Source organism: Mesorhizobium sp. M7A.F.Ca.US.011.01.1.1 (assembly GCF_003998295.1).
GTDB lineage: Bacteria > Pseudomonadota > Alphaproteobacteria > Rhizobiales > Rhizobiaceae > Mesorhizobium.
The window spans coordinates 1-40,660 of the sequence record NZ_RZRT01000049.1 but is presented as its reverse complement, the minus strand read 5'-3'; the positions used below and the strand labels follow the sequence as shown (position 1 = coordinate 40,660).

Annotated in this window: 31 protein-coding genes and 1 pseudogene; 16 read left to right on the top strand and 16 right to left on the bottom strand. The window is 64.8% G+C overall.

The window, feature by feature from the left end; translation table 11 throughout:
• Window positions 1-18: 18 nt before the first annotated feature.
• From EOA13_RS29295 to EOA13_RS29265, 7 genes are all read right to left on the bottom strand, one after another.
• A complete protein-coding gene (locus EOA13_RS29295; RefSeq protein ID WP_127296972.1) occupies window positions 19-900 on the bottom strand; it encodes a DMT family transporter in 882 nt (293 codons plus the stop codon).
• 214 nt (window positions 901-1,114) lie between these two features.
• A complete protein-coding gene (locus EOA13_RS29290; RefSeq protein ID WP_127296971.1) occupies window positions 1,115-2,197 on the bottom strand; it encodes a histidine kinase dimerization/phosphoacceptor domain -containing protein in 1,083 nt (360 codons plus the stop codon).
• A gap of 166 nt (window positions 2,198-2,363) precedes the next feature.
• Window positions 2,364-3,851 (bottom strand): efflux transporter outer membrane subunit, encoded by a 1,488-nt coding sequence (locus EOA13_RS29285; protein ID WP_127296970.1) that lies wholly within the window; start codon window positions 3,849-3,851, stop codon window positions 2,364-2,366.
• Window positions 3,852-3,863: 12 nt separating this feature from the next.
• Window positions 3,864-7,007, bottom strand: coding sequence for an efflux RND transporter permease subunit (locus tag EOA13_RS29280; protein WP_127296969.1), 3,144 nt, complete (start codon window positions 7,005-7,007; stop codon window positions 3,864-3,866).
• 3 nt (window positions 7,008-7,010) lie between these two features.
• A complete protein-coding gene (locus tag EOA13_RS29275) occupies window positions 7,011-8,222 on the bottom strand; it encodes an efflux RND transporter periplasmic adaptor subunit (protein ID WP_164780404.1) in 1,212 nt (403 codons plus the stop codon).
• Window positions 8,223-8,524: 302 nt separating this feature from the next.
• A complete protein-coding gene (locus EOA13_RS29270) occupies window positions 8,525-8,773 on the bottom strand; it encodes a hypothetical protein (RefSeq protein ID WP_127296967.1) in 249 nt (82 codons plus the stop codon).
• A 140-nt stretch (window positions 8,774-8,913) separates the two neighbouring features.
• Window positions 8,914-9,633: a hypothetical protein gene (locus tag EOA13_RS29265; protein WP_127296966.1), complete on the bottom strand. Its 720-nt coding sequence runs from the start codon at window positions 9,631-9,633 to the stop codon at window positions 8,914-8,916.
• 209 nt (window positions 9,634-9,842) lie between these two features.
• Between EOA13_RS29265 and EOA13_RS29260 the strand changes: the two genes are divergently transcribed.
• The 6 genes from EOA13_RS29260 (at window position 9,843) to EOA13_RS29235 (ending at window position 17,503) form a co-directional block, all read left to right on the top strand.
• Window positions 9,843-10,571 (top strand): response regulator, encoded by a 729-nt coding sequence (locus tag EOA13_RS29260; protein WP_127296965.1) that lies wholly within the window; start codon window positions 9,843-9,845, stop codon window positions 10,569-10,571.
• A complete protein-coding gene (locus EOA13_RS29255; protein WP_127296964.1) occupies window positions 10,568-11,809 on the top strand; it encodes an ATP-binding protein in 1,242 nt (413 codons plus the stop codon). Before EOA13_RS29260 ends, EOA13_RS29255 begins: the two co-directional genes overlap by 4 nt.
• A gap of 589 nt (window positions 11,810-12,398) precedes the next feature.
• Window positions 12,399-13,568, top strand: coding sequence for an acyltransferase (locus tag EOA13_RS29250; protein WP_127296963.1), 1,170 nt, complete (start codon window positions 12,399-12,401; stop codon window positions 13,566-13,568).
• Window positions 13,565-14,671 (top strand): glycosyltransferase, encoded by a 1,107-nt coding sequence (locus EOA13_RS29245; protein ID WP_127296962.1) that lies wholly within the window; start codon window positions 13,565-13,567, stop codon window positions 14,669-14,671. Before EOA13_RS29250 ends, EOA13_RS29245 begins: the two co-directional genes overlap by 4 nt.
• 3 nt (window positions 14,672-14,674) lie before the next feature.
• The gene (locus EOA13_RS29240) at window positions 14,675-15,709 is read left to right on the top strand and encodes a glycosyltransferase (RefSeq protein WP_127296961.1); all 1,035 of its coding nucleotides are present in this window, start codon (window positions 14,675-14,677) and stop codon (window positions 15,707-15,709) included.
• 9 nt (window positions 15,710-15,718) lie between these two features.
• On the top strand, window positions 15,719-17,503 hold the full coding sequence (locus tag EOA13_RS29235) for an ABC transporter ATP-binding protein (RefSeq protein ID WP_127296960.1): 1,785 nt from the start codon (window positions 15,719-15,721) through the stop codon (window positions 17,501-17,503).
• A gap of 280 nt (window positions 17,504-17,783) precedes the next feature.
• Here EOA13_RS29235 and EOA13_RS29230 read toward each other — a convergent pair whose 3' ends face one another.
• From EOA13_RS29230 to EOA13_RS29205, 6 genes are all read right to left on the bottom strand, one after another.
• Window positions 17,784-19,250, bottom strand: coding sequence for a hypothetical protein (locus EOA13_RS29230; RefSeq protein WP_127296959.1), 1,467 nt, complete (start codon window positions 19,248-19,250; stop codon window positions 17,784-17,786).
• 326 nt (window positions 19,251-19,576) lie between these two features.
• Window positions 19,577-21,676 carry a diguanylate cyclase gene (locus tag EOA13_RS29225; protein ID WP_127296958.1) on the bottom strand — a complete coding sequence of 700 codons (2,100 nt, stop codon included), beginning with the start codon at window positions 21,674-21,676 and terminating at the stop codon, window positions 19,577-19,579.
• A gap of 400 nt (window positions 21,677-22,076) precedes the next feature.
• Window positions 22,077-22,349, bottom strand: coding sequence for a cell division topological specificity factor MinE (minE, locus tag EOA13_RS29220; RefSeq protein WP_023813379.1), 273 nt, complete (start codon window positions 22,347-22,349; stop codon window positions 22,077-22,079).
• A complete protein-coding gene (gene minD, locus EOA13_RS29215) occupies window positions 22,346-23,161 on the bottom strand; it encodes a septum site-determining protein MinD (RefSeq protein WP_127296957.1) in 816 nt (271 codons plus the stop codon). Before minD ends, minE begins: the two co-directional genes overlap by 4 nt.
• Window positions 23,162-23,223: 62 nt before the next feature.
• Window positions 23,224-24,033: a septum site-determining protein MinC gene (minC, locus tag EOA13_RS29210; RefSeq protein ID WP_127296956.1), complete on the bottom strand. Its 810-nt coding sequence runs from the start codon at window positions 24,031-24,033 to the stop codon at window positions 23,224-23,226.
• Window positions 24,034-24,263: 230 nt separating this feature from the next.
• Window positions 24,264-25,157 carry a LysR family transcriptional regulator gene (locus EOA13_RS29205; protein WP_127296955.1) on the bottom strand — a complete coding sequence of 298 codons (894 nt, stop codon included), beginning with the start codon at window positions 25,155-25,157 and terminating at the stop codon, window positions 24,264-24,266.
• A 151-nt stretch (window positions 25,158-25,308) separates the two neighbouring features.
• Between EOA13_RS29205 and EOA13_RS29200 the strand changes: the two genes are divergently transcribed.
• Genes EOA13_RS29200 through EOA13_RS29175 form a run of 6 tightly spaced genes read left to right on the top strand, consistent with a single transcriptional unit; the run spans window position 25,309 to window position 30,138 of the window.
• Window positions 25,309-26,499: an MFS transporter gene (locus EOA13_RS29200; RefSeq protein ID WP_164780400.1), complete on the top strand. Its 1,191-nt coding sequence runs from the start codon at window positions 25,309-25,311 to the stop codon at window positions 26,497-26,499.
• The gene (locus EOA13_RS29195) at window positions 26,496-26,966 is read left to right on the top strand and encodes a cyclophilin-like fold protein (protein WP_127296954.1); all 471 of its coding nucleotides are present in this window, start codon (window positions 26,496-26,498) and stop codon (window positions 26,964-26,966) included. Before EOA13_RS29200 ends, EOA13_RS29195 begins: the two co-directional genes overlap by 4 nt.
• 19 nt (window positions 26,967-26,985) lie before the next feature.
• Window positions 26,986-27,381 carry a cupin domain-containing protein gene (locus tag EOA13_RS29190; protein WP_127296953.1) on the top strand — a complete coding sequence of 132 codons (396 nt, stop codon included), beginning with the start codon at window positions 26,986-26,988 and terminating at the stop codon, window positions 27,379-27,381.
• Window positions 27,382-27,406: 25 nt separating this feature from the next.
• Window positions 27,407-28,423 (top strand): zinc-dependent alcohol dehydrogenase family protein, encoded by a 1,017-nt coding sequence (locus EOA13_RS29185; RefSeq protein WP_127296952.1) that lies wholly within the window; start codon window positions 27,407-27,409, stop codon window positions 28,421-28,423.
• Window positions 28,424-28,483: 60 nt separating this feature from the next.
• Window positions 28,484-28,918, top strand: a complete 435-nt coding sequence (locus tag EOA13_RS29180) for a lipocalin-like domain-containing protein (RefSeq protein WP_206535327.1) — start codon at window positions 28,484-28,486, stop codon at window positions 28,916-28,918.
• Between the two features lie 29 nt (window positions 28,919-28,947).
• The gene (locus EOA13_RS29175; RefSeq protein ID WP_127296951.1) at window positions 28,948-30,138 is read left to right on the top strand and encodes an arabinose transporter; all 1,191 of its coding nucleotides are present in this window, start codon (window positions 28,948-28,950) and stop codon (window positions 30,136-30,138) included.
• 603 nt (window positions 30,139-30,741) lie between these two features.
• Here EOA13_RS29175 and EOA13_RS29170 read toward each other — a convergent pair.
• Window positions 30,742-31,089, bottom strand: a complete 348-nt coding sequence (locus tag EOA13_RS29170) for a DUF2934 domain-containing protein (RefSeq protein ID WP_127296950.1) — start codon at window positions 31,087-31,089, stop codon at window positions 30,742-30,744.
• Window positions 31,090-31,184: 95 nt separating this feature from the next.
• Window positions 31,185-31,793 (bottom strand): BA14K family protein, encoded by a 609-nt coding sequence (locus EOA13_RS29165; RefSeq protein WP_127296949.1) that lies wholly within the window; start codon window positions 31,791-31,793, stop codon window positions 31,185-31,187.
• A 376-nt stretch (window positions 31,794-32,169) separates the two neighbouring features.
• Between EOA13_RS29165 and EOA13_RS29160 the strand changes: the two genes are divergently transcribed.
• The 3 genes and pseudogenes from EOA13_RS29160 to EOA13_RS39015 form a co-directional block, all read left to right on the top strand.
• Complete coding sequence (locus tag EOA13_RS29160) at window positions 32,170-36,294, top strand: Pls/PosA family non-ribosomal peptide synthetase (protein ID WP_127296948.1); 4,125 nt, start codon at window positions 32,170-32,172, stop codon at window positions 36,292-36,294.
• A 14-nt stretch (window positions 36,295-36,308) separates the two neighbouring features.
• Complete coding sequence (locus EOA13_RS29155) at window positions 36,309-36,794, top strand: GNAT family N-acetyltransferase (RefSeq protein WP_127296974.1); 486 nt, start codon at window positions 36,309-36,311, stop codon at window positions 36,792-36,794.
• Window positions 36,794-37,357, top strand: a pseudogene (locus EOA13_RS39015) (4'-phosphopantetheinyl transferase superfamily protein); the annotation flags it as partial. The gene EOA13_RS29155 and the pseudogene EOA13_RS39015, both read left to right, overlap by 1 nt.
• Window positions 37,358-37,443: 86 nt before the next feature.
• On the opposite strand, the gene EOA13_RS29145 reads toward EOA13_RS39015, so the two are convergent.
• Window positions 37,444-38,556, bottom strand: a complete 1,113-nt coding sequence (locus EOA13_RS29145) for a KamA family radical SAM protein (RefSeq protein WP_127296973.1) — start codon at window positions 38,554-38,556, stop codon at window positions 37,444-37,446.
• 375 nt (window positions 38,557-38,931) lie between these two features.
• Here EOA13_RS29145 and EOA13_RS29135 point away from each other — a divergent pair, with 375 nt between their 5' ends.
• Window positions 38,932-40,587 carry an acyl-CoA synthetase gene (locus EOA13_RS29135; protein WP_127296947.1) on the top strand — a complete coding sequence of 552 codons (1,656 nt, stop codon included), beginning with the start codon at window positions 38,932-38,934 and terminating at the stop codon, window positions 40,585-40,587.
• Window positions 40,588-40,660: the final 73 nt, after the last annotated feature.

The following is a 40,660-nucleotide window of genomic DNA, read 5'->3' as shown; positions in this document are numbered from 1 at the left end:
ACCCTACTCCGCCCCACCCTACTCCGGCGATGGCACCGGCGGCCGTGATGTCAGCGCCGTGCCGAAGGCGGCGACAACGACGGCTGCGATCCCGGCCAGTTGCGTTGCGGTCAGGCTTTCATGCAGGAACAGGAAGCCGGCCAGTGCGCCCAGCCCCGGCTCCAGGCAGGTCAGCGTGCCGTAGATGCGCGCCGGCATGCGGGTCAGCGCCACCATCTCCAGGAAGAATGGCAACGCGCTGGAAAACAGGCCGACGAGCAGCGCGCTGACCAGGATCGACGGCGCCAGCAGCGCGGTTCCCGCCTGCGCGACGCCGAAGGGCAGCACCAGCACAGCGGCGATGGCCATGCCGTAGGCGGTGGTGCGGGTGCCAAGCTCCGCGCCGGCCTTCTGGGCCAGCACGATGTAGAGCGCCCAAAACCCGCCGGCCGCCAGCGCCAGCATCACCCCGATCGGGTCAAGCGGCGCGACAGAATGGACGAAAGGCGACAACAGCAGGATGCCAGCCACCGCCAGCGCGATCCAGGCAAAGTCGCTGGCGTGCCGCGAGCTCAAGGTCGCCACCAGAAGCGGGCCGGTAAACTCCAGCGCCACCGCGATGCCGAGCGGAATCCTGGCCAGCGCTGCGTAGAACAGGAGATTGAGCGCGGCCAGCGTCACCCCATAGGCGACCAGCCACGGCATGGTGGCACGCGAGGGCCGCATCTGCCAGGGCCGCAGCACCGCGATCAGCATCAGCGCACCGATGACCAGCCTAAGCGTCGTCGTGCCTTGCGCGCCGATCTGCGGGAACAGGCCCTTGGCGAAGGTGGCGCCGATCTGGATCGACACCATGGCGCCCATCAGTGCCGCGACCGGCAAGGGCGCTGCTTCGCGACTGGCAATCGGCGTCGATGTCACGTGATCCCATCCTCCATACCGCCGGGTCCAAACCCGACCGGCGCATGGAGATAGGGCGAACCGGCCGGCCTGTCGTGAGGCAGCGGCAACTGGCTGCTAGGGCAAGGACTGCAGGCACGCTATGAGCCTCCCGGGCCGCGAAGCGTTCATTGCCGCGGCGGACAAGGAGTAGCTGGAGATGATCCTGTAGGTGTGAGAGCGCAACGACAACGCTTTAGGCGGTGGCGGCCGAGCGCTTGAAGACGATGGTGACCCGCGTACCCTCGCCAGCGCTCGACTTCACATCGAACTCCGCCTTGGCATTCTCGGTTAGCGAGCGGGCAATCAGCGCGCCGAGCTTGCCGCTCTTGGGCCAGCTCTCGCCGTCCGGCAGGCCGATGCCGTCATCGGCGATCACGATGCGGCAGCCATCACCGTCAACGATGCTGTGCAGCGTGATCGTGCCGCCGTCGCGTCCCTGGAAGGCATGTTTGAGCGCATTGGTCATAAGCTCGTTCACCACCAGCCCGGTCGGCATGGCGACATTGATCGACACCGGATAGGTATCGACCTTCATGTCGAGGCGGATGCCCTCGACCGCATGCGAGTTCATCACCGCCGACGCGATCTGGCTGAGATAGATACCGAGATCGACCTCATCCTTGCCATCGTCCCCCGACAGCGTCTGGTAGAGGATCGCCAGCGCATCGACGCGACCTGCCAGCCTCTCGAAACGCTTCTGATCCGGTTCGGCCGCGTTTCGCGTCTCCATCCGGATCAGCGCGGTGATCATTTGCAGATTGTTCTTCACCCGGTGCTGCAGTTCGCGCAGCAGCGTGTCCTTCTCGCGGATGCGCTCATCAATCGATCGCGCATCTTCGGTTTCGCCATGGGCAGAGACGTCGACCAGCGCCACCAGCCGGAAGCAGGCCTTGCCATTGTCGTCCTCGATGACGTTGGAATAGACGTCGACGATCGCCGGTTGGTCTTCTGTCCGTTCCAGCCGGAACGTGCCGATGAAATCGGTGTCCTCGACCACGGCCTCGAACAGCGGCCGGTCCTTCTGCTTGTGCAGGCCGGTGCCGGAAAGCGCCGCCCAGTGTTGCCGAGCTAGCGTCGCCGCCTTGAGGCCGGACAGTTTCTCGAATTCCGGATTGGCATAGACGACACGCTCCTTCGCACCGAGGTCGGAGACGGCAATGGCGATCGGCACCTGGTCGAGGAACTTCTTGAACTGTTCGCTTTCCAGCGCGCTGGCAAGGTCCGGCGTTTCGAGCAGCTGCCCGACCGCTTCGGCCTTCTGTGTATCGGATGTCATCTGCGGCGCCTGTGCTGTGTAATCACCATCAATAACAGCGATACGATCACGCCGCCATCGCCAAAGCACGAGGCGGCATTTCGCGCGCCGCCACGAGCGGTGTGTCGCACAATCTCGAAATCTGCGTAGCCGCCTCGAAATACTTGACCGAAGCCTTGGAAACCGCTCAGGCCGCCGGCTTCGACGCCAGCCGTGGACCGGTCTTGAGGTCGACGATCTCTGGCTTGGCACTGTCCACCGCGCCGTCCCAACCGCCGCCGAGCGCCTTGTTGAGGGCGATGTAGTTGGTCGCCAGCAGGACGCGGCTTTGCAGCAGCGAGTCCTCGGCCGAGTAGAGAGAGCGCTGGGCGTCGAGCACATCGAGAAGGCTGGTCTCGCCGGCCTTGTAGAGCGTGCCTTCGAGACTTGCCGCCTCGCCATAGGACTTCGCCGACGAGGCGAGCTTGCCGATCCGGATGCGCTCCTGCGACAACAGCACCAGCGCGTTCTCGACATCCTCGAGCGCCGTCAGCACCGAAGACCGGTATGCGATGAAATATTGATCGCGCTGCGCCTTGGCGACCTCGACGGCGGCCTGCAATTGGCCGGCATTGAACAACGGCACGCTGAGCGTCGGCCCGAACGACCAGCCAATCGACGAATTCTTGCCGAGATCGCCGAGCTTCAGCGCCGCCGTGCTGATGTCTCCCGTCAGGCTGACGGAGGGATAGCGGGCGGCTTCGGCCTGGCCGACTTTGGCGGTGTATTGCGCATATTGGCGCTCCGCCATGCGCAAATCGGGCCGCGACAGCAGGAGGTCGGCGGGAATTCCGGTGGGCATCGGCAGGCGTGGTGCAGGGATTGGCGCGACCCGCTTCAGCCGCTCGTTGAGCGAGGCAGGCGGCCGGCCGGCCAGCACCGCGAGACGATGCACGGCCTGGGCATAGCTTGCCTCCAGTGTCGGCACCGCGGCTTCGGTGCTCGCTGCCTGCCCCATCGCCTTGGCGACATCGGCGGCGGTCGCCGTGCCCGCCTGCGCCATGGTGCGGGTAAGTTCGGCGGTCTGCCTTTGCGACGCGGCCGAACGGCGGGCGAGCGCGATGCGGGCCTGGTAGCCGCGCGCCTGGGCATAATAGGAAGCGACATCGCCGACCAGGGTGAGAAGCGTCGAGCGCAGTTCCTCCTGCGAGGCGTCCAGCCCATAGCGGGCAGCCTCGACGCCCCTGCGGTTGGCGCCGAACAGGTCGAGTTCCCAGCTGGCGTCAAAGCCGGCCTGATACTCGCTGTAGGTGGCATCAGAGCCAGACGTGGCTTCTGACGACTTGTTGCGGGAGACCGAGCCGGAGCCCTCGGCCGACGGCAGCAACGTGCCTGCACTCTGGCGATAGCTGGCGCGCGCCTCGCGGATTTTTGCCTTGGCGGTGGCGACATCGAGATTGCCGGCAACCGCTTCCTCGACAAGCGTGTTCAACTCGGGATCGCGCAGCCGCTGCCACCATTTCGACAGTTGCGCCGGCTGGGCAGGCTTTGGCTTCTGGCCGCTCCAGCTTGCAGGCATCGCCAATATCGGCGTCTGATAATCCGGGCCGACGACGCATCCCGCGAGCAGGACAGCGGTAAGCATAGGCGCAAGGAGCCGCCTCGCGGCCACCGAGCCACGTTCCAAGCCTGTCATGTGAAGTTTTCCTTATTGCTGGTTGACCGTCACCGGCGTCTCGCCCGTATCTGGTTTGGCCGCCCTGCCCTTGAAGATGCGTCGCACCGTGACGAACAATAGCGGTACCAGGAACACGCCGATGACCGTCGCCGCGATCATGCCGCCCATCACGCCGATGCCGACGGAGTTCTGCGCGCCCGAGCCCGCGCCGCTGGCAATCGCCAGCGGCAGCACGCCGAGGATGAAGGCCAGAGACGTCATCAGGATCGGCCGCAGCCGCTGTCGTGCTGCCTCAAGTGTCGCCTCGACCAGCCCCATCCCGGCGGTCTGCCGCTCGATGGCGAACTCGACGATCAGGATGGCGTTCTTGGCGGCGAGACCGATCGTGGTCAGCAGGCCGACCTTGAAATAGACGTCGTTGGACTGGCCGAACAGGCTTGCCGCCAGCAGCGCGCCGAAGATGCCGATCGGCACCGACAGCATGACCGCGAACGGGATCGACCAGCTCTCATAAAGTGCTGCCAGGCAAAGGAACACCACAAGGGCCGAGATCGCATAGAGCGACAGTGCTTGGTTGCCGGAAAGCTTCTCCTGGTGCGACAGCCCTGTCCATTCGTGGGAATAGCCGGCAGGCAGTTGCGCGACAAGCTTGTCGATCTCGTCCATGGCGGCACCCGAGCTGACGCCCGTGGCCGCCGCTCCCTGGATCTCGACCGCCGCCGAACCATTGTAGCGCTCCAGCCTGGGCGAACCGAATGTCCAATGGCTGGAGGCAAAGGCCGAGAACGGCACCATCGCGCCGCTGGCATTGCGGACCTGCCATTTGTCCAAATCTTCCGGCTGCATGCGGAAGTTCGGGTCCGACTGCAGATAGACCGGTTTCACCCGCCCGCGATCGATGAAGTCGTTGACGTAGTCGCTGCCCCAGGCGGTCGAAAGCGTGTTGTTGATGTCGGCCAGGCTGACGCCCAACGCGCTGGCTTTTTCCTGGTCGATGTCGACCGAGAATTGCGGCTGGTCTTCCTGCCCGTTGGGCCTTGTGTTGGCGAGCACCTTGCTCTGCCCGGCCAGGGCCAGAAGCTGGTTGCGCGTCTGGATCAGCGCGTCATGGCCCGCGCCGTTGACGTCCTGCAGGTAGAAGTCGAAGCCGTTGGTGTTGCCGAAGCCCTGGATGGCTGGAGGCGCAAGCGCAAAGACCTGAGCATCCCTGATCTTCGAAAACGCGCCCATTGCCCGGCCGGCGATTGCCTGTGCGGCCGAAGCCGGCGATTTGCGCAGGTCGAAATCCTTCAGCCGCACGAAAGCGATGCCGACATTCTGCCCTGCGCCGCCGAAGCCGAAGCCGGAGGCGGTGAACACCCCGTCGACGACGTCCTTCTCCTGGTTGAGATAATGGTTGGTCACCTCTGCCAGCACGCGCTCCGTGCGATCCTGCGTCGCGCCGACCGGCAGCTGCACGCTGGTGATCAGGATGCCCTGGTCCTCTTCCGGCAGGAACGAACTCGGCAGCCGGGCAAACATCCAGCCCACGGCAACGACGATGGCCAGGAACACGACGAGGAAGCGCCAGGACCGGTTGATGATGCCATGCGAGCCGTCACGATAGGCAAGCGTGCCGCGATCGAAGACCCGGTTGAACCAGCCGAACGGACCGGTCTGCGTCGCATGGTCCTTGGGCGGCCGCAGGATCGTGGCGCAAAGTGCGGGCGTCAGCACAAGGGCGACCAACACGGACAGCACCATCGCCGAGACGATGGTCACCGAGAATTGCCGGTAGATAATGCCGGTCGAACCGCCGAAGAAAGCCATCGGCACGAACACGGCCGAAAGCACGGTGGCGATGCCGATCAGCGCGCCGGTGATTTCGTGCATCGACTTGCGCGTCGCCTCTTTCGGCGGCAGGCCCTCTTCCTGCATCACGCGTTCGACATTCTCGACCACGACGATGGCGTCGTCGACCAGCAAGCCGATCGCCAGCACCATTGCGAACATGGTCAGCGTGTTGACGGAATAGCCGAACAGCGACAGCACGCCGAACGTGCCGAGCAGCACCACCGGCACGGCAATCGTCGGGATGATCGTGGCGCGCAAATTCTGCAGGAAGATGAACATCACCAGGAACACCAGCACGATCGCTTCGGCCAGCGTCTTGACCACCTCCTCGATCGACAGCCGAACGAAAGGCGAAGTGTCGTAGGGATAGACGACCTCGACGCCTTGCGGGAAGGTCGAGCTCAGCCGGGCGATCGTCGAACGCACCGCCTCGGCGGTGTTGATGGCGTTGGCGCCGGTCGCCAAATTGACGGCGACGCCAGCCGCCGGCTTGCCGTTGTAATTGGCCTGTGTCGTATAGCTTTCGGCGCCGAGTTCGACGGTGGCGACGTCGTTGAGGCGTACCAGCGAGCCGTCCGTCTGGCTCTTCAGGATGATGTTGCGGAACTGTTCGGCGGTCTGCAGCCGGCTCTTGGCCGTCACCGTGGCATTGAGCTGCTGGCCCTTGCGCGCCGGCAGGCCGCCGAGCTGGCCGGCCGAAACCTGCGTGTTCTGCGCCTCGATCGCCGAGGCCACGTCGCTCGGCATCAAGGCGTATTTGGCGAGCTTGTCGGGGTCGAGCCAGATGCGCATGGCATAGCCGGAGCCGAACAGCTGCGTCGAGCCGACACCCTCGACGCGCTTCAGCGTGTCGTTGACGGTGGCATCGACATAGTCGGCGAGATCGGTCGAGTTCATCTTGCCGTCGGTCGACACGAAGCCGATGACCATCAGGAAGCCGGTCGAGGATTTGGAGACGGTGATGCCGTTGCTCTGCACCACCTGCGGCAGCTGCGACTGCACCAGCTGCAGCTTGTTCTGCGTCTGCACCTGGGCGGTATCGGGATCGGCTGATGTGGTGAAGGTCAGCGTGATCGAGGCCGAACCGGTCGAGGTCGAGGTCGCCGTCATGTAGTCGAGATTGTCGATGCCGGTCATGCCCTGCTCGATGACCTTGGTCACCGAGTTCTCGACGGTCTGCGCGTCGGCGCCCGGATAGGTGGCGCTGATATTGACCGTGGTCGGCGCGATCTGCGGATATTGCGAGATCGGCAGCGAGGTGAGCGCCAGAAGCCCGCCCAGCATGATCACGATGGCGATCACCCAGGCGAAGATCGGCCGGTTGATGAAGAATACGGACATCGCTCAGTTCCCGGTCGCGGCGGCAGGCGCCGGTTTCGCCGCATTGGACGCGGCCGGCGCGGCGGACGTGCCCTGCCCGCGATCCTTGACCTCGCCTGTCGTCTCGTCGATCGTCACTTCGACGCCCGTTGCATCGCCGCCGGGGCGCACCAGCTGCATGCCCTCGACGATGACACGGTCGCCGTCGCCGACACCCGAATCCACCAGCCAGTTGTTGCCGACGCTGTTGCGCACCGCGAGCACGCGCGTCTCGACCTTGCCCTGCGCATTGATGACCATGGCGGTGGCCTCGCCCTTGGTGTTGCGGCTGACGGCGCGCTGCGGCACCAGGAAACTGTTCTGCGCGACGCCCTCCTCGACCAGCGCCCGCACATACATGCCGGGCAAAAGCAGGCGGTCGGGATTGGGGAATTCGGCCCTGAGCGCGAAGGTGCCGGTGGTCTGGTCGACATTGGCGCCGGCGAATTCCAGCTTGCCGGTCTGTGTGTAGATGGTGCCGTTCTCGAGCTTCAGCTTGACGCTGACATTGGGGCCGCTGAACTTCAGCCGCCCTTCCGAGATCGCCTGGCGCAGGTTGAGCAGGTTGGTGCTCGACTGTGTGACGTCGACATTGATGGGATCGAGGGCACGGATGGTCGTCAGCACAGTGTCCTGGTTGGCGGTCACCAGCGCACCCGGCGTCAGCGTGGACTTGTCGATGCGCCCGGCGATCGGCGCGGTGATCGAGGTCCGGTCGAGGCTGATGCGCGCGGTCTCGGCACTGGCCTTGGCCGAGGCGACATCGGCTTGCGCCTGTGCCAGCGTGGCGGCGGCATCGTCATAATCCTGTTTGGAAACAACGTTCTGCTTCAACAGACCGGCATAACGGTCGAACTTGGCCTGTGCGGTGGGCATCGCCGCTTGCGCCTTCTGCTGTGCGGCGACCGCGCTGTCATACGACGCCTTGTAGCTCGCCGGATCGATGAGGTAGAGCGGTTGTCCAGCCGCCACCTCGCTGCCCTCCTTGAACAGGCGCTGCTGGATGATGCCGTTCACTTGCGGGCGCACCTCGGCAACCAGCGAGGCCGCCGTGCGTCCCGACAGCTCGGCGGTGATCGCCACCGATTGCGGATGCAAGGTGACGACACCGACTTCCGGTTTGCCGGGCGCGCCCATGCCGGCGGGGGCGCTGCCCTCCTGCGAGCAGGACGCCAGCAGAAGAGTGGCGGCGAACATCGCGACCCAGGGCGCCAGACGGCGTGCCGAAAAACGAGGCTGGCTAGACTTGGAAATCATGGCCTGGATCTTTCCCTGGAGTTGCGTACGCGCTGGCAATGGACCGCTTGGTCGAGGGCATGCCGATCCATATGATGATAGGCCGCACCCGTCGGCGGGCGGCGACGAGCAATGCTTCGAAGCGGCTCATGTCGCGCTCCTTCTCGTCGGCCGGAGCTGCTCGAAGGTCGAGTAGCTGGCCGCGATGCCCACCAACATCATTATGCCGATCAGCGAGGACATGCCAAGCGCCTTGCCGGAGTTCACGCGATCTTGCGGTCATGATGTCCATGGCTGTCGAGCGGCTGCGAGAGCGGAAGCGACAGCCGCCAGGCGGCGAAGCGCAGGCGGATCGCGCCCTTCAGCGTGTCGGCCGGCAGAGCCAGTGGCAGGCCGCGTCCGGACAGCGGAAGACCCCGTCCGGACAGCGGAAGACCGCGTCCGGCATGGTCGAGTGACAATCTCGGGCTGGCGGACGCGAGCAGCCGCAGCAGTATCATGGCTTCCCACATTGTCGTGCTTCCGTTTGATTTGAACTGGGCATGATTTGAAAAACAGGGATGGCGAGGATACGCCCGCCATCCCTGAAAGAGACCGGCCGGCCCGAGAACGGGTTGGGTACCGGGCCGGCCGGCGCAGCCGGTCAGAGTTCTCAGCCGTTCCCGGGCTGGGGCGGCGGACTGCCATCGTTGGGCAGACCTCGGGGGCCGGCTGCATCATCCGGCGGACCACCCCAGGGACCGGGGGTTGGTCCGTGGGGACGTTCCGCCGAAGCGAGGATTTCGAGCTGTTCGGGCGTCAGCTTGGCGCGCAGTGCCGCGATCGCGTCTTTCAGCTTGCCGGCCGAAACCGCGCGGGCCGTGACGTCGTCGGCCAGTTTTTCCTGGAAGGCGAAGGGATCGCGCTTGCCGTCAGGGCCGGCTGAGTCGGAGCCCTTCGCTTCAGGACCGCCGGAGCCATCAGGACCACCGGGCCGCCCATGATCGGGCCGTGGCGGCGCCAGCACGGCCTGCAGCGCGCTGGTGTAGTCGCGCCAGGCGTCGAGCTGTTCGGAGCGGATGCCGACGCGGGTCTCGAGCGCGGCCAGCCGGGCGGCCAGCATGAATTCCGGCGGCGGACCCATGCGGCGGGGGCCAAAGCCTTCCGGTCCAAAACCTCGCGGGCCAAAACCCTGCGGACCATGCCGCATCGGCCCGTGCGGGCCGGGTCCGGCCATCGGGCCATGGTCGGGTCTATCCTGCATTGCCCCACTCTGCTGGGCCATGACCGGTGGCGGCTCGCCGGGGGCGGCACCCGGATCGCGCTGTGCCGCCAGCACGGGGTGAATTGCGGCGACGGAAAACAGGCCGAGCGCAAGAAGTCTGCTTCGCATGACGGTGTTCCTTTCTCTCATGCTTCGGACAAATGAGAGGATAGGAAGCGTGTTTGTCCGCTTCGCGTCGGCGTATTGCCGAAGGTTTCCGCAAGAGGGCAATTTGTAACTGAATGTTTCCCACGGCCTGCCGGAAACATTCAGTTGCAATTTTCCGTGCCGCTTGGACGCGGCTCTCCCTATAATCGCGGCCAAGGCAAGGCACGGTCATGCAGTCACAACCCCATATCCTCGTCGTCGACGACGACCGCGAGATCAGGACGCTTCTCCAGCGCTATCTCGACAGCCAGGGCTTTCGTGTCACAGCTGCGGCGGACCGGCGCGAATGCGAACAGAGGCTGGGCGCGGGCCAGTTCGACCTGATCGTGCTCGACGTCATGCTGCCGGACGGCTCGGGGCTCGATATCTGCCGGGCCTTGCGTGACCGCAAGCCGCATATCCCGGTCATCCTGCTGACGGCGCTGAAAGAAGATGTCGACCGCATCATCGGCCTGGAACTCGGCGCCGACGACTATCTCGGCAAGCCGTTCAACCCGCGTGAGCTCATTGCCCGCATCCGTGCCGTGCTCAGGCGCTCGGCGCCCGAGGAGGCGCCAGCCTCCCCGCGCGCGCGTACCTACCGCTTCGCCGGCTACAGGCTGGAGCCGGACACCCGCAAGGTGACGGATGCACAAGGCGTGGCCGTCGACCTTACGGGCGCCGAGTTCGACCTCTTGCAGGTGTTTCTGGACCGCCCCGGCCGGCTTTTATCGCGCGACCAGCTTCTCGACCTGACGCAAGGCCGCGAGCGCGACCCGCTCGAGCGTTCGGTCGATGTGCTGGTGAGCCGGCTGCGCCGGAAATTTTCCGACACCGGCGACGGGCCGCTGTTCAAGACCGTGCGCAATGGCGGCTACCAACTCACCGCGCGCGTCGAGACCGTGGAGAGCCACGCGTGAATTCGCTGCGCCGCCGTCTCATCCTGCTGCTGGTCGCCTCGATCGTCGGCGTTGTCGGCCTGGCGACGGCCGCCGTCATCAGCGTGCGCGGCGGCGGACCGCCGCCGGAACTGACCGTGCCCTGGATTGCCCAACAGATGGAACTGGTGGTGCGGCTTTTGCCGGGGCCGATCCCCGACGTCCTGCGGGTGCAATTCGCCGACCATCCGGCGGGCGGCAAGGTGGCTCGTGCGGAAACGGCGATGCTCAATGACATCCTGCACCGCCGTGGCCTCGACTTTCCGGCGGTCGTCAACGAGAAGACGGACGAACCCGGCCAGATCGCATCGATGCACCTGCCTGACCGCCGCTGGGCGATCATGGAGGTGCCGCATCTCAAGCCGCCAAGGCGCGAATGGCTGGTCTTGGCCGGCTGGATCTCGCTGATCGTCGCCGGCGCCACGGCGGTGTCGGTCTATTTCACCTCGGTGCTGATCCGCCCGCTCGAGATGCTGGAGGCCGCCGTCTCCAAGATCGGATCGGACGGCGTGCTGGCGGCGGTGCCGGAAGTGGGCTCGGCCGAGGTCAAGGCCACCGCGCATGCGCTGAACCAGCTCTCGTCGCGGCTGCGGACCGCCATGGAAAGCCGGATGCGGCTGGTCGCCGCCGCCGGCCATGATCTGCGCACGCCGATGACGCGCATGCGGCTACGCGCCGAATTCCTCGACGACGAACGCGACAAATGGCTTCACGACCTCGACGAACTCGACCGCATCGCCGATAGCGCCATCCGCCTGGTGCGCGAAGAAGTGAACCAGGACGCCGTCGAACCGGTCGACCTGGCAAAGACGGTGCGCGATATCGAAGCCGAGATGGTATCGCTCGGCCATGCCGTCTCGATCGGGCACCTGGACAAGGTTTGCGTGCGGGCCGGCGCGCTTGGCCTGCGCCGCGCCTTGCGCAACCTGATCGTCAACGCCGCCACCCATGGCAAGGCGTGCCGCATCGACCTGGCCGCAGCCGACAATCGCGCCGTGCTGACCATATCTGACCATGGCCCGGGCATACCCACGGAACTCCTGAACAAGGCGTTCGAGCCCTTCTTCCGCGTCGACCCCGGCCGCCTGCAATCCATCCCCGGAGCCGGTCTTGGCCTCGCCATCGCCAAGGAAATCATCGAGCGCTACGGGGGCACCGTGACGCTGGAAAACCGCCGGGGCGGCGGGCTGGAGCAGACGGTGGTGTTCGAGGCCGTGTGACGGTCGGCGGTCAGCCGAGTAACCGGCGTTGCGCGCGGCACCGACGAACAAACAGAGACGATGCTGCACCGCGCAAAGCCAATGGTTCCAAATCATTTCTCCACGGAGCCAGGACCGAACCCATATAGCCAAAATATAGATTACAAAATTTCTTGTGATCTAACAAAGAGCTAGGCTCTAAAGCCAAGAGCTCTCCAATCAACCGAGGCGGGAGAATCGGCACAACTTAAACCACAACGTTTAAGTTCTGAGAAAAATTGCCGAAATTGGCGATAACCGCCCGGTTTTGTCATTTTTTAGCGCTTGCTCACATAAGTATTTCAGCTGGGTAGATTTTTTGTGTTGCGCCGCACAATGCCGTAGCCGAACGATCTCCTGGGGGACTCGTTTGCGACTGGACATATGCCGTGGAGGATCCCGTCAGGTTGACTAGCTTGAGCTGTCCGTCCGTCGATTTCGGGCTCGGCCCGATCGGACTCGCCCCAATCGGACTCGCAAAGCGCGCGTTTGCCGGCGCCATGGCGGATCTCGTCCGCCTTGGCCTGCCGCTCGAAACGGCGGGCTGGCGTAACGCCGGCGGAAGCCGCTGATGGGAAGCACCCGTGACATCCAACTTGATGCGTCGAGAGCCATCGCCGTGACGATGGTGTTGTATTCCCATTTCTTCGCCGCTGGAGGATCTTCATTCTGGGGCCATATCGGCGTGCGGCTGTTCTTCGTGCTGAGCGGCTTCCTCATCACGCGCCTGCTCCTGGACGCGCGTTCGGCCGCCGAATTCGAGACCGGCCCCGCGCTGCGATCCTTCTATATCAGGCGAGGCTTGCGGATATTTCCGCCCTATTTTGCCGTCCTGGGTTTCGTCTGGCTGGTCGACCTGGACCAATCCAGGGGATCGCTGGTCTGGCATGCGCTTTACCTGTCGAATTTCTGGTATGCGCTGCGCAATGACTGGAACCCTTGGGTGCTGTGCCATTTCTGGAGCCTGAGCATCGAGGAGCAGTTCTATCTTGCCTGGCCGCTGGTCGTCCTTTTGGCCCCGCGCCGCCGCTTCGAACAGATCTGCATCGGCATCATCGCGCTGTCGTTGGCCTATCGCTTCTATTGGCCGATCACCGCCACGCCGGCGCTGGCGCGCGACCTGCTGCCGCCGGCGTCCATGGATGCGCTGGCGACGGGCGCGCTGCTTGCCTGCTGGCGGTCCAGGGGGGCGGCCCTGCCGCACTGGATGCGACTGGGCTGGCCTGCCTTCGCGGCCGCATTCCTTGTCATCGAGTGGTTTGTGCCAGCGCCTGCCGATCCGATGCTGGAATGGACCCACTGGCTCGTGCGGCAAGTCCTGCCCCTGGTACCGCTGATGGCTATCGTCGCGGCCTGTTCGCGCGGCCTTGGCGGCCCCCTTGGCAAGCTTGCCGAACTGCCGCCGCTGCTTGGCCTCGGCCGCATCAGCTACGGTGTCTATCTCTACCATCCGATATTGCTGTCGCTCGCCGTCAAGGCGCAGCCCTGGATTCCGCTCAACGTCTCGGAGCAAGGGCCAGGGCGATTCCTGGTTGCGAGCGCCGCCACGATTGTCGCGGCCTGGATTTCCTGGGTGGTTTTCGAGAGGCCGCTCAACAGCCTCAAGCGCCACTTCCCCTATGTCGCGCGCACCCGCCCCGCACAGGGCAGCCATGACGGCTGGCTCGCAACGGCAGCCGTCGGACCGCCCGATGGCCGCACACCGGCGCTCGAATTCCAGCGCACGGATACAAGACGATGACCGCCGCGCCACTCGTCTCCGTCCTGTTGCCGGTCTACAATGCCGGTCCCTATCTCGCCGCCGCGCTGGGAAGCATCCTGCGGCAGGATTACGGCCGCCTGGAGATCATCGCGATCGATGACGGCTCGACCGACAATTCGCTCGAGATACTCGAGCGATGCCAAAAGGCCGACAGCCGCATTTCGATCGTCTCGCGCGAAAACCGCGGCCTTGTCGCGACGCTCAACGAAGGGCTGGCGCTCGCCCGGGGCGAACTGGTCGCGCGGATGGACGCCGACGACGTCGCCTATCCCTGGCGTTTGTCGCGCCAGGTGGCGCTGTTCGAGCGGCGGCCCGAACTGGGCTTCTGCGGCGCCGGCGTCGACATGTTGATCCGCGGCCGCATCGCCAGGGGCAAGCCCGATCCGGTGTTCCAGTTCGGCTGCATCCCGATATTGGCGATGTTCTTCACGATCTTCATGCACCCGACAGTCGTCTACAACAGGAAGGTCGTTGACGACAGCGTTCTCCACTACGACCAGGCCTACAGGCACGCCGAGGATTTCGATCTTTTCAGGCGGCTGGCCAGCCGTTACCCGGCAGCCATGATGCCCGAAAACCTGGTGGTCTACCGCGTCCATCAGGCAAGCGTGACCAGCCGGCACGTCACGGAGATGCGCAGGACGCATTTGCGGATAGTGGCCGAGAACCTTGAGCGCGAGGGCCTGGCGCAGGCCACGCGGGACCTGCGCGACATCGGCGATGCGGTCAGGCACGACACGGTCGCCCGTGCGGCCAGCTTCATCGTCGCGCTGGAGGAGGAAATCCGCTCGCTGCCGGCGGCGACGCGGCCGAGCTTCGAGGCCGGCGCGCTGAACCTGTTCTATTTCCTCTACCAGCTCGTCGTCGACGAAAAGCAGCCCGCGCTGACGCATGAATTGCTGACGCGGACCGCGAAATGGAACGTCATCCGGCGCCGCGAACAATATGCGCTGCGGCCCGGCGCCTGGGCGCCCTGGCTCAGCCTCGCCTCGCTGTCGGCCGCCAGGCAAGCCGATGCCATGGCATACTTCTTCAAATCCGCGCCTGCCGCGGCGGTGCTGGCACCTTATCAGGCGGGCTGAGGGATGATCGTCAAAGCCAACCAACCTCTGCAGCGCGATCGTTCGACGGCGCTTGGCCCTGCCCCGGCCGGTCCACGCCCGGAACGATCGGCGCCGGAAGTCAGCTTCATCATCTGCACGCGCAACCGCGTCGCGGTGCTCGACGCCTGCATCAAGTCGGTGCAAGCCGCCTGCCGCGCACATGCCGGCTTCGCCGCCGAACTCGTGGTCGTCGACAACGGTTCGAGCGACCGCACGGCCGAACGCCTGGCCAGCATCGCCGCTGCGTCGGACATTCCGTTCACGCCGATCTGCGAGCCGCGCCCCGGACTGGCGGCCGCGCGCAACGCCGGGCTGCGGCGCGCGCGCGGCCATGTGCTGGTCTTCGTCGACGATGACTGCGCGGTCCATCGCGACTATTTGCGCGATCTGGAGCGACACTATGCGTCCGGGGAACAATGGCTCATCCGGGGCGGACGTGTCGAGCTTGGCGATGCCAGGGATTTGCCGTTCACCATCAAGCGGTCGTGGGCGCGCGAGCGGCTGACGCCAGATGTTCATCCCGGCGGTTTCGTGCTGGGCTGCAACATGACGATGCACCGCGACGTCGCGGCCCGCATCGGCTATTTCGACGAACGCTTCGGCGCCGGCGGACCATTGCGGTCGGCCGAGGATACCGATTATCTCGTGCGCGCGATGCTGCTCGGCATCGCAGTCGAGTATGTGCCTGATATGACGATATTCCATCATCATGGCCGGCGGGATCGCAAAGCCATCGAAAAGCTGCACCGCGACTACAGCCTGGGCAATGGCGGGCTCTGCCTGAAGCATGTTCGCCACGCGCCCTGGCTGCTTCGCCATTTCTACTGGGCCGCAAGAGGGGCTATCCGGGAATTGGCAGGAGGCCCCGCCTTCGATCGTGAACTCAACCTGCCGCACTGGCCGATCGTCGCCATGAATTTGCTCGGCGCGGCCAGGTTCGCGGTTCTCCTGCTGGCCAGACGGCCGCGGGCCGAGCCGGCGCGGCAAGATCAACAAGCCAATGCCCAGGCGAGGTGAAACGCAATAATGCCAATGCTGCCGCCAAACCTGCCCATGCTGTTCCGGGCGTTCGGAAAGCGGCAACTGCGCCTGCTTCCGGCGGTGGTGGTACTCGGCCTGCTCAGCGCCGTCCTCGAGGGGTTCGGCATCGGCCTGATCATCCCGTTGCTGGGCATCATCATGGGACACGGGGATGCGGCAGGAATGGGCGGCTTCTCCGCTGTCCTCCAGCATGTCGGATCGGGCTTGAGCGAGCGCGACCGGCTGATCGTCATTTCGGTCGCCATCCTCGGCTCGATCATCCTGAAGAACGTCTTCGCCTTCGCCAACACGCTGCTGACGACCTTCATCTCCGGCAAGGCAAGCCATTCCATCCGCAGCGCCCTGTCGGAGCAGCTGTTGCGGGTCGGCTACCCATTCTTCCTGCGGCAAAGCCCCGGACGCCTGCTCAACATCATCTCCAACGAATCCTGGCGGGCCTCCGATGCGATCCAGATCATGCTGTCGGCCATCGTCAGCGCGTCGGCCGCCATCATCCTCTTGGCTTTCCTGTTGCTGCTTTCGTGGCGCATGACGCTTTTGGTCACGCTCGGACTGGCGCTCGTCCAGATCGCGCACGCCATCCTCTCTGCCAATCTGAAGGAGCCCAGCCGCAGCGTCGCTTCGCGCAACGGCCACCTCGCCTCGCAGATGCTTCACCTTGTGCATGCCGGACGGCTGATCCGCATCTTCGGACAGGAGAACCGGGAGAAGGCGATATTCGACACGGCGTCGGATGCGGTTCGCCGCGCCTCCTTCGCGCTGCTCGTGCGCCAGGGAGCGCTGCCGCCGCTGACGGAGGTTCTCCACGCCATGCTGTTCCTGGCGGTGGTGATCGGCGCCTGGCTGGCGCAGGTGAGTTTCCCGCTGATCATCGCCTTCGTCATCTTGCTCTACAGGCTGCAGCCGCATATGCGGGCCCTGCAGGGGTCGTGGAGCCAGCTGCAGGGCCTGAGCGGATCGCTCGAAGAGGTGACATGGCTGCTGGATCCCGCCGGCAAGCCGCAACCGCCGCAAGGCGACGAGCCGTTCCACGGCCTGCGCCAGGGCATCAAGTTCGACGATGTGACATTCACCTATTCCGGTACGGACCGGCGCGAGGTCGTGCTGCATGCGGCGACATTCGAGATCCGCGGCGGCCGCTCCACGGCGCTGATCGGCCGCTCGGGCGCCGGCAAGACGACGATCGTCAATCTCCTGTGCCGCTTCGTCGAACCGGACACCGGCAGCATCCTCGTCGATGGATCGCCGCTCGACGGGATCGACGCCAGCCAGTGGCGACGGCACATCGCCCTCGCCAGTCAGGAACTGGAACTGGTCGATGGCAGCATTTTTGAAAACATAATCTACGGGCAGGATGCGGCGACAGCCGGCGATGCCGAGGCCGCCGCAAGACTGGCCGAAGCGCACGAGTTCATCGAAAGGCTGCCTCAGGGCTACGAGACGCTGGTCGGCTACAGGGGCGTCAATCTGTCGGCGGGACAGAGGCAGCGGATCGCCTTGGCGAGAGCCCTGGTCCGCGATCCCGATCTCCTCATCCTGGACGAAGCCACCAATGCGGTGGACGGGCTGTCGGAAGCGGCCATCGTCGAGACCCTGAAGTCGAGAGCCGGCCGCCGCACCACCATCGTCATCAGCCACCACCACAGCACCATCTCGTTCTGCGACGACGTGGTCATCCTGAGCGGCGGCCGCGTGAAAAAGCAGGCCCCTTTCGGCGCCCTGGCCTCGCTCAGCATGGACGAGCTTTATCAGCACGAGCCGCTCGACTGAGGAGGCACCGGGCCGGCCGCGACCGTTTCCCGGTGTGTTTGCAGCCTCCGGCCGGCGGGTCGTCGCAAAGGTTCGAATCAGAAGCCTGGGGAAGCGCCGCTGGCACCTTCCGTGATCGCACCAATGCCGTGCGGAATCGAGGCGCGCTACCTTGTCTGTGCGGCGGACCTGTCGATCCGCCTGGCCGGTGCCCCATTGGGCTTACTCTCCGGGTGAGGTGCCGGCCTCCCATGCACAAAAGACCTGAAGCGGGTCGCCTGAAGCCCTTCAGCGCCGCACTTCAGCCAGCGGCGCCGACATTCCTGCGCATGCGCCGCCTGCCCGTCGTCCGTGCTTTCTTCGCCATCGCCCCGGTTATCTCGACCACGCCGTCCTCGCGCGGCCTGCCATTGGTGGCCTTGTGGAGCCGCTCGTAGGGCAGCAGTTCCTTGATGCGGGCATTGAGCGATGCGATTTCAGCTTTGAGGTCCTCGCATTCCTGACTCTGCACGTCGAACTGTATCTGTTCGGACGCCTGTTGCAGCGTCAGCTGAGAAAGGTTGGCGTTCACCTTGGAAAGACTCATCTTGTCGCTTTCGCTCTCCTGGGTCAGCGCGGACAATCTTTCATCGGCGATCTTCTTTTCGGCCAAGGCATCGTTCAGTTCGCTCTTGAGCCTGGCGATCTCGCCTGCGGCTTCGCTGTTTTCGGTCGAGGTTTGCTCCAGCCGCGATTGCAGGTTCTGGATCTCCGAGCTCAACCCGCGCATTTCCGCCTGGCTGCGAGCCAGCTCGGCTTCCTTGTCGCCTTCCATCATGCGTGCTGCTTCGTTCGTTTCCGACAGCTTCGCCTGTGCGGCCTCGAGCGACTTCTGGAGCCGCATCTCCTCTTTCTCGCTCTTGCCGAGCGCGGCCAGCAGCTCCGCCAGCCGCGCTGCTTCGCTGGCATGGATCGTCGAGAGCTCGTCGAGCCTGTGGCGCGCCTGCGATTCCCGCTTCAGCGCCTTGTCGAGTTCGAGCGACAGGTTGACGTGCTTTTCGCGCAGCATCTTGCTTTCGCGCAAGCGCCTGTTGGCCTCGACCGTCCTGGCAGTCAGCCGCTTGGCGATGTCGCCGAACTCCGCTTCGCGTTTGGCGCTCGCATTGGCTGTCTCCACCAGTTCCAGCCTTACCGCGGCAAGTGCCGCACGAAGCGTCTCCCGGTCCTGAACCAGACTTGTCTCGCGCTGCTGCAGCGCTTCGAAAGCGCCGTCACGCTCGCGCAGTTTTTTCACCGCGTCGTGCAGCTTTTCCGACAGCGCCCTCTGTTCGGCGGCCAGGGCGGCATTGGCAACCTCCAGCTCGTTGGCGCGCAGGATGTCGCTGTGCAGGATGTTGAGGAATTCACGCGTCAGATGGTGTGAGGTGCCGATCTCCGACAGCTTGTCGTTGATCTCCTCCAGATAGTCCCTGGCGTCATGGAAGAGACCCTCGAAGGCGCTCAATGCAGCCAGCCGGGTCTGTGTATGGGCCGTCAGCCGTGGCGCGGTTTCGGAACTGTCCGCATCGCCCGCGGCGTCGGCCTTGCTGGCGTTGTCGTCATTTGCCGCGTCGGCCTGGGGTGGCCCGTCATCGGGTGCCGCCTGGGCATCCGGCACATCGTCGCTCTCCGACGGCACCAGGTCGTCGGCATCGAGACTTGCATCCAGCGCGTCCGCCAAATCGATCTGCAGGTCCTGGATCGCTTTATCCACGTCTTCAGCACGCTTGATCAGGCCTCTGAAGTTCATCACCAAACTCCCCTTACGCATACCTCGCTTCGAACTTAACAAATTGCTAATGTATCCTTACATCCGCTACTTGCGCAGGGGAAGCCCCGTCGGCACAAAGGTAAATTTGGGACATTGAGGGTTGAAATAGCCCGAACAACCAATGCCGCAGCCGGGAAGAGCCGGATTCCTCTGACAGTGTGGAGGTCTGAAGACGGCAAGACCGCGGCCGCTCAGGAAGAGCCCGCGCGCGAGACCTCGAGGGCAGCGGAAAACTTGCCTGATCCCTCTTGGCAGGCGCAGGATGACTATCGCGGGCCGGGCCGAGTGCTCTACCCCAAACGGTCTCAGCTGCTTTTCGGCGCTGGTACCAACTGGATCGGAGGTCGCTCGCCGGACGCGTTGCCCAGCGCGATAGCGACGCGGTCGCGTCCACTACCCTTGGCTTCGTAGAGCGCGTGATCCGCGGCATTGGTCAATTCGGCCCAGCCCACGCCATGCTCGGGGTAGGCGGCGACACCGAACGAGGCTGTGACGGTGCCCAGCGTTCGGCCGCGATGCGTCAAATGAAGCTTCCTGATTGCCTGGCGCAGCGCTTCCGCCCGCTCGGCACCTTCCTGGACCGAGCTTCCCGGCATGACCAGGGCAAACTCCTCGCCGCCGTAGCGCGACACGACATCGCTATCCCTGGCGTGCTCGATCAAGGTGGCGGCGACCTGCTTCAGGACGAGATCGCCGGCTTCGTGGCCGAACGTATCGTTGAACTGCTTGAAATGGTCGACATCAAGCATGATGATCACCAGCGGCTGGCCCGAGCGCTCCATCCGGCGCAGTTCGCGGCTGCTCGTCTCCTCGAGATATCGCCGGTTGAACAGACTGGTGTTCGGATCGCGGATCGACTGCTGCCGCAGCGTCTCGCGCAGGCGCAGATTGGCCAGGGCGAGCGCCAGCGTGTCGACGACACCGCGCAGAATCTGCTGTCTTTCAGTCAGCCATTGTGGCCTCTCGGCCGCATTCGGCTCGCACAGATGAAGGATGCCCAGCGTCTCGCCTTGGGCCGCCAGAGGCATGCAGACATAGCCCTTCTTGCCGTTCTCGGTGATATGCGCGCAGCGGGGCGTGAGCATGCCGGGGCCAGCGACATGTTCCTGGCCGCGCCTGAGCGCCCAGCAGTCTTCCGGCGCGAATTGCGTGGCGCTCGAGCGGACGTCGCCCCAATGCGCCATCTCTTCCACCAGGTTGCGCGACGCGCTGGTCAAGTGGACGGTTCCGCTCAAGCCACCGAGGAACTCGGCCATGGCCGTGCCGACCACCGAGAACGCTTCCGGGAAGGTGACGCAGGCCTGCAGCAGTTCGCCAAGCTTCACCAGACGAGTCGTGGTTTCGGACTTGTCGTGCAGTTCGCGGTTGAGGAGCGCCAGCTGATCGGCACGCTCGTTGACCACTCCTTCCGCGCGGCGCAGCTCGCTGATGTCGTTGAGCGTGAGGACCAGGCCGCCTTCGGATCTGCTGAGCGGACTGCAACTGGCGATGACCGGCAGATGCGAGCCGTCGGATCTGGTCAGGCGCACTTCGCCCTGGTGTTGCCGGCCCGTGGCTAACGCCATTTCGATGGGAGAAGCGCCAGCGGCGAACGCACCGCCTCTGGGGTCGCGAACCGTCAGCACCGAATCCCATTGCTGCCCGACGATCTTGTCGGCGCGCCGCCCGATCATCGTTGCCGCCGCTGGATTGGCGCTGGCGACGCGGCCGTCGCCGTTCAGAACCGCGATGCCTTCGGCAGCCGTTTCGACGATGTCCTCGACATGCGCACGCGCCGATGCAAGCTGGTCCGCCATCGTGTTGAAACCATCGGCCAGCTGCCCGAATTCATCGTTGCGGGCGTGGCTGATGCGCGTCATGGCGTTGCCTTTCGCCAGCGCTTCCATGCCGCGCATCATGTCCCCGAGGCCAGAGCTGAAACGACGGAGCAGCAGCCATGCGAAGCCGACCGCGACCAGCACGGCGGCCGTCGCGCTGAGGCCAACCAGCCAGAGCAGGCTGTTGGTGCTTTGTTCGGCGGCCTGCAGAACGGGGTCATATTCCAGCAGCACGGCGCCGATGATCGTATCCTCGGGATTTTCGATCGGAACGGCCAGTATGGCGTTCACTTCCTCCGGGTCGACAAATCTGCGCGGAATGCCGTCCGCCAAGGTCTGGCCTATTTCGTTGCCGGGGTCGTGACCGAATTTGTCGCCGACCTGGTGCTCTTCGTCGGCGGCATGGGCAAGGATGGTCTTGTTGTTGTCGAGGACCAGGAAATCCCGGTGCAGGCGGCGGTGCTGGTGCTCCATGAATTGCTTGAGCGCCTCGGGCCGCTCGAGCAGCGAAGGCGTCCCATCGGATGATTTGAAAACGATGGTGTCGGCCAATTCCCGCGCGACGTTGGTCGCTTCGGTCAACCCCAACGATTTGGTCGCCGCTATCTGCGTAAAGATCGCAACGCCGCCACCAGCCCGATCAGGGCCGCGGCGGCCACCATGGAGAGAATGATCTGGCTCTTGATACGCATGTCATGGCTCCGCCGAGAACGACAGCATTGCGCATGTCAAATCGAGCCAGCATCTCATTTCCGGCTTTTTATTACCAAATGCTTATCAACGTCCTAACGATGGCAGGCGAAGCCGCTCCACACGCGGAGGGAGCGGACTGGGCTCCCCACCTCCCCCTTGTGGGGAGGTCGGACCGCAGGTCCGGGTGGGGGTGCTGGCGCCGACCCCCCACCCCGATCCGCTTTGCGGATCGACTTGCCGGGGCGAGCCACCGGTCTCGCCCGTCCTTCGGACCCCCACAAGGGGGAGGGTAAAGTCACCCCGCCATGGCCATCGGCACGGCGCTCTTGTTGGGGATCTGGATGTCGATTTCCAGCGTCGACATGGTCTCGCCGCGGTCCATCGAGACTTGCAGATAATCCTGGTCGATCTGCACATGCTTGGCGATGACGGCCATGATCTCCTCGCGCAGGATGGAGACGAGGTCTGGCTGGCTGCGGTTGCGGCGCTCGTAGGCGAGCAGCACTTGCAGCCGCTCGCGCGCCACCGGGGCGCTGGAGCGCCGCTTGAAGATGTCGAGCAGGTTCATGCCGCCCTCCTTCCCAAAAGACGATCGAGGAAGCCCTTGCGCTCGAAGGGCACGATGACGGGCAATTCCTCGCCCTCCAGCCGCCTGGCGGCGTCGATATAGGCCTTGGCGGCCGCATTGAGCGGCTCTGACAGTGTCACCGGCGAACCGAGGTTGGAGGCGCGCAGCACGTCCTGGCTTTCCGGAATGATGCCGAGCAGCGGCACCGACAGGATTTCCAGCACGTCATCGATGGACAGCATTTCGCCACGCGAGGCGCGTGCCGCGTCGTAGCGCGTGACCAGCACATGCTTGGCGATCTGCTCGCCCTGCTCGGCCCGCAAGGTGCGGGCATCGAGCAGGCCGATGATGCGGTCGGAATCGCGCACCGACGACACTTCCGGATTGGTGACGATGACCGCCTCGTCGGCAAAGCGCATGGCGAGCTGCGCGCCGCGTTCGATGCCGGCCGGGCTGTCGCAGAACACGTAGTCGAACACCGAGCGCAGCTTGTCGATGACTTCGCCGACGCCTTCTTCGGTCAGCGCATCCTTGTCGCGCGTCTGCGAAGCCGGCAGCAGGAACAGCGTCTCGACCCGCTTGTCGCGGATCAGCGCCTGCGAAAGTTTGGCCTGGCCCTGGATGACGTTGACGAGGTCGAACACCACGCGCCGCTCGGCGCCCATGATCAGGTCGAGGTTGCGCAGGCCGACGTCAAAGTCGACCAAGGCCACCTTCTTGCCGGTCTTGGCCACGGCCGCCCCGAGGGCCGCCGTCGAGGTCGTCTTGCCGACGCCCCCCTTGCCCGAGGTGACCACCACTACCTTGCCCATTGAAAAGCCTCCGTTGTTGTTCATTTGTTTTTGGTCGAGCGGCCCTCGCCGCCCGGTCGAAGTCAGCTCAGCGTCGAAACCCGCAGCGCGTCCCCGTCGAGAAACGCCTGCACCGGCTTGCCGCGCGAAACACCTTCCATCTCCTCGGCGGTGGCGTACCAGCCGTCGACCGCCAGCAGTTCCGCCTCGTTCTTGCGGCAGAAGATGCGCGCGCTTTTGTCGCCCAGCGCACCCGCCGAAGCGCGCCCGCGCAGCGTGCCGTAGACATGGATCGAACCCGCCGCGATGATCTCCGACCCGGAAGCGACCGAACCCAGCACGATGACATCGCCATGCGGATGCACGATCGTCTGGCCGGAGCGGATCGGCGACTTGACCATCAGCGTGCCCGAAGCTTCAACCTGCGGCTCGCCATCGCCCGCCTTGCTTGCGTCAGCCTTGCCGTCGCCGACCTTGGCCGAGCTACCCGCGTCCGCGAGTTGTTTAGGCGCGCTGCCCTCGGCCTTGTCGAAACTCTCCGCCCGCGCCTCGCGGGGCAGCAATCCATCCGTCGTCGCCTCCTTGGCACCGACCAAAACCGGCGGCAGGTTGGGCGCGAGTGCGGCGTGGCCGTCGAGCTCGATGGCATAGACACGAATGCCGCGATGGCCAAGCACGTCGACCAACGATTCGATCGCGGCGACATCGGGCTTCAAGGTGTTGAGATCAAGCACCACCGGCCGCCCGGCAAAATAGCCGGGCGAGTTGCCGATCCAGTGATCCAGCCCCTCGAGCCACACGTCCAAAGGCGCCTCCGGAGTCAACGTGAAAGCGACGAAAGAGCGGGCACGAAAACGAATGGATTTGGCCTCGAGGGGGGCGGCAAAGGTCACGGCTGGCGAATCCTTACTGAGAGGTAAACGCTAGCGGGAGGATGGTTAATGAAAGGTTAATGGGAGGGGGATGAGGGCCAATTTGCGAGAAATTGGAAGGTCAGCCAACGCCAAGGCAGTGACAGTCGATCCGTTTCCTTTCACTCAACGCGCTGCGGGTTTTTGAGGCAGCAGCGCGCCACGAAAGCTTTGCGCGCGGGACCCCATTTGCCAATGCACAGTCTTGGGGGTCAGATGCGATGACGAAGCGCTTCGACGATCATCGCCATCGCAGGCGAGAGCTGTCGCCTGCTCGGGTAATAGAGGTGATAGCCCGCAAATGGCGGACTCCAATCGTCAAGCACGAGCCTAAGGCATCCCATGGCGATATGGTGGCTGACGAGGTTTTCCGGGACGTAGGCGATCCCGAAACCGCTTATCGCAGCCTCGATCATGGGAATGGACGAATTGAAGGTGAGCTGGCCTTCCACCCGCACACGAAGGTCGCGGCCTTGCTTGGCGAATTCCCAGGCATATAATCCGCCGAACGTCGCCTGCCGCATATTGATGCAGTCATGATCGACCAGATCCTGGGGCGCGATCGGAACCGGATGGCGGGAAAAGTACTCCGGCGAAGCCACGGCCACGAGCCTCCAATCCGGCCCGATCCTAACTGCGATCATATCCCTGTCGATGCTCTCACCTAGCCGCACGCCCGCGTCGAAGCGTTCCTCCACAATGTTCTTCATGCCGTTGTCGCTGTAGAGTTCGACGCACACGTCAGGATAGTCGCTGAGCAAGGGCTGCAGCTTCGGCCAGACGGTCGTCTGGAGCGCATGGTCGGACAGCGTGATACGGACCGTTCCGGAGGGCTTGTCGCGAAAGGCCACCAGGCTTGCAAGGTCGGCTTCGATTTCCTCGAAGCGGGGAACAAGAGACTGGAAAAGTCGCTCGCCGGCCTCGGTCGGTGCGACGCTCCGCGTCGTACGTGTCAGCAGACGGACGCCAAGACGAGCTTCAAGCTCCTTGATTGTCGAACTCAGGGTCGACTGCGAGGTTCCGAGCTTGGCCGCCGCCTTGGTGAAGCTGCGCTCCCGCGCGACCGCCACGAACCATAGCAGATCCTTCATGCCATCGCGCTGCATAGGGCACCTCCCGTCGGGCATTTATATCACGAGCAGATAAGTCCATGCGGATTACTTAGCCTAATAAAATGGGTTCCTCTGCAATATCTTCTTGGCATCGCGACAGGGATTGGCGGCTGATCCGCCCGGTCGCCTTGCAAGGATGCCAATTGTGGAAACGACGTACGACACAAGGCTTGTCGAAGACCGCGCCGCATGGGGCGCGGTGTTGTCGATGGCGCTGTGTGTTTTCGTGCTCATCGCGTCTGAATTCATGCCGGTCAGCCTGCTGTCGCCGCTAGCGTCCGATCTCGGCATCACCGAGGGCCACGCAGGACAGGCGATCTCGATTTCGGGCGTTTTCGCTGTCGTGACCAGCCTGCTGGTCGCCGGCCTCACGCGCCGCATCGACCGCCGACTGGTCGTGACTGGCTTCACCCTCCTCCTCATCGTGTCCGGTTTGGCTGTGACCTTCGCGCCGAACTACGCGTTCCTCATGGTCGGCCGGGCACTGCTCGGCATCGCGATCGGCGGGTTCTGGTCGATGTCGACCGCGATCGTCATGCGCCTCGTGCCGCAAGACATGGTTCCGAAGGGTCTCGCCATGCTAAACGCGGGCAATGCCATTGCGGCCACCATCGCGGCGCCGCTGGGCAGCTTTCTTGGCGCCTATGTCGGCTGGCGCGGCGCTTTCTTCCTCGTCGTGCCGTTTGGTCTCCTGGCGCTGGCCTGGCAGTGGACCAGCCTGCCGGCGCTGCCCCCGCGCCGGAGGAAGCGTCCTGGCAATCCGCTGGCGCTGCTCGGTCGTCTTCCAGTCGCCATCGGCATGGCGTCGATCATGATGCTGTTCATGGGTCAGTTCGCGCTCTTCACCTATCTTCGGCCCTTCCTCGAGAGCGCCACCCGGCTCGACATCGCTGCCCTCTCGGCGGTCCTGCTGGCGATGGGGCTGGCGGGGGTGCTCGGCACATGGTGCGTCGGCCGGCTTTTGCGCACGCGCCTGTTCAGCATCCTCATTGTTATCCCGCTGGTCATGGCCGCGCTGGCCGCTGCACTCATCGCTTTCGGTGCACTCCCGGGTCCCACAACACTGCTGCTGGTTGCCTGGGGCTTCTTCGGCACGGCCGCGCCCGTTGGCTGGGGCACGTGGCTCAGCCGAACGCTGCCGGACGACGCAGAGGCCGGCGGCGGTTTGCAGGTAGCCGTCATCCAGCTCGCCATCACCGGCGGCGCCGCAATCGGCGGCACGCTCTTCGATACGGTCGGCTGGTGGGGAGCGTTCACTCTAGGCGCAGTGCTGCTCTGCGGATCGGCGCTCGCCGCCCTTGCCGCATCGCATATGACCCGGAAGTCTTTGCCATGACCATCGAGCGTGCGCCGCTCAGCCGCCGGACATTGCTCGGCGCCGCGCTCGCGGTCGCGGCCCTGCCTCGCGCAGCCGCCAGCCAAGAAGGCAAAGCCTCGATCAGCCAGGAGCCAACCGACATGAAGATCAGGATGGCCTTCAACGGCCGCATCATGACCGCCACGCTCTACGACAATCCCTCAGCGCGCGACTTCTTCTCCATGCTGCCGCTCGACATCAAGATCGAGGACTACGCGCATAACGAGAAGATCGCCTATCTGCCGCGCAAGCTGACTGAGGAGGGAAGTGGCCCGTTCGCCAACGAGCAGCCCTACGACCTGTGCTATTTCATGCCCTGGGGCAATCTGGCCATGTTCCACGCCGACTATCGCCATCCCGGGCTGATCAGGCTCGGCCGCTTCGATGAGGGCGAGCAGGCCCTGCACATTCGCGGCGAGTTCCCGCTTCGCATCGAACGCATTTGAGGACGCAAAGGAGATCACCATGGACATTCTTCGCGCTGGCACGAGGCCTTCCGGCAAGGGACCACCTGACTGGTTCACCGGAACGGTGCGGATCGATCCACTCTTCAATCCCTTCGATGCCGGGCGAGTCCAAGGCGCACAGGTGACCTTCGAGCCCGGCGCCCGCACCGCCTGGCACACGCATCCGCTCGGCCAGACGCTGATCGTCGTCTCCGGCCTTGGCCGCGTGCAGCGCGAGGGCGGTCCGGTCGAGGAAATCCGTGCCGGCGACGTCGTCTGGTTCGCGCCCGGCGAGAAGCACTGGCACGGCGCGTCGCCTCTGACCGCCATGACCCACATTGCTCTCCAGGAGGTCAAGGACGGCAAGGTCGTGGACTGGCTGGAACATGTCAGCGACGCCGACTACGGCGCCTGATCTTCTCCACTCGAAAGGAACCAAAATGATCGCAACCATTCTTCACAAACCGGGCGACATCCGCTGCGAGGAAATCGCCGATCCGAAAATCATGCGGCCGACGGACGCAATCATCAAGCTCTCGGCAAGCTGCATCTGCGGTTCGGACCTGTGGCCCTATCGCGGGCTGCAGCCGGTCGACGGGCCGATGCATATGGGCCACGAATATTGTGGTATCGTCGTGGAGGTCGGCGCGGAGGTGCGCACGGTCCGTCCCGGCCAGTTCGTCGTCGGGTCGTTCTGCCTCTCCGACAATACCTGCCCGCATTGCCGCTTCGGCTTTCAGTCGTCCTGTGTGCAGCGCGAGTTCATGTCGGGCGCGCAGGCGCCTTACGCCCGCGTGCCGTTGGCCGATGGCACACTGGTCGCCACCGCCGAGGTGCCGCCGGCCGAACTCATCCCTGACTTGCTGGCTGTGTCCGATGTGCTCGGCACCGGCTGGTATGCGGCCGACGCGGCCGAGGTCCGAGAAGGATCGACGGTGGTGGTGGTCGGCGACGGTGCGGTCGGCCTGATGGGCGTGCTTGCGGCCAAGGAGATGGGCGCCGAGCGCATCATCGCCATGAGCCGGCACGCCAGCCGCCAAAAGCTCGCCCGCGAGTTTGGCGCCACCGACATAGTGGCCGAGCGTGGCGAGGAAGGCGTCACGCGCATCAAGGAACTCACCAAGGGCGTCGGCGCGGACTCCGTGCTGGAATGCGTCGGTACGGGAGAATCCTTCGACCAGGCGCTGGCCTGCTCTCGCCCCGGCGGCACCATCGGCTATGTCGGCGTGCCGCATGGCGTGAGCTTCGACGGCCAAAAACTATTCTTCGGCCAAAAGCGAATGATGGGCGGCCCAGCGCCAGTGCGCCGCTTCCTGCCCGACCTGATGGACCGTGTACTGCGAGGCAGGATCAAGCCCGGCAAGGTCTTCGACCTCAAGCTGCCGTTGGCAGAGGTCGCTGAAGGCTACCGCGCCATGGACGAGCGGCGTGCCATCAAGGTCATGCTTTCCGTGTGAGCGAAGATTGGGCGGACGGCCTGTCCGCCCCCCGCCAAATCAGAAAAGGAACAACGACACATGACTATGAGATCGAAGATCGCCGCCCTTGCGCTTGCGCTTTCCGTCGCCACGCCGGCGTTCTCGCAAGAGTCCCCGATCATTGGCGCATGGCGCATGAGGTCGCTCGAGGCCGGTGCCGAGGGAAACCTCAAGCCAGTGCCGTATTCCGGCCAGGTCATCTTCACCGAGGCCGGCTCCCTCTCGGTGCAGGCCCAGAACCCCGACGCCAAGGCGCCGGACACGCCTTACACAGCGAATGGCTACGAAGCCTATTACGGGCCCGTCGCCATCAACGACCAGGACAAGACCTTCGTCATCACGATCGAGTCCTCCCTAGTCCGCAACCTTGTCGGGAAGAGCATGAAACGCAAATTCGAAGTCTCGGACAACAAACTGGTCCTCACGCCGGACAATCCGGCCGAAGGCTGGCGTGTGACCTACGAACGCTACTGATCTGAACTGTTGGGTTCAAGGTGTTGCCGATGGCCAAAGTGGCGGGGACTTCAGACCGAAATGGAGCGATGGCGGAACTGGTGCCAATCATGGCGGCTGTCTTCGCCGGCTTCCTTCTGATCGGCTTGGCGCTACCCGTCCTGCCGCTGCATCTTCATCAGCAACTCGGCTTCGGCCCCTTCGCGGTCGGACTGGTGACGGGCAGCCAGTTCGTCGCCTCGATGTTGTCGCGCATTGGGGCCGGAAACTATGCCGATGGGCGCGGCGGCAAGCGGGCCGTCGTCGTCGGCCTCATTGCCGCTGCCCTGGCGGGATTATTTTACCTCGGCTCACTGGCATTGCTCGACCGGCCGGTAGCGTCCGCATCGGCGCTCTTCGCCGGCCGGGCGGTATTGGGCGCGTCGGAGAGCTTCATCATCACCGGCGGCGTCGCCTGGGGCCTCTCCGTTGCGAGCGGACAGAACTCCGGAAAAGTCATAGCCTGGGTGGGCACGGCGATGTTTGCGGCGCTCGCGCTTGGAGCGCCGGTCGGATCTGCGCTTTATGCGGCGAGCGGTTTCACCGCGATCGCACTCGCGACCATCGTCCTGCCGCTTGCGACGCTGCTTGCCATCCTGCCGATGCGTGGCACCAGCACCGCCGCGAGCAGCGTGCCGCAGTCATGGACGAGCGTGGCTCAAGCGGTCTGGCTTCCCGGAGTGGGAGCAGCTTTCAGCAGCCTGGGCTATGGCGCAATCCTGGCCTTTGCCGCGTTGCTCTTTGCCGAACGGGGATGGCAGCCGATCTGGCTTCCCTTCACGGCTTATGCCGCGGCGCTGATCGTGGCAAGGCTGTGCTTCGGCCACCTGCCCGACAGGCTTGGGGGCGCACGCGTCGCTGTGATCTTCGTCGCCGTCGAGGCCGCAGGGCTGATGCTGATCTGGCTTGCGACCGGGCCTGTTGTCGCCGCAATTGGAGCGGGTCTCACTGGCCTTGGCTACTCGCTGGTCTATCCCGGTCTCGGTGCCGAGGCAGTAAGCCATCTTCCGTCGCGCAGCCGCGGCCTGGCCATGGGACTCTACACCGTCTTCCTCGACGTGGCGCTCGGCTTCGGCAGTCCAGCGCTCGGCTTGGTCGCCGCGTTGGCCGGGCTGCAATTCGTCTTCTTCGCCCTCGCGGTGGCGACGCTTCCGGCGTTGGGCATCGCTCTGCTGCTGGGTCGCCGTAACGCTCTACGCTAGTGCCGGGTATTCTGTGCTCGCGATGTTGCGCAACTACGATCACCTCGCGCTGGCAACGTTGAAAATTGGCGCAGCGCCGGCCAAAACGCAAAAAACCCGCCTGTGCGGCGGGTCACTGGCGCAAATCAGCACCATAGAAAGAAATGTAGCATAACTGCCCTCACAGGTCAAGAAAAAATTCCTATCGACATCGACGCAAGCTGCCCGCTGGACGCATGCATTCCTAGGCCAGCGGCACAATTGCAGTGGAGGCCGACATTCGAACGAAGTAGATCCAGCTTGACGGAACATTAGTCATAGCTAATTGTTGATGTGTGCGGCAGGTGGTGCCCTCCACCGCCTGCCGAAGATCGGCCGTCCGATCGGCCCGCGTCCTCCGCCAGAGGCGCGGGCTTTCGCTTTCGCGTCAAGCGTAAGTGATCACCGACCAGCCCGTCGCAACCTGAGCGTTTTCGAGAAGCCGCATTGGCGGGCCGTGCTCACGACCAAGCCCAAGGCTCTGGCCATGGCGAAAAAGATTGGCGACAGAGCCGAAGATGAGGCGCCACCGTTTTCGCCCTTCTTGAGTGAATGGAGCCGGTATTTCCGTCCTTCAGCTTTCGATCATTTGGCCAGTCCCTCATCGGGGTTTCGCCGTCTTTTGGCCTTGAGGCTGCGGGCGACTTGCTCCACCGCGGCGCGGTCGTTGCCCAAGCGGTCGAGCAGTTCCTGTGCCTCATCGCCCGATATGCCGGTGCGCACCGCCAGCGCCTCGGTCTCCAGCACGTCGGTGCTGGCGATCTCGCCGGTTTGAGGCAGCGCATCGTCCGCCGTCAGCGGCAGGGCCGCCTCGCGGTCGATCTCGGCCTCGGCCTGGTGCCAGTGCCGTTCGGGGTCGCCCTGCATGCGGCCTTCCCGTTCCCAGATCTGGTAGGCGCGCTCACGAATTCTGTCGTCCCGGTCGTCGCTCATGGTCAGTCCTCCTTTTGGGTCAGGGTTGAACGCCGCGCCAATGCGAACGCTCCAGAAATCCGCGCGATCGGATCGCCATGCCTGCGGTGCGGGCTCTATTGGCATTGCCGTCTCGGCCCGCCGGAGTATGGCTGGTAGGAGTTGTCTTCCGGGCGATAGGAGCGGTAGCGGCTGAAGCAGTAATCGACATGGTCGGCCGAAAGGGCTTCGCCGCCATCGTCGGCAGCGTAGACCCCCAGGCCGGCGCCGTTTTCGTCGCCATCGTCGGCAGTGGGCTGGACGAGCTGGCCGGCGGCTTCGAGATAGGGCGAGATGCAGGGGCGCAGCTGCCCGCTGTAGGAGAGATAGCTGTTGTCGTCCGGGTGGTAGGAGCGATAGCGGCTGGCGCACCAGGCGAGATGCGGAGGCGGCAATTCGGTCGTCTTGGGCGCGATGGCGCCGGTGACGGTGGGGTCGGGCGGTGTTTCCTGCGGTTTGGCGGGGATGTCGGGCGGCGCGGACTGTTTGGCCGGCAGGCGTTCGAGGCCCTGCCCGGCTTTGTTCACCGGCCGCACCTTCTTGGTCCACAGCTCCGCCACGCTGACAGTAGCCGTTGCCTGGCGCGGCGGCTTCGCGGCAAGCAGCCAGGCGGCGAAGCCCAGTCCGCTGCCGAAGACCGCAAGGGTCAGCACGAAGCCGCAGACCAGTCCCAAAACCGCTTTCACGACACGCTCCTTAAGTCCCTGCTCATAGAATGCGGGGCCTCAAGGCTGGTTCCAGAAAAAGGCCGGCGCCGAAGCTGCCAATCTCCCCACAAGTGGGGGTTGAGAAGTGGTCCGCGTAGCGGACGGAAAGCCAATTGCTTGGCTTTCCGAACGACGAACGGCCGGCAGGCCAGAGGGGGGCGCCGTAGGGCGCGACGGGCGGAGGCTTCCCTCCCCCGCAAGCCCGACAAAGAGGGCCAAAACCCCCGCCCAGACACAGTTCAGAAACAATATTCAACAGTTCGGAAAAACTGGCGAAAAGATCGGATGGCATAAGCATCCCACAACAACTGGAAAAATGGCCGTGCCGGGCGATGCCCGGCCTGGACGGGAAAGTATGGAAATGGATCACGGTGTCGACATCGCCGAACTGGACGCGGAACGATCGGGGCTGGAAACCGGCCCGGCAGATGTCGATGCGCTGGTAAAAACGGCCCCCGCAACAGCCAGGCGCGGGCAGATCCTGACGGGCGCCGACTTTGCCCGGCACGGCCTCCCCGGCGAGCGGCTCGACACCGTCTTCGAACAGCTCGCCGAAATGTTTGCAGCGCTGCCGGCGGTGATCTCCGACGGGCGTGTCTGGACCTATCGTGAACTGGACAGCCGGGCCAACCAGTTCGCCCGCCTGCTGGTCAAGCGCGGCGTGCGGCCGGGCCACCGCGTCGGGCTCATTCTCGACCGCTCGGCGGAGACCTATGTCGCGCTGCTCGCGGTGATGAAGGCAGGTGCTGCCTTCGTGCCGCTGGCCACCGCGTCTCCGCAGGAGCGGATGACGCTCATCATCGACGACGCCGGCGTCAGCCTGATCGTCACCATCGCTGCCTATGCGTCGCGCGCCGATCAACTGCCGGTTCCGTATCTGCTGATCGACAACGCCGCCGCCGAGATCTCCAAACAGTCCAGCGCGCCGCTGAAGCCGAATGCGAAGGCCGCTTCATCAGACGACACCTGCTACATCCTCTACACCTCGGGCACCACCGGCAAGCCCAAGGGCGTCGTCATCAAGCACCAGAGTTTCGTCAATTTCATCCGCGTCGCCGCCGCCTCCTACGGCTACCGGCCGGGCGATCGCGTTTACCAGGGCATGACCATCGCCTTCGACTTTTCCTCCGAAGAGATCTGGGTGCCGTTCGTCGCCGGCGCGACGGTGGTGCCGGCGCCGGGCCAGATGCCGCTGGTGGGCGAGGAACTGGCCGATTTCCTGCGGCTCCATGACATCACCTGCATCGCCTGCAGCCCGACGCTGCTGTCGTCGATGACGTCAGATGTGCCCAGCCTGCGCACGCTGCTGGTCGGCGGCGAGGCCTGCCCGCACAATCTGGTGGTGCGCTGGTCGAAGCCGGGGCGGCAGATCCTGAACACCTACGGCCCGACCGAGGCGACCGTCACCGCCACAATGGGCGCGCTCACGCCGGACAGTCCCGTCACCATCGGCGCACCGCTGCCGACCTACTCGATCGTCATTCTCGACGCTTCGCTGCCGCAGCTTGCCGAGCCGGGCGAACTGGGCGAGATCGGCATCGCCGGCATCGGGCTCGCGGTCGGCTATCTCAACAGGCCTGACCTGACCGAACAGAAATTCATCGCCGATTTCGTCGGCCTGCCGAACAATCCGTCGAAGCGCATCTACCGGACCGGCGACCTTGGCCGCATCAACGACCAAAGCGAGATCGAATATAACGGCCGCATCGACACCCAGGTCAAGATCCGCGGCTACCGCATCGAGCTCGGCGAGATCGAGGCGGTGCTGCTCGATCAGCCCGAGATCGCCCAGGCCGCGGTCACCACCTGGGAGATCGAGCCCGGCCGCGTCGAACTCGTCGCCTATTACGCCCCCAAGGCCGGCCAGCCGTCGATCTCGCGCGCGGACCTCGCCAGGACGATGAAGCGGCGGCTGCCGGATTACATGGTGCCCTCCTATCTCGAGGAGCTGCCGGCGATCCCGATGACGGTCTCCAACAAGGTTGATTTGCGCCAGCTGCCGAAGCCGACAAGTGTGCGGCTTTCGGGCGATCGCGCCATGGTCGCGCCCGCCAATGACGACGAGCGTTTCCTGGCCGACGCGCTGGCCGCCGTATTGAAATTCGAAGAAGTGTCCGTCGAGGACAATTTCTTCGACGATCTCGGCGCCAACTCGCTGCTGATGGCGCATTTCTGCGCGCGCCTGCGCACCAGGAAGGAATGGGCGACGGCGTCGATGCGCGACATCTATCTCCACCCGACCGTGGCGCGGCTCGCGCTGCATCTGGGCGTGGCGGACGAGATGGCGACGGCCACCAACGAGCCCGTCCTCACCCGCCGGGCCTCGAATTTCGCCTACTGGACCTGCGGCGCCGCACAGCTGCTGTTCTACGCGCTCTACAGCTATGGCGCCCTGTGGGCGGTCAATGACGGCCTCAACTGGATGTATGACGCGCTCGACGATCCGCTGCAGCTGTACATCAGGTGCGTGGCGCTTTCGGCCGCCGTGTTCTTTGGTATGTCGGGCTTTGCCGTCATCGCCAAATGGGTGCTGGTCGGCCGCTGGAAGGCCGAGGCGTTTCCCATCTGGGGCGTGCGTTACTTCCGCTTCTGGGTGGTCAAGACGTTGATCCGCACCGCGCCCGTCGTGCTGTTCCGCGGCAGCCCGCTCTACAGCATCTATCTGCAGCTTCTCGGCACCAAGCTCGGCAAGAACGCCGTCATCGAATCGAAATCCGTGCCCGTCTGCACGGATCTCATTTCGATCGGCGCCAACACCATCCTGCGCAAGGAATCGATGATTCTCGGCTTCCGGGCGCAGTCCGGCTATATCCACACCGGGCCGCTGACCATCGGTCGCGATGCCTTTGTCGGCGTCGGCTCGACGCTCGACATCGACACCAGGATCGGCGACGGCGCCCAGCTCGGCCATTCGTCCTCGTTGCACCGCGGCCAAAGCATCCCCGACGGCGAACGCTGGCATGGCTCGCCGGCCGTGCCGACCACGGCCGACTATTGCAAGGTGCGCAATGTCGATCCGTCCAACATCCGGCGCTTTCTGTTCGAAGCGGTTCAGCTGATCGGGCTGTTTGCCATCGTCACTCCCTTGCCGCTCCTATTCCACAGCTATTGGGAAAACGTCGGCGACGACTACCAGGAGACCATCGGCGTCGTCGCGATCGGCACCACGGTCACGCTGTTCGGCTACATGGCCGCATCCTTCCTGGCGGCGACGCTGGTGCCACGCCTGGTCAGCCTGCTGTTGAAGCCCGGCCGCACCTACACGCTGTACGGCTTCCGCTACTGGCTGCAGACTGTCGCTGAATTCTCCAGCAACTCCCGCGTGCTCGGCCTGCTTGCCGGCGACAGCTCGGCCATCGTGCACTACATGCGAGCCATCGGCTGGAACCTCAACAAGGTGGTGCAGACCGGTTCCAATTTCGGCTCCAACCAGCAGCACGAAAACCCGCTTCTGTGCGAGATCGGCACCGAGACCATGGTGTCGGACGGGCTGTTCATGATCAACATGCACAAATCCGCCGCCGCCTTCCGGCTCGAGCCGACGAGGATCGGCGAGCGCAACTATCTCGGCAACAACATCTACTATCCGCCGGACGGACGCACCGGCGACAACGTCCTGCTCGGCACCAAGGCGATGATCCCCATCGACGGGCCGCTGCGCGAGAATGTCGGGCTTCTGGGTTCGCCTGCCTTTGAAATCCCGCGCATGGTGAACCGCGACAAGGAACTCATCGCCGGCATCGATGAGGACGACCGGCGCCGGCGCATCCCGTTGAAGAACCGCCACAATCTGGTGACGATCCTGCTGTTCGTGGCAACGCAATGGGTCATGCTGTTCGCCACGCTGGCGATCTGGGACCGGGCGCTGAACTACTATACCGAATGGGCGGAAGTCGCGCTGTTCGTCGCCATGCTCCTGACCTCGGCGATCACCATTCCGTTCTACATCTTCGTGGAGCGGGCGAGCCTTGGTTTTGGCCGGCTGAAGCCTCGGATGACGACGATCTACGACGTCGCGTTCTGGCGCCATGAACGTCACTGGAAGCTGGCGGATTCGCCGATCGTGCGCCTGTTCGCCGGCACGCCGTTCCGGCCCATGATCCTGCGCATGCTGGGCGTCAAGGTTGGCAAACGGGTCTATGACGGCGGCAGCAATCTGACCGAACGCTCGCTGGTGGAGATCGGCGACGACGCCACCCTCAACGAGGGCTGCGTCATCCAGGCCCATTCGCTGGAAGAAGGTGCCTTCAAGTCCGACTTCATCCGCATCGGCAAGGGCTGCACGCTCGGACCCTCAGCCTTTGTCCACTACGGCGTCGTGATGGGCGAAGGCTCGGTGGTCGATGTCGACTCCTTCGTCATGAAGGGCGAAGAGCTGGAGCCCAACTCCATATGGAGGGGCAACCCGGCCAAGCCGCACCGCTTCGTCGAGCCGATCACCGACGATGGCTCCAAGGCATCGGCCCCGGCATTGGCTTGAAGAAGGGCATCGGCTTGAAGAAGGGCATAGGCTTGAACACCGGAGACATCCGTCTCGTTGCCGTGACCGAGGCCAACCGGGCCCAGGTCACGGCCCTGGAACTCGCCCCGGAGCAGAGGGATTTCGTCGCCGGCAATGCGGACTCGCTGGAAGAAGCCGGGACTGACGAAGACGCGCGGCCGCGCGTCGTCATGGCTGGGGCCCGTGTCGTCGGTTTCCTCATGTACGAGGCGCCCGAGGATGACGACGAGGCGCGCATCTACCGCTTCATGATCGACCGCGCTTCTCAAGGCAAAGGTTACGGCAAGGCCGCGCTGCGTGAGGTGCTGGACGAAATCCAAGGGCTCAGCCACATCAGCCACGTCTCGATCTGCTACGAACCGGAGAACGATGCGGCGCGAAACCTCTATCGCAGCGCCGGTTTCATCGAAGAAGGGCTCGACGAGGACGGAGAGATGATCGCCGATCTCGCTTTGCCGGCACGGACGCACGAGCCGTGATGCGGCTGCCCGACGAAATCGCCTTGGCCGAAGCGATCGCCGCCATCGCACCATCGGGAGTCCGGATCGGATGCCGGATGATCCGCGACGGCGACGACGCCCATCTGCTGCCCGGGGAAGCGAACTTCATCGCCGCGCGTCAACCGGCCATGCGGCGCGCCAGCGGCGCGGCCCGGTGGATCGCGCACGGACTGCTGGCGGAGCTTGGCGTTGGCGACGTCGCCATCTTGCGCTCGCCAACCGGCGCGCCGGTCTGGCCTGACGGAATAACCGGTTCGCTCGCGCACGACGACGACATGGCCGTGGCGGCGATTGCACCGATTGGCGATATCGCCTCGCTCGGCATCGACGTCGAGCCCGCGCAGCCTCTCCCGGATGACATTTTGGCGCTCGTGACAACACCCGCGGACCGCACGGACGCAGCCGACCGGCATCTTGCCGGCCGCATCCTCTTTGCCGCCAAGGAAGCCGTCTACAAGGCCGTCTATCCGCTCGATCGCGAGGTGCTGGGCTATGAGGACATCACCATCGACCTGAACGCAGGCCGCGCAACGACGAAGACAGGCCGCAAGGCGCGGCTCGCCTACTGTGTTGCCCCGCGCGTGGTGGTGCTGGCGTTTGTCGAGGAAGACGCGCGGTACGCGCAGCCCTATTCGCCAACGATCTCTCTATATCCCCTTACCTCGCCATCGAGCCCGCGCAGCCGCCAGTTCTCGCCGTCCCGTCCCTCGACATGGCAAGGCCCGATCGGCACCTTGCCGCCGCCTTCCGGCAGGTCGAGCACATAGACGGGGTTGCAGATGCCCGACAGCCGCGCGCGCAGCGCTTCGGTCAGCGCCTGTCCCTGGGCAATCGTCGTGCGGCGATGCGCCATGCCGCGCGCGAGGTCGCCATGGTGCAGGTAGTAGGGTTTAACGCCGAGGCGGTACATCAGCTCGCGGCAGAGCTCCTCCAGCGCCTCGATGCTGTCGTTGACGCCCTTGAGCAGAACGCTCTGGTTCAGCAGCACGAAGCCGGCTTGCCGAAGCGTGCGGCAGGCGGCCTCGGTTGCGTCGGTGATCTCGCGCGCGTGGTTGAAATGGGTGACGACAGTGACCATCAGCCGGCCCTGCAGCGCCGCGACGAGCCCTGATGTAATGCGCGACGGCAGCACCACCGGCACGCGCGTATGGATGCGCAGCAGCCGCACATGCGCAATGGCATCGATGCGCGCGAAGATCTCGGCCAGTGCCTTGTCGGGCAGCGACAGCGGATCGCCGCCGGTCAGGATCACCTCACGGATTTCGGGGTGATCCGCGATATAGGCCAGCGCCGGCTCCAGCGCCTCGCGCGTATAACCCCTGCCGATCGAGGTCAGCGATTCCTTGCGGAAGCAGAACCGGCAATAGACCGCGCATTGATAGGTCGGGAACAGCAGCACCCGGTCGGCATGGCGATGCGTCAATCGCGGCACCGGGCTGAAGTCATGGTCGGCGATCGGATCGTCGAGTTCCCCTTCCACCTCCTCCAGTTCCTGCGGAGAGGGGATGACCTGCGCCCGGATCGGATCGGCCGGGTCGTTCCAGTCGATCAGGTCGAGATAGGCTTTGGGCGCACGCACCTTGTGGTTCGCGGCCGCCGCTTGCGCCGCCGCGCGCTCAGCTGGCGACAACGGCAGGGACGCCAGATCGCGCACGTGGCGCACGCCGGCGCGAATTTCGGCCTGCCAGGCGGTATCGGGATCGGCGGCGGGCGCGTCGTGGAGGTTGGTGTCTGAGGTCATCGGGTTTCTCGGGCAATCTGGCGGTGCTATCGGCCGGATGGGCGGGCGGGTCAACCACGTGCATTGCCGCAGGATTGTCAGCGCCGCGATCCTTCTCGCGCGCCCCTCTGTCCTGCCGGACATCTCAAGGGGGGAGATTGGCAGCAGCATGCTTCGCGCCTTTCTTCGCCGCTGAACCGCTGGAAATTGGCGAAAGCCGGCGCGGCATCCAATCTCCCCCCTTGAGGGGGAGATGTCCGGCAGGACAGAGGGGGGTGTTCAAGCGCCAACCTGCCCCGCCACCAACTTTCGCCGCATCGACCAGAGCCACGATTTCGGGCATCTATAGCCGACAGCGCCGCATGGGGAGATGCGGCGCCACCAGGGAGGACTGCCATGACCAACACACCGGCGCTGCCGCACTATGTCGATGCCGTTGCTCACTTTCGCATCGAGGATGAAATTGCCCGGCTCCACGGCGATCCCGCGACGGGCATCAACGCCTGCATCGAATGCTGCGATCGCCATACCGGCCAGAACCGGCTGGCGCTGCGCGCCATCTCCGCCGGTGGCGAGTTGCGGGAGTTCAGCTTCGACGATCTCAAGGAGATGTCGGCGCGCGTCGGCAACATGCTGAAAGCGGCTGGTGTCGGCTCCGGCGACATCGTCGCCGGCATGCTGCCGCGCATTCCCGAACTGGTGGCGCTCATCCTCGGCACCTGGCGTATCGGCGCGGTCTACCAGCCGCTGTTCACCGCCTTTGGCCCCAAGGCCATCGACCACCGGCTGAAGACCAGCGGCGCGAAGCTCGTCGTCACCAACATGGCCAATCGCAGCAAACTCGACGAGGTGGAGGATTGCCCTCGGGTTGCGACCATCCTTGCCCCAGGCGAAGCCCTGCCGGCCGGCGACATCGATTTCCGCGCCGCCTTTGCCGCCGCCTCGCCTGACTGCCAGCCGGTGATCCGCAAGGGCGACGATTTGTTCATGATGATGTCGACCTCGGGCACGACCGGTTTCCCCAAGGGCGTTCCGGTGCCGCTCAACGCGCTGATGGCCTTCGGCGCCTATATGCGCGATGCCATCGGGCTGCGGCCCGACGACGTCTTCTGGAACATCGCCGATCCCGGCTGGGCCTACGGCCTCTATTACGCCGTCACAGGCCCCCTGCTGCTTGGCATCGCCACGACCTTGAACGAGGGCGCCTTCACCGCCAAAAGCACCTACGACATCATCGAGCGCCTCGGCGTCACCAGCCTCGCAGGCTCGCCCACCGCCTTCCGCCTGCTGCTGGCCGAAGGACCCGAGGCAGCCGCCCGCGTCAAGGGCCGGCTGCGCGTGGTGAGCAGCGCCGGCGAGCCGCTCAACCCGGAGGTGATCCGCTGGTTCGACGCCCATCTCGCCGCCCCCATCCACGACCATTACGGCCAGACCGAGAACGGCATGATGGTCAACAACCATCATGGCCTGTCGCACCCGGTGCGCCACGGCTCGGCCGGCTTCGCCATGCCGGGCTACCGCATCGTCGTGCTCGACGAGGCCGGCCACAAACTTGGCCCCAACCAGCCCGGCATTCTCGCCGTCGACATCGCCAATTCGCCGCTGCGCTGGTTCGGCGGCTATCACCAGGCCGAAACCCCTGCCATTGAGGGTGGCTATTACCGCACCGGCGACACGGTCGAATTCGAGCCCGACGGCTCGATCTCCTTCATCGGCCGCGCCGACGACGTCATCACCTCGGCCGGCTACCGCATCGGCCCGTTCGACGTCGAAAGCGCGCTGCTCGAACATCCGGCGGTCAACGAGGCAGCCGTCGTCGGTGTGCCCGACCCGCAGCGCACCGAAATCGTCAAGGCCTTCGTCGTTCTGGCGCCCGCCTTTCGAGGCAGCGAGGCGCTGGCCGAGGAACTGGCGCATCATGTCCGCAAGCGCCTCTCGGCCCACGCCTATCCGCGCGAAGTCGAATTCGTCAGCGAGTTGCCGAAGACGCCGAGCGGCAAGATCCAGCGGTTCCTGCTGAGGAAGGCCGAGGTGGAGAAGGGGAAGGGGTGACGCTGCCAATCTCCCCACAAGGGCAGGGCTATCGCATACGGATTCTTGCGAAGAAGAACCCCCACCCTAACCC

Bases quoted from the DNA above. Each gene is read 5' to 3' on its own strand.
- EOA13_RS29290 (WP_127296971.1), bottom strand. From the start codon at position 2,197: ATGACATCCGATACACAGAAGGCCGAAGCGGTCGGGCAGCTGCTCGAA.
- EOA13_RS29285 (WP_127296970.1), bottom strand. From the start codon at position 3,851: ATGACAGGCTTGGAACGTGGCTCGGTGGCCGCGAGGCGGCTCCTTGCG.
- EOA13_RS29280 (WP_127296969.1), bottom strand. From the start codon at position 7,007: ATGTCCGTATTCTTCATCAACCGGCCGATCTTCGCCTGGGTGATCGCC.
- EOA13_RS29275 (WP_164780404.1), bottom strand. From the start codon at position 8,222: ATGTTCGCCGCCACTCTTCTGCTGGCGTCCTGCTCGCAGGAGGGCAGC.
- EOA13_RS29270 (WP_127296967.1), bottom strand. From the start codon at position 8,773: ATGTGGGAAGCCATGATACTGCTGCGGCTGCTCGCGTCCGCCAGCCCG.
- EOA13_RS29265 (WP_127296966.1), bottom strand. From the start codon at position 9,633: ATGCGAAGCAGACTTCTTGCGCTCGGCCTGTTTTCCGTCGCCGCAATT.
- EOA13_RS29260 (WP_127296965.1), top strand. From the start codon at position 9,843: ATGCAGTCACAACCCCATATCCTCGTCGTCGACGACGACCGCGAGATC.
- EOA13_RS29250 (WP_127296963.1), top strand. From the start codon at position 12,399: ATGGGAAGCACCCGTGACATCCAACTTGATGCGTCGAGAGCCATCGCC.
- EOA13_RS29245 (WP_127296962.1), top strand. From the start codon at position 13,565: ATGACCGCCGCGCCACTCGTCTCCGTCCTGTTGCCGGTCTACAATGCC.
- EOA13_RS29240 (WP_127296961.1), top strand. From the start codon at position 14,675: ATGATCGTCAAAGCCAACCAACCTCTGCAGCGCGATCGTTCGACGGCG.
- EOA13_RS29235 (WP_127296960.1), top strand. From the start codon at position 15,719: ATGCCAATGCTGCCGCCAAACCTGCCCATGCTGTTCCGGGCGTTCGGA.
- EOA13_RS29230 (WP_127296959.1), bottom strand. From the start codon at position 19,250: ATGAACTTCAGAGGCCTGATCAAGCGTGCTGAAGACGTGGATAAAGCG.
- minE (WP_023813379.1), bottom strand. From the start codon at position 22,349: ATGAACCTGCTCGACATCTTCAAGCGGCGCTCCAGCGCCCCGGTGGCG.
- minD (WP_127296957.1), bottom strand. From the start codon at position 23,161: ATGGGCAAGGTAGTGGTGGTCACCTCGGGCAAGGGGGGCGTCGGCAAG.
- EOA13_RS29205 (WP_127296955.1), bottom strand. From the start codon at position 25,157: ATGCAGCGCGATGGCATGAAGGATCTGCTATGGTTCGTGGCGGTCGCG.
- EOA13_RS29195 (WP_127296954.1), top strand. From the start codon at position 26,496: ATGACCATCGAGCGTGCGCCGCTCAGCCGCCGGACATTGCTCGGCGCC.
- EOA13_RS29190 (WP_127296953.1), top strand. From the start codon at position 26,986: ATGGACATTCTTCGCGCTGGCACGAGGCCTTCCGGCAAGGGACCACCT.
- EOA13_RS29185 (WP_127296952.1), top strand. From the start codon at position 27,407: ATGATCGCAACCATTCTTCACAAACCGGGCGACATCCGCTGCGAGGAA.
- EOA13_RS29180 (WP_206535327.1), top strand. From the start codon at position 28,484: ATGACTATGAGATCGAAGATCGCCGCCCTTGCGCTTGCGCTTTCCGTC.
- EOA13_RS29175 (WP_127296951.1), top strand. From the start codon at position 28,948: ATGGCCAAAGTGGCGGGGACTTCAGACCGAAATGGAGCGATGGCGGAA.
- EOA13_RS29170 (WP_127296950.1), bottom strand. From the start codon at position 31,089: ATGAGCGACGACCGGGACGACAGAATTCGTGAGCGCGCCTACCAGATC.
- EOA13_RS29160 (WP_127296948.1), top strand. From the start codon at position 32,170: ATGGAAATGGATCACGGTGTCGACATCGCCGAACTGGACGCGGAACGA.
- EOA13_RS29145 (WP_127296973.1), bottom strand. From the start codon at position 38,556: ATGACCTCAGACACCAACCTCCACGACGCGCCCGCCGCCGATCCCGAT.
- EOA13_RS29135 (WP_127296947.1), top strand. From the start codon at position 38,932: ATGACCAACACACCGGCGCTGCCGCACTATGTCGATGCCGTTGCTCAC.